22 protein-coding genes and 1 rRNA gene are annotated in these 47,460 nt (G+C 63.4%); 11 read left to right on the top strand and 12 right to left on the bottom strand.

Features of this window, described 5'->3' with window-relative positions; translation table 11 throughout:
* Positions 1-93, top strand: a 5S ribosomal RNA gene (gene rrf / locus BMY68_RS24705); the annotation flags it as partial.
* A 187-nt stretch (positions 94-280) separates the two neighbouring features.
* Here the strand turns inward: rrf and BMY68_RS24710 are convergent.
* The 4 genes from BMY68_RS24710 to BMY68_RS24725 all read right to left on the bottom strand — a co-directional run bounded on the left by BMY68_RS24710 (position 281) and on the right by BMY68_RS24725 (position 5,635).
* The gene (locus BMY68_RS24710) at positions 281-1,456 is read right to left on the bottom strand and encodes a PepSY-associated TM helix domain-containing protein (RefSeq protein ID WP_085533197.1); all 1,176 of its coding nucleotides are present in this window, start codon (positions 1,454-1,456) and stop codon (positions 281-283) included.
* 63 nt (positions 1,457-1,519) lie between these two features.
* The gene (locus BMY68_RS24715; RefSeq protein WP_085533199.1) at positions 1,520-4,015 is read right to left on the bottom strand and encodes a TonB-dependent siderophore receptor; all 2,496 of its coding nucleotides are present in this window, start codon (positions 4,013-4,015) and stop codon (positions 1,520-1,522) included.
* Between the two features lie 103 nt (positions 4,016-4,118).
* Entirely contained in the window at positions 4,119-5,129 is a 1,011-nt protein-coding gene (locus tag BMY68_RS24720) for a FecR domain-containing protein (RefSeq protein ID WP_085533201.1), read from the bottom strand.
* A gap of 5 nt (positions 5,130-5,134) precedes the next feature.
* A complete protein-coding gene (locus BMY68_RS24725; protein ID WP_009041561.1) occupies positions 5,135-5,635 on the bottom strand; it encodes a sigma-70 family RNA polymerase sigma factor in 501 nt (166 codons plus the stop codon).
* Positions 5,636-5,947: 312 nt separating this feature from the next.
* Between BMY68_RS24725 and BMY68_RS24730 the strand changes: the two genes are divergently transcribed.
* Positions 5,948-7,828 carry a methyl-accepting chemotaxis protein gene (locus BMY68_RS24730; protein ID WP_009041562.1) on the top strand — a complete coding sequence of 627 codons (1,881 nt, stop codon included), beginning with the start codon at positions 5,948-5,950 and terminating at the stop codon, positions 7,826-7,828.
* Positions 7,829-8,072: 244 nt separating this feature from the next.
* On the opposite strand, the gene BMY68_RS24735 is transcribed toward BMY68_RS24730, so the two are convergent.
* The 6 genes from BMY68_RS24735 to BMY68_RS24760 all read right to left on the bottom strand — a co-directional run bounded on the left by BMY68_RS24735 (position 8,073) and on the right by BMY68_RS24760 (position 15,922).
* Complete coding sequence (locus BMY68_RS24735; protein WP_062824083.1) at positions 8,073-8,537, bottom strand: SRPBCC family protein; 465 nt, start codon at positions 8,535-8,537, stop codon at positions 8,073-8,075.
* 23 nt (positions 8,538-8,560) lie between these two features.
* The gene (locus tag BMY68_RS24740) at positions 8,561-11,995 is read right to left on the bottom strand and encodes a non-ribosomal peptide synthetase (protein WP_085533203.1); all 3,435 of its coding nucleotides are present in this window, start codon (positions 11,993-11,995) and stop codon (positions 8,561-8,563) included.
* Positions 11,996-12,010: 15 nt separating this feature from the next.
* Entirely contained in the window at positions 12,011-12,940 is a 930-nt protein-coding gene (locus tag BMY68_RS24745) for a diiron oxygenase (RefSeq protein WP_009041565.1), read from the bottom strand.
* Positions 12,937-13,713 carry a DUF3050 domain-containing protein gene (locus BMY68_RS24750; protein WP_085533205.1) on the bottom strand — a complete coding sequence of 259 codons (777 nt, stop codon included), beginning with the start codon at positions 13,711-13,713 and terminating at the stop codon, positions 12,937-12,939. The genes BMY68_RS24745 and BMY68_RS24750 overlap by 4 nt, the downstream gene beginning before the upstream one ends.
* A 688-nt stretch (positions 13,714-14,401) precedes the next feature.
* The gene (locus BMY68_RS24755; RefSeq protein ID WP_009041567.1) at positions 14,402-15,157 is read right to left on the bottom strand and encodes a thioesterase II family protein; all 756 of its coding nucleotides are present in this window, start codon (positions 15,155-15,157) and stop codon (positions 14,402-14,404) included.
* A gap of 72 nt (positions 15,158-15,229) precedes the next feature.
* Positions 15,230-15,922: a GntR family transcriptional regulator gene (locus tag BMY68_RS24760; RefSeq protein WP_085533207.1), complete on the bottom strand. Its 693-nt coding sequence runs from the start codon at positions 15,920-15,922 to the stop codon at positions 15,230-15,232.
* Positions 15,923-16,198: 276 nt separating this feature from the next.
* Between BMY68_RS24760 and lapG the strand changes: the two genes are divergently transcribed.
* Together lapG and lapD are read left to right on the top strand one after the other, a co-directional pair.
* Positions 16,199-16,888: a cysteine protease LapG gene (gene lapG, locus BMY68_RS24765; RefSeq protein WP_007927321.1), complete on the top strand. Its 690-nt coding sequence runs from the start codon at positions 16,199-16,201 to the stop codon at positions 16,886-16,888.
* A gap of 14 nt (positions 16,889-16,902) precedes the next feature.
* Entirely contained in the window at positions 16,903-18,849 is a 1,947-nt protein-coding gene (lapD, locus tag BMY68_RS24770) for a cyclic di-GMP receptor LapD (RefSeq protein WP_085533209.1), read from the top strand.
* Positions 18,850-18,915: 66 nt separating this feature from the next.
* Here lapD and BMY68_RS24775 read toward each other — a convergent pair whose 3' ends face one another.
* The gene (locus BMY68_RS24775) at positions 18,916-19,254 is read right to left on the bottom strand and encodes a hypothetical protein (protein ID WP_007927325.1); all 339 of its coding nucleotides are present in this window, start codon (positions 19,252-19,254) and stop codon (positions 18,916-18,918) included.
* A gap of 147 nt (positions 19,255-19,401) precedes the next feature.
* Positions 19,402-38,043 (bottom strand): immunoglobulin-like domain-containing protein, encoded by an 18,642-nt coding sequence (locus BMY68_RS24780; protein WP_085533211.1) that lies wholly within the window; start codon positions 38,041-38,043, stop codon positions 19,402-19,404.
* Between the two features lie 358 nt (positions 38,044-38,401).
* Here BMY68_RS24780 and BMY68_RS24785 point away from each other — a divergent pair, with 358 nt between their 5' ends.
* The 7 genes from BMY68_RS24785 to BMY68_RS24815 all read left to right on the top strand — a co-directional run bounded on the left by BMY68_RS24785 (position 38,402) and on the right by BMY68_RS24815 (position 47,335).
* On the top strand, positions 38,402-39,751 hold the full coding sequence (locus BMY68_RS24785) for a TolC family outer membrane protein (RefSeq protein WP_009041571.1): 1,350 nt from the start codon (positions 38,402-38,404) through the stop codon (positions 39,749-39,751).
* Positions 39,752-39,789: 38 nt separating this feature from the next.
* Positions 39,790-41,946 (top strand): type I secretion system permease/ATPase, encoded by a 2,157-nt coding sequence (locus BMY68_RS24790; RefSeq protein ID WP_009041572.1) that lies wholly within the window; start codon positions 39,790-39,792, stop codon positions 41,944-41,946.
* Entirely contained in the window at positions 41,936-43,303 is a 1,368-nt protein-coding gene (locus BMY68_RS24795; RefSeq protein WP_085533213.1) for an HlyD family type I secretion periplasmic adaptor subunit, read from the top strand. The genes BMY68_RS24790 and BMY68_RS24795 overlap by 11 nt, the downstream gene beginning before the upstream one ends.
* A 323-nt stretch (positions 43,304-43,626) precedes the next feature.
* Entirely contained in the window at positions 43,627-44,517 is an 891-nt protein-coding gene (locus BMY68_RS24800; RefSeq protein ID WP_085533215.1) for a TauD/TfdA dioxygenase family protein, read from the top strand.
* Between the two features lie 27 nt (positions 44,518-44,544).
* Positions 44,545-45,582 (top strand): ABC transporter substrate-binding protein, encoded by a 1,038-nt coding sequence (locus tag BMY68_RS24805; protein ID WP_009041575.1) that lies wholly within the window; start codon positions 44,545-44,547, stop codon positions 45,580-45,582.
* 5 nt (positions 45,583-45,587) lie between these two features.
* A complete protein-coding gene (locus tag BMY68_RS24810; RefSeq protein WP_085533767.1) occupies positions 45,588-46,448 on the top strand; it encodes an ABC transporter ATP-binding protein in 861 nt (286 codons plus the stop codon).
* A 20-nt stretch (positions 46,449-46,468) separates the two neighbouring features.
* On the top strand, positions 46,469-47,335 hold the full coding sequence (locus BMY68_RS24815) for an ABC transporter permease (RefSeq protein WP_025808568.1): 867 nt from the start codon (positions 46,469-46,471) through the stop codon (positions 47,333-47,335).
* Positions 47,336-47,460: the final 125 nt, after the last annotated feature.

Genomic DNA, 47,460 nt, shown 5'->3' on the forward strand with positions numbered 1-47,460 from the left:
ACCACCTGATCCCATCCCGAACTCAGCAGTGAAACGATGCATCGCCGATGGTAGTGTGGGGTTTCCCCATGTGAGAGTAGGTCATCGTCAAGATTGAATTCCGAAACCCCTGTCTGCTGACGCAGACAGGGGTTTTGTTTTTGTACGCCTGAAAGCCTTGAGGCTTACATCCAAGCCAGGTCTCCAAGTCACCTAGCAGGTGAGCTGAATCCCCTTCAGCCCCCAACCTATGCTCCACAACATCAGAACAGAGCGAAGCACCTCCGCTCTATCCCTCACCTCACCGCTGACGCATCTTGCTGCTTCTGCGGGCCAGCCATTTACGCCACCAGATGTAGATCCCGGTGACGGACAACACCGCAATCACCAACCCCAACACCGCAATAAGTACCTGCCCGGTAAAGCCGATGATCCGGCCACCATGGATCGGCAGTTGCAGCCGATAAAAACGTTCGCCCAAGGTGCCTTGCCCGGCGATCTCCTGTCCCAACAGGTGCCCATCGGTGCCATGAAAGAACAGCCACGACTTACCATGGGCCTCGGTATCGTGCTGACCGAAACCGGCGCCATAGAAGTTGTATTCGAAGCTGTAATACAGCTCGCCGATCGCTGCTGTCAGGCCCAGCCGTTTGCCTTCTTCCTGGGCCCGTTCATAAGCCTGCTGATAGGTGAGCCGGGTAACCCCCAACTGATCGCTGGGCATGCGCCCACGGGCTTCATAGACGCTCGGCTCGATCGGTGATAGTAGGGAAACCACCGGCTTGAACACCTGGCTCGGCAGGTTCATCGCCACGCTGCTGATCGCTATCGGCAGCAGCAGTAACCACAGCCATAACCCGCCCGCGCGATGCAGATCCATGTTGAGACGATAGGCGTGCCCGCCCTTGATCTTCCAGGCGGTCGACCACTTCTTCCAGAACGGCCGGCCACGGGGCAGGGTGAGGAACAAGGCGATGAAGCAATCGATGACCCAGAAGATCGCCACCAGCCCCATCAACACCAGCCCCCAGTTACCCGGCAACGTCAGGTTGTAGTGGAATTCGAGAATGAAGGGGATGAGATTCTCCCGCTGAAAACAGCAGGCACCCCAGAACCGTTTGCCGGTCTGCTCGCCACTGACCGGGTCCAGATAGAACACCTGGTTGGGGTCGTCGAAGGGTTTGCCCGTGGCCGGATCGTTACGGGGAACCGCCGCGAGCAGTGCGGTATGCCCGGGCTCATTGGGGTACTCCATGTACCAGACCTGCAGGCGCGGATGCTGCGTCTGCACCCGGTCGACCAGGCTTCCAGGCGGCAGTGCCTGACCCTCGGCAGGGGCCTCGTAGAACCCCGGGTTGAGCCACTCGTCCAGCTCGTGATTGAAGGCCAGCAGGCTGCCGGTCAGCCCTGCCAGCAGTAGAAACACCGCGGTGGCCAGGCCGATATAACGATGCAGTAGAACCAGAATTGCGCGCATGGAATTTTCCCGTAGAGACGACAAAGCCAGCGCGTGCGCTGGCTTCGGGGGAACGACAAATGATTAGAACTGGTAGCTGACCGTGGCCGCGACGTTCCGCTCCTCGCCCATGTAGCAGAAGCTCAGGCTGGCACAGGAGGTGATGTAGGATTCGTTGGTCAGGTTGTTGGCATTGAGCCGGACATCCACCCCCTTCAGGCCGACCTTGCCCAGGTCATAGCCGACGGAGGCATCGAACAGGGTGTAGGACGGCACCTTCATGGTGTTCTCCGCATCCGCCCAGCTGTAGCCGACATAGCGCACGCCACCACCCAGGCGCAGGCCGTCGAGCGAGCCGCTGTCGAACTTGTAGTCGGCCCAGAGCGAAGCCATGTGCCGCGGCGCCTGGGTCGGTGAGTTGCCCTTGTTCTCGATGATGTCGGTGGCCGTGCTCAAGGTGCTGATCATCGACTTCGAGTACTCGATATCGGTGAAGGTGTAGCTGCCGAGCAGCTTGAGGTTGTCGTTCAATTGCAGGTGCGCTTCCAGTTCCAGGCCCTGGGAGCGTACGGCGCCGACCGCGCGATAGAAGTTTTCCTGGGGCAGCTTGGTGGCCAGGTTTTCCTGGTCGATGCGGAACAGCGACGCGGTGTACAGGTCATCCGTGCCCGGTGGCTGGTACTTCAGGCCCAGTTCCCATTGGGTGCCATCGGTAGGCGCCAGCGGGTTGCCGGCACTGTCCGCGTAAGAGTTGGGGTTGAAGGATTCGGAATAGCTGATGTAAGGCGCCAACCCGTTATCGAACAGGTACAGCGCCCCGGCGCGGCCGGTCAGCTTGGTGCGCTTGTCATTGATTTCGGTGCCCACCGGGCGCGAGGCTTCGGCCAGGCGGTTCTCGTCCGAGGTTTCTACCCAGTCCTGGCGCAGGCCCAGGGAGAAGCGCCACTTGTCCATCTCGATCAGGTCCTGCAGGTAGACGCCGGTCTGCTCGAGGCGACGCAGATAGCTGACCGGGTCGTAGTAACTGATGGCCGAGTTGCCATAGACCGGATCGAACGCATTGATCGGCGCCACGGAGCCGCTGGTCCAGTCCACCACTGTCTTGCGCCGCTGGTAATCCGCGCCCATCAGCACCGTGTGCTTGGTCGCGCCGGTGAGAAATTCGGCCTGCAGCATGTTGTCGACAATGAACGCATGCAGCTTCTCGTCGCCACCGGTGTAGTAGCGGTTCAGCTCGTTGCTGGTCGGGGTGGTCCAGCCGTAGCCGTAGACCTGATCCAGCTTCACCTTGGAGTCCAGGTAGCGGAAGTTCTGCCGCGCGGTGAAGACATCGTTGAAGCGATGTTCGAACTGATAGCCGAACGACTGCTGATCGCGCTCATAGCGATCGATGCCCGGTTCGCCTTCGAAGAAGTTCTCGGAAATCCGCTGGCCGTTGCGCGGGTGCAACGCACCGTCGGCCGGCATGCCGCTGTGGTAGCCGCCGTCCGGATCGTGTTGCAGGTACGCCTGCAGGGTCAGCGAGGTGTCATCGGTGAAGTCGATGCTCAGGGTCGGTGCCAGGGCGTAGCGTTTTTCCTTGTTGTGGTCGAACTGGGTGTCGGAGCGGTCCGCCAGCCCGGTCAGGCGATAGGCGATGCGCTTGTCGTCGTCCACCGGGCCGCTGAAGTCGAAGCCCATGCCGCGCTGGCCCTGGGTGCCGACCGTGGCCTGGATCTGATGGTAGGGCTCGAACAGCGGTTTCTTGCTGGTCAGTGCCACCAGGCCGCCCGGGGAGCTGCGGCCGTAAAGCACCGACGAAGGCCCCTTGAGGATGTCCACCCGCTCCAGGAAGTACGGATCGACCTGCATGGTGCTGTAGGTGCCGCTGTCGCCCATGGACTTGAGGCCGTCGAGGTAGATGTTGTCCACCGAGCCGTCGTTGAAGCCGCGCATGGCCACGTAGTCGTACCTGTGGGTCGCGCCGTAGGGGTTGGTCAGCACGCCGGGGGTGTAGCGCATGGCCTGGGACACGGTTTGCGAACCCTGGTCGTCCATTTGTTCGCGGGTCACCACGGAGACGCTTTGCGAGGTTTCCAGCAGCGCGGTACTGGTCTTGGTGGCGATCTGGCTGTGGGTGGCGTTGTAGCCTTCCATGCTGCCCAAGGCATTGCCCAGGGCGAAACCCTTGATGTCGGTGGTCGGCAACGCCAGGGCGCCGGTCTCGGGCAAGGCCCGCAGCACGTAGCTGCTGCCGTCCTGGCTCAGCGCTTCCAGGCCGGAGCCGTTGAGCAGTTGGCCCAGGGCCTGGTCGGTGGAGTACTCGCCCTTCAGGCCGGCGGACTGGCGCCCCTGGAGCTGCGCCGGGGTCATCGACAGGGTGATGCCGGCCTCGCGGGCGAAGCGGTTGAGTACGTCGCTCAGGGCGCCGCCGGGGATGTTGTAGCTGTGGCTGAGGCTGGCCGCGCCAGACTCGGCCGCCTGTGCCAGGCAAGGCAAGGCGGCGACGCCCAGCGCCGAGGAAAGCAGGGCCACGCGCACGGCATGGCGCAGGCCGAGGGCGGGCCGTGCAGAAGAAGAGTGGTGGAAGTGCACAATCATGGAAGGGTTCCGTTGAGTCGCTGAAGGCAGATGGAAGTGCTTACTGTCTAAGCCGGACTCACGGGAAAAAGCCGCCAAAAAAATTTCAACGAATTGCAGCGCCTCAGGCCAGACGTTCCAGGGTGACCCACCAACGGGTGCGATAACGCAGGCGCACGGGCAGGGTTTGCGGGAGGATCGCCAGCAGTTTGTCGGTGTCCTCCAGGCGGAACACGCCGGACAGGCGCAGGTCGCCGATCTCGTCGGCACAGCCCAGGTAACCGTGGCGATAACGTCCGACTTCGTGGATGAAGTCCGCCAGCCGCATATTGCGGGTGACGATCAGGCCATCGGCCCAGGCGCCCACGTCCATGTCCAGCGGTGGCACCGGCAGCGCCTGGGACGCACTGACCCGATAGCTTTGCCCGGCCTGTACCCGGGCCGAGGCGCCATCGGCGGTGTGCGGCGAATGAATGGCGACGCTGCCGGCGGTGACGCTCAGGCGCGTGCAGTCGCCCTCCATGCGCACCACGAAACTGGCATCGAAGCCTTCGAACAGACCATGGCGGGTCCGTACCAGCAGCGGCCTGGAAGGGCTCGCCTGCGGGTCTGGCCCGCAGGTCAGCATGATTTCCCCACGGCTGAGTCGGATCAGCCGCTGCCGGGCATTGAAGTCCATGTCGGCGGCGCTGTCGGTGTTGAGCTCCAGGCGCGAGCCGTCCGGCAGCTGGAAGCCGCGGCGTTCGCCAGTGGCGGTGGCGAAGTCGGCGTTCCATTGCTGCCAGGCCAGTTGCTCCTTGCCCAGCCACGCGGCAGAACCCACCAGCATGACGCCGCCGAGCAGCTTCAGGGCCTGGCGTCGGCCGAGGCGTTGGGCGCTGTTTTCCAGGGTATCGAAGGCCACCTGGGCACCGGGCACCGCCCGCAGGTTGCTGTGCAGTTCCTGCTGCAGCGATTGCACCCGTTGCCAGGCCAGCTCGTGCTCGTGATGGGCCGCGCGCCAGGTATCGCATTGCTGCAGCAGCCGGGGGGTACCGGCGTTGTTGCGCAGGCGCAGCATCCAGTTGATGGCCTGCTTGACCACCAGGTGCCTGGGGTCCACGGGCCGGCGCAGGTTGATCGAGGGGTTATCCACAGCGCTCAAGCCTCATAGCGCAGCAGGTAGCAGTGGAACAGCGCGTCGGCCACGTAACGCTCCACCGAACGCAGGGACAGCCCCATCTGTTCGGCGATCTGCTTGTGGGTCAGGCCCTCGCACTGGGCCAGCAGGAACGCCTTGCGCACTTTCGGCTTCAGGCCTTCGAGCATGCGCGCGATGCTTTCCAGCAGCTCCAGCACCAGGGCGCGGGCTTCCTCGCTGGGGGCTTGGGCTTGCGGCAGATGGGCGATGGTTTCCAGGTAGGCGCGTTCGATTTCCTCACGGCGCCAGTGGTCGATCACCAGGCCGCGGGCGATGGTCCGCAGGAAGGCGCGCGGGGCCTTGAGTTCCAGGCGTTCGGTGCGCTGCAACAGGCGCACGAAGGTGTCCTGCGCCAGGTCGGCGGCATCGGCGGCGTTGCCCAGCCGGCTGCGCAACCATGTGTTGAGCCAGCCATGGTGATGGCTGTAAAGCGCCTGTACCGCGAACTCAGGTGATGACATGGATGCGACTGCCCGGGTGTCACAAATGATAATTAGTCGCATTGTCATCAAGGGGTTGGGATTTTGCAACAGCCGCAGGGCGACCGGCTACGGAAAAGTCCGACGCGACCGCTCTAGCCTGCCGTTCAGCGGTTTTTTGCAGATAACAAGTACATTTCTGACAAATCGCTAAGATTTATCCGTCTCGTGCCGACAGACAGTGAGACCCATGCGTGCACCAAAGTAGAGCGGTCGTAGAACGCCGCCTGCGTTGTTACATGGAAAGTTGCATCCCGTACGCATCCCCACTTTCGGCATAAGAAGTCCCATGACATGAATCTCAAGTTCAGCCATAAAATCCTTTTGGCCGCCTCCGGTGTAGTGGTTCTGGCATTCGCGTTGTTCACTTTGTACAACGACTATCTGCAGCGAAACACCATTCGCCAGAACCTCGAATCGTCCATCGAGCAGGCGGGTGACCTCACTTCCAGCAGCGTCCAGAACTGGATGAGCGGACGCATCCTGGTGCTCGAGAACCTCTCGCAGAACGTCGCCCACCAGGGCGCCAACGCCGACTTCCCGGGGCTGGTGGACCAGCCGGCGTTCACCACGAACTTCCAGTTCACCTATGTGGGCCAGGCCAACGGTGTGTTCACCCAGCGGCCTGACGCGAAGATGCCGGACGGCTACGACCCGCGTCAGCGTCCCTGGTACAAGCAGGCCGTGGCGGCCGACAAGACCATGCTGACCCCGCCCTACATGGCGGCCGTTGGCGGGCTGGTGGTGACCATCGCCATGCCGGTGAAAAAGGACGGCCAGCTGCTGGGCGTGGTGGGGGGAGACCTGAGCCTGGAAACCCTGGTGAAGATCATCAACTCGGTGGACTTCGGCGGCCTGGGCCATGCCTTCCTGGTCAGCGCGGACGGGCAGGTGATCGTCAGCCCGGACAAGGACCAGGTGATGAAGAACCTCAAGGATGTCTACCCGGGCGCCAACGTGCGTATCCAGAAAGGCACCCAGGAAGTGCTGCTCAACGGCCAGGAACGCATCCTGTCGTTCACCCCGGTGACCGGCCTGCCGAATGCCGAGTGGTACATCGGCCTGTCCATCGACCGTGACAAGGCGTTCGCCCCGCTGAGCAAGTTCCGCACCTCGGCGCTGCTGGCGATGTTCATCGCCGTGGCCGCGATTGCGGTGCTGCTGAGCCTGCTGATCCAGGTACTGATGCGTCCGCTGACCACCATGGGCCGCGCGATGCAGGACATCGCCCAGGGCGAGGGCGACCTGACCCGCCGCCTGGTGGTGGAGAGCAAGGACGAATTCGGCGTACTGGGCGGCTCGTTCAACCAGTTCGTGGAACGTATCCACGCATCGATTTCCGAAGTGTCCTCGGCCACCCGCCAGGTGCACGACCTGTCCCAGCGCGTGATGGCCTCGTCCAACGCGTCGATCATCGGCTCCGACGAACAAAGCGCGCGCACCAACAGCGTGGCCGCGGCGATCAACCAGCTGGGCGCCGCCACCCAGGAAATCGCCCGCAACGCCGCCGATGCCTCGCAGCACGCCAGCGGCGCCAGCGAGCAGGCCGACGATGGTCGCCAGGTGGTGGAACAAACCATCCTGGCCATGACCGAGCTGTCGCAGAAGATCAGCCTGTCCTGCACCCAGATCGAAACCCTGAACGCCAGCACCGACAACATCGGCCACATCCTCGATGTGATCAAAGGCATCTCCCAGCAGACCAACCTGCTGGCGCTCAACGCGGCCATCGAAGCGGCGCGCGCCGGTGAAGCCGGTCGCGGTTTCGCGGTGGTGGCCGACGAGGTCCGCAACCTGGCCCATCGCACCCAGGAATCGGCCGAGGAGATCCACAAGATGATCACCTCGCTGCAGATCGGCTCCCGCGAAGCGGTATCGACCATGAACGCCAGCCAGGCGTCCAGCGAAGAGAGCGTCGAAGTGGCCAACCAGGCCGGTGCGCGGCTGGTCAGCGTGACCCAGCGCATCACCGAGATCGACGGCATGAACCAGTCGGTGGCCGCCGCCACCGAAGAGCAGACCGCCGTGGTGGAAACCCTCAACGTCGACATCAGCCAGATCAACCTGCTGAACCAGCAGGGCGTGGCCAACCTCAACGAAACCCTGAAGGATTGCGATGCCCTGTCGCTGCAGGCCAACCGCCTGAAGCAACTGGTGGACAGCTTCAAGATCTGACCCGCACTGCCCTGAAAAACGCGATGAGGCCGGTATGGCTCATCGCGTTTTTTTACCTGTCCGACCAGCCCATCGGCACCCCTTGCCGTACTTCGGACCGCCTCCCTCTCTACCGGTCTGCGAACCCCTGTAGCCGCTGCCGCAGGCTGCGAAAAGGCCGCAGGCCTTCAGCGATCTCAAGCCCTTGCGCCGCCTTCGGCGTCGATCGCAGCCTACGGCAGCGGCTACAGGGGTATTTCCAGTGTTACTCGAACATCCTTTGCACATTGCCCATTGCCTCATCGGCAAACCCCTGCAGGAATCCCTGGAAGGCCGCGACCTCGGCACCGCCTTCGGCCGGGTCGGCGACGATGCGCCAGGTGGCGCGCGCCCGTTCGCCGGGCAAGGCCTCGACGCTCATGGCCGCCCACAGATTGCCAATGCCCAGGGTGTCGTAGATCAGGCTCCAGGTCATGTACAGGGCCTGGTCGTCCCGAGAGTTGAGTTGCTCGATCACGATGTTGCCGTCGTGGAAGAACTTCTTGCGCACCGAGCGCACGCCCTCGCCGGTCATTTCGATGTGCGACAACGCGGGAATGAAGGCCGGGAAGCCGGCGAAGTTGCCGACGATATTCCAGACGCTTTGGGCATCGGCGCCGATGTCCACGGTGGACAGGACCTGGCAGGCGTTCGGGTTCTTGATCAGGGTGTCGGGTTGCAGGTTTTTCATGGTGTTCTCCAGCGTGGGTGGGTTCAGATAAAACGGATGTCTTTCAGGTACTGGCAGCCCTTGCGCAGCAGCGCCGGGTCCTTGGGCGGGTAGTCGGCGCCCATGCGCCGCACCCCGGCCTCGGCGTTGGCGTGGCCGATCAGCGAGATGTCGCCGATGTCTTCCTCGAAGCCGTTGAGGTAGAAGCCGAGGACGCCGAACAGCGCGTTGTCGCGGTCGACCCGGCCCAGCTGGCGCTGCCAGTCGGCGACGCTGACCATGCGGAACTCGCGCCCGGCTTCGCGGAACGAGGCGACATAGGCCTCCCAGCTCAAAGGCTGCGGGTTGTGCAGGTTGAACACCGCGTGGGCCGGCTGATAACGGCTGGCGTGGAAGGCGATGAAGCGGGCGAGGAAGTCCACCGGCATCAGGTCGAAGTTCATCGCCAGCTGCGGCACCTGGCCCAGTTGCAGCGAGCCCTTGAGCATCAGCATCAGGCGGTTGCGGTGGGGCTGGCAGACCCCGGTCTGGCTGTTGAAACTGATGTTGCCCGGGCGATAGAGATTGACCCACACCCCCTGTTCGCGAGCCCGTTGCAGGATCCGCTCGCCGACCCACTTGGACAGGTTGTAACCGTTGCGGATGTAGATCGGCGGGGTGGCCGCGGGCGGTTGTTCGAGCACCCGGCCCTGGGCGTCGATGCTGCTGGAGGCGGACAGGGTCGAGACGAAGTTGAAGACCTTCTTGCTGCGCCCTTCGCACAGGCGCAGGCACTCGAACAGCGGCTCGACGTTGTCGCGCGCCAGCGCCGGGTAATCGAGCACGTGATTGACGTTGGCGGCGTTGTGCACCAGCGCGCCGTATTCGCGGTCGATGCGTTCATACACATCCGCCGCCAGCCCCAGCCGTGGCTGGCTGATATCGGCGGCATGCACCCGCACCCGGCTCAGGTCCAGATGCTCCAGGCGGTTGTCGCGCAGGGCCTGGGTGAAACGTGCGGCGGCCGATTGCGTGGGCGTTTCCCGCACCAGGCACGCCACCTCGTTGGCGCCCCATTCCAGCAGTGCCTGGACGATGTGCACGCCGAGGAAACTGTTGGCGCCGGTGACCAGCACCTTGCGCACGTCGCCCAGTTGGCTGGCCGGCAGCACTTGCAGGTCGAGTTCGGCGTTGGCATCGGCGAACACCGGGTCGAGGGACGTGTCCGGGCCGTCGTGGGCGGCGCCGTCGACCAGGGTCGCCAGGTTGCTCAGGGTCGGCGCCTCGATAAAGCGGTTGATCGACAGGCCGCGGCCGAACTGTTCGCGAATCGCCAGCAGCAGGCGCGACAGCAGGATCGAATGGCCGCCGAGGTTGAAGAAGCTGTCGTCGGTGCCGATGTCCTCGGCCGGCAGTTCCAGCAGTTCGGCCCACAGTTGCAGCAGGCGCTGTTCAGTGGCGTTCTGTGGCAGGCGTCGCCGGTGGTTGCTGCCTGGGGTACGCGGCAGGGCCAGCAGGGCGCGGCGGTCGACCTTGCCGTTGGCGGTGCAGGGCATGCTCGGCAGCTCGATGTAGGCGCTGGGCTGCATGTAGTCCGGCAAACGCTGGCGCACCTGCTCGCGCAGGGTTTGCAGCGCGTCGCCGGCGGCGTTCGGCTGGGCCAGGTAGGCGAGGATCCGCCGCTGCTCGTCGATCACCACTGCCACCTGGCGGAACAGCTGGCCGTCGCGCAGGCAATGCTCGATCTCCTCGGGTTCGACCCGGAACCCGCGGATCTTCACCTGGTTGTCCCGCCGCCCGCAGATCTCGATGCCGTTGTCGGTCCACTGGCCGATGTCCCCGGTGCGATAGACCCGCAGTCGGCGCCCGTCCGGCAGGTCCAGGGTCAGGTAGCGTTCGGCGCTCAGCGCCGGGTTGTTCAGGTAGCCGAGGCCGACGCCCGGCCCGGCCAGGTACAGCTCGCCGGGAGTGCGGTCGGGCAGCGGTTGCAGCTGTTCGTCGAGGATCAGCACCTGGCTGTTGGCGATCGGCAGGCCGAGGTTGCGCGGGTTGTCGTCGACGCGCAGGCGGCGGGTGGTGGCCAGCACCGTGGTTTCGGTCGGGCCGTAGATGTTGTGCAGCGCGCACTGGTCGGCCAGGCGCTGGATGACGAAGGGTTCGCAGACGTCGCCGCCGGTCACCAGATGCTCCAGGCCCAGCGGCTGCTCCAGGGGCAGGATGCTCAGCAGCGCCGGCGGCAGGAAGGCGTGGCTGACCTTCTGCTGCTGGAGCAGGGCCAGCAGTTGCCGCGGGTCGCGCCGCTGGTCCTGGTCGGGGACCACCAGCAGCGCGCCGCAGAGGAAGGTGGGCAGGATATCCAGCAGCGAGGCGTCGAAGTTGATGGTGGAGAACTGCAGCACCCGGCTGTCTGGGTCCAGCTCGACATGGTCGATATACCAGGCGCAGAAGTGACTGAGATTGCCCTGGCTGAGCAACACGCCTTTGGGTTGGCCGGTGGTGCCCGAGGTGTAGATCGCCACGCAGGGCGCCTCTGGTGGCCGCGCCTGGCGCAGCAGCGGGAGGCTGTCCTCGGCGGCGTCATGCAACAGGGTGCGCACATCGAGTTGCGCCAGCTCGAGGTCGGCCAGGTCTTCGCAGCCGTCGTGCAGCAGCAGGGCGGCGCCGGCGTTGTCGAGAATGTAGCGCCGCCGTTGCGCCGGGTGCTCCGGGTCCAGGGGCAGGTACACCGCGCCACAGCCGAAGGTCGCGAGAATCGCGGCATAGAGCACCGCCGACTTGGGCAGGCACAGGCCGATCACCGGTGGTTGGGCAGAGGCTGGAGGCAGGTGTCGCAGCATCTGCCGCTGCAGGTTGCGGCTCAGCCGATGCAGGGTCTGGTAGCTGTAGTCGACGCCCTGGATGTTCAAGGCCGGACGCTGGGCGAAGGCCAGCAGGCTCTGGTCGAGGCGCTGGACGATCGGCACCTGCATCTCGCGCAGCAAGGCCGGTGTCGGCTGTGGGTTGTGCCGGTGCTCGAAGGCCAGCGAGTCCAGGCGCTCCAGGCCCAGCAACGGTTCGCTGGGTTCATCCAGGGCCGCGAGCTGCTGGAAAAATGCCGCGCCGCGGGAAAAGCCGCTGACCAGCCGCGCGGTGCTGGCGACCAGCCTGGCCACCGCGCTGCCGCGCAGGGCCTGGCCGTTGCCGCTGGCCTCCGGCGGCAGGCTTGCCTGTTCGATCAGCCGAGCGTCGTGGCGGTGGAACAGGCGCACCTGCGGCAGCCCGGGCGCCGCTTGGGCGATCAGGGCGATGCGCAATTCCAGGCGCGCGGTGTCCGCCGCGAGGGGCAGTGAATCACTCAGGCTGCCGTCGTCGATCAGCAGATGGGGCCGCAGCCCCTCGGTGTTGGCGATGGCCTGCGGCGAGTCCAGTTTTCGCACCAGATGGCCGTGGCGCTCCAGCTCCATGGCCAGTTCGTTCAGGGCCTGGCTGCGGCCCGTCAACACAATGTCGAGGCGTCTCATGCTCGGGTCCCTCCGTTAGGGCAGGTAGTCGGCCAGTGCGTCCTGGACGCAGGCCGAATCCAGCATCGAACTGCTGCGCAAGAAGCGCAGGATGTTGGCGATCAGCGGGTGATGGCGGTTGATCGGGTAGGCCAGGGCGGCGGCTTCTTCGCGCAGCGCCTGCTTGATCGGGGCGGCGACGGGCAGTTGCTCGATCAGCCGCAAGTCGAAGTCCTTCTGAATGTCGTTGGTCAGGTACTGGGCGATGAACACCGGCAGCACCCGGGCGATCTCTGCGCGGTCGGCATCGCTGGCGCCGTGCCAATAGATGCGCACCAGCCGCGACCAGAAGCCCGAATGCCGGCCTTCGTCCTGCAGATGGTCGGCCATCAGGCCCTTGATCGACTGCTTGACCGTGTCGTCCTTGGCGAAGGCGGCGACATCGTTGGTCACGGTGTTTTCGGCGATGGCCACGCAGACCAGCTCCATCGCGTCGCGCAGGTGGTCGGGCGCCAGCCGCAGGGCGGCGGGGATGGCCCGGCTGAGTTCGATTTCCCGGGGCAGCTCGATGGGCTCGATACCGCTCATGGCGATGGTCTGCTGCATGAAGTCCATCGCCACCAGCGCGTGGTAGTCCTCGTCCACCACCACGGTCATGGCGTCGTAGCGACAGGCGAAGGGGAAGGCAATGGCGAAGCGATTCTTGGCGATGTTGCGGGCGGTCTTGTCCACCAGCTCGGTCTCGAAGATCACCACGTCGTTGATGAACTTGTAGAGGCTTTGCACCAGCACGAAGTCCCGTAGATGGGCACAGTGGTCGAGGAAGCCCTGGCTGTGCACCAGGGGCTGGCGGCTCAGGGGGTAGATCAGCTTGTCGTCGTCCTCGAGCATGCGCCGCGGCCGGGTGCGGATGGTCGCGCGCTCTTCCCAGGTGTCGGCGAAGGATTGGTAGTCGAGGGCGTTCATGCGCTCACCCCGATCGCCGATTCGGCCATGCTCAGGCGCAGCCCGTCCCACAGGGCGATGCGGCTGTCCACCGCGGCGATAGCCGCCGCGTACACCTCCTGCTGGCGTTGCGGGTCGCCAGCCACCAGCCGCTGCAGCAGCTGTTCCGCGGCCGGGCCGTGGTCGTCGGAGTCGACTTCGATATGGCGTTGCAGGTAGTAGCGAAAGGTCGGCGCCTGCTCGATGCCGATGCCCCAGTCGTCGAGGATGCGCTGGAACATCCGCGGGATGACGCTTTCCCGGCCATGGAGAAAGGCTGCCGCCACGCAATGGGCCGGCGCCTGCACGGCGGTGTGCACGGTCTGGCGGACAAAGGCGCTGGCGGCCGGGTCGGCGTCGACGCTGTACAGGGCGGTGTCGAAACTCACACCCTCCTGTTGCAGCGCGACGAAGCGTTCCACGACCCCGGTGGTGGCGCCGACTTCGCGCATGGCGTCCAGGTACAGCTCGAAATGGCTGTAATGGCCTTGCCCGGGGCGATCGTCGGACTCCTCGCCGAGCACGATCTCGTTGATCAGCCGAGCGGCGCGAGGGTCCCGCGGCGGTAGCCAGGGCAGGCGCACGCAGGTCAGTTCCTGTTGCAGGCGCTTGGTCAGCGACATGAAGTCCCACACGGCGAAAACATGGGCCTGCATGAAGCGTTGAAGAACCGCGAGTGTGTTGATTTCGGCAAAAATGGGATGGGCGCTGAGTGTGGCCTTGCGGGCGTCGAGAAGTTCTTTGCTGGCGTTCATTTAGGCTACCTGTCTGAGATGTTCAAATGTGTTTGATTGGCCGATTAGTTGCGGCTCGTATAGGCGTTTTAATCAGTAATTATTTATTGCGGGCGAACAGGGGCCTCAAACCTGAGTTGATAAACTGGAAAGTTTTATAGTGCTGGCCTGTCTATCCGTTAAAGAACCGTCGTCTTGGCGTTATGGGCTTGCGAGAGCCAATAAAGCCGAGGCTTTCCAGGTGCTCATGAACGGCTGCTCGACGTTGTTTAATGTCGGCGGAGAAAAAACTAATACAGGAGAAAGTGTCGAGCAAGTTGTTTTTATAATACTTTTCTAACTTGTATTTTTGTCGCGCGACAAGTTGCTGCAAAACTTCTGGTTGAAGTTTTGTTGAGATGAAGTTGCCCCTTCCGACTTATATAAGTCAGAATTTTTAACGCTGAGTGAATGCCTCACTCGAAGCAAACTTCGAAGCGCTGAGTTGAAGTCGTTGAATATCTGGGAGAAGGCATGCGGGAGCCGATCCCGGTCATGCCCTCCAGTCGCTGGGCTCCTTGCGTGGGTCTGCAGATCGACGTGTGCGGGCAAGCCTGCGCGCCGCTCACGTCCCTTTTTCAGTCGGCGACAGCAAGAGTGGGCCCAAATCGCCGGCTGAGCCATCGTCGGCGGGCCTGTGAGGGCAGGAGCGGGGGAGGAGGACGGCGGATTATTCGCCGAGCAGGCCCAGGTGGATATTGATGATCTGCAGCAGGCGCTGGCGCTGGGACTTGATGAAGAAGTGATTGCCGGCCACCTCGATCAGCTCGAACTCACGGCGGGTGAACTCGCGCCAGTTGGCCATGTTGCTGGCGGGGGCCAGCGGGTCCTCGCTGCCATAGAAGGCGGTGAGGGGAATGTCGAGGTTGCCGCTCGACAGATCGCGCCAGGATTCGAACAGCTTCAGGTCGGCGCGCAGCAGCGTTTCGTACTGCTTCCGGCTGGCCTGGTCGCGGAGGATTTCGATCGGCGTGGCGCCCAGCGACAGCATGGCTTCCTGGAAGGGCGCCGCGGGCAACATGTGCAGCAACGGCCGGGGCGATGGGTAGTCGGGGCTGCGGCAGGCGGAAATGAACAGGTGGCGGGTCTGGCCGGGGTAGTGCGCCTGGGCGTGCTTGGCGGCTTCGTAGGCCAGCATCCCGCCCAGGCCATGGCCGAACAGGGCGTGGGGCTTGGCCAGCAGAGGGCGCAGTGCAGGGAAGGTGTCGGCCAGCAGCCGCGGCCAGTCATCGAGCGGGGTTTCGGCCTGGCGACTGCCGTGGCCGGGTAGCCGCACCAGCACCAACTCGATGTGTCCGCCCAGCCCGGTGGACCAGTTGCGCAGTTGTTCCGGGTCCGCGCCGGTCTGCGCAAAGCAGATGAGCCGGGTTTTCGCCGGCTCGCCGGAGTTGAGCACTATCAGCCATTTATCATTGCGCGCGTGCACTGCTTTTCCTTAAGCCGGTGTGCCGGTCATTGAGTGTTGCATCGTGGCCGCATCATGCCGCCGTTACCGCTGTCAGCCCTCGGCGGTCCGTTCGAGGTAGTCGCGAATGGTCTTCGCGGCCTTTTCCAGATGGCCGCGCAGCACCTCCACCGCTCGCTCGACGTCCTTGGCCTCGGCGGCGTCGGTCATGGCGTTGTGGTCGTCCTGGGTCAACTTGCCCAGGCCCATGGAGGACAGATGGAAGCGCAGGAAGCGTTCTTCCTCGTTCAACTCGAGCTCGATCAGGCGCAGTAGCTTCTGGTTCGGCGCCCGGTGGTACAGCGCCATGTGGAACAAACGGTTGAGACGGCCGATTTCGGCGTGGTCGGTTTCGTTTTCCAGCTGCGCGATGTAGCCGCGGGCCTGGGCGATATCCTCGGCGTCGAGCAGCGGGATCGACAGGCGCAGCGCCTCCAGTTCCAGCAGCAGGCGCAGGCCGTAGGTTTCCACCGCGTCATAGCCGATCAGTTCGGCGACCACCGCGCCTTTGTGCGGTACCACATGCAACAGCGATTGCGTTTCGAGCTGGCGCAAGGCCTCGCGCACCGGCATGCGGCTGACGCCGAAGAGGTCGGCCAGATCCTGCTGGCGCAGCGCCGTGCCGCTGGGCAGGCGGCCGTCGAGAATCGCCGCGCGCAGGGTTTCCTCGATCACCGAGCGCGCGAGGTGGGCGGGGATTGGCCCGCTGACTGCGATCTTGCTCAAGGGCCTCGGTTTTTCTGTCACGTTAACGCTATCCTGTTTTCTGAGGTTTGGATCCAATGGACGCTAGATAGCGCCCTGCAGCTTGTCAAACCAGCCGTCTGGGCCCTGTCGTGGATTTTGCCGGCGCTGATTCTCGTGGCAGCCCTCCTGAGGCTCAAGCACTGGCCGATAAACGAACAGGTCCCTGCTTTCAGCTTAGCGTCTCCAGAGGGGCTGTGATTGTAAGGTGCCATTGTCTTTTGGCGGACCAACCTGCACCATCCTTCGACCCACGACAGCTCCCATGGACTCTTCGCATTGGCGGCACGTTTAGCTCTTTCTCGGACCCTGCGCTGGCTGTTTTCGGCGCTGCTGCTGGCCGGCTTGCTGCTGGGTGGCCTGCAGGCCGATTGGGACTTTTCGCAGATCAGCCGCCGCGCCACGGCGCTGTACGGGCCGCTGGGTGAAGGGCAGAAGCGCATCGACGCCTGGCAGCAGCTGCTGGCGACCCAGAACCAGGCCAGCGAGATGGAACAGCTCAAGGTGGTCAACCTGTTCTTCAACAAGAACATGCGCTACGTGGAAGACATCGACCTGTGGCATCAGGTGGATTATTGGGAAACCCCGGTCGAGGCCCTGTGGAAGGGCGCCGGCGATTGCGAGGACTATGCGATCGCCAAGTATTTCAGCCTGCGCCATCTCGGTGTTTCCAGTGACAAGCTGCGCATCACCTACGTCAAGGCCCTGCGCCAGAACCGCGCGCACATGGTGTTGACCTACTATTCAAGCCCGGAGGCCATGCCGTTGGTCCTCGACAGCCTGATCGACGCCATCCAGCCGGCCAGCCAGCGTACCGACCTGCTGCCGGTGTACGCCTTCAATGCCGAGGGCCTGTGGCTGCCCGGCAAGGGCAGCAAGAAAGTCGGTGACACCAAGCGCCTGTCCCGGTGGCAGGACGTGTTGAAGAAAATGCAGGCCGAAGGTTTTCCGGTCGAGACGACTCACTAGGAGCACGAGCTCAGATGTCTTTGTTCAAACAACTGTTGATCGCAATCTGTCTGTTCCTGGTGGTCGCCTTCAGCGGCAGCTTCATGGTCAGCCTGGAAAGTTCGCGCACCCAGTACGTCAACCAGCTGCGTTCCCATGCCCAGGACGCGGCCACGGCGCTGGCCTTGTCCCTGACCCCGAACATCGACGACCCGGCGATGGTCGAGCTGCTGGTCAGCTCGATTTTCGACAGCGGCTACTACTCGAGCATCCGCGTGATCAACCAGGTCACCGAAGAGGTCATGGTCGAGCGCAGCGGCACGCCCGAGGTCAGCGACGTGCCGGACTGGTTCGTCAAGCTGATCGGCCTGGAGCCGGCCGGCGGCGACGCCCTGGTCAGTCGTGGCTGGCAACAGGCGGCGCGGGTCGAAGTGGTCAGCCATCCGATGTTCGCCGTCGCCAAGCTCTGGCAAAGCGCCCTGGGCAGCCTCGGCTGGCTGCTGCTGTGCGGTGCCGTGAGCGCGGTGCTGGGGGCCTTGCTGCTGCGCCGCCAGCTCAAGCCGCTGGACTACATGGTGCAGCAATCCCACGCCATTGCCCGCCGCGAATTCCTCAGCCTGCCCGAGCTGCCGCGCACGCCGGAACTGCGCCGCGTGGTGCAGGCGATGAACCAGATGGTCGAGAAGCTCAAGGCGCTGTTCCAGGAACAGGCCGAGCGCAGCGAAAGGCTGCGGGTCGAGTCCTACCAGGACAACCTGACCGGCCTGGCCAACCGTCGTTACTTCGAGATGCAGCTCAATGCCCGGGTGAGCAACCCGGAACAGGCCAGCTCCGGCTACCTGCTGTTGCTGCGGGTCAAGGACCTGGCCGGCCTGAACCAGCGTCTGGGCGGGCAGCGCACCGACCAGCTGCTGCAGGCGGTGGGCGAACAATTGCAGCGTGAATGCGCGCGCTACCCGGAAACCCACAACCTGGTGACCCGCATCCGCGGTGGCGAATTTGCCGTGCTGGCGCCGGGGCTGGTGCGCGAAGAGGCGCTGCAGCTGGCGCAGAACCTGGAAAACGCCTTGGCCAGCCTGCATGCCACTGGTGCCACCGATGTGGCGTCCGTGGCCTCCATCGGCCTGGCGCCCTTCGTCCATGGCGACTCGCCGCAGGCGGTGCTGAGCCTGGGCGACCAGGCCCTGGCCCAGGCCGAAGCCCAGGGCGACACGAGCTGGGCCTGCCTGGAGCATGGCGCGGCAGCCAGCGTCGGCGACGATCATCACGCCTGGCACACCCTGCTGGACGGAGCCTTGAGCCAGCAGCGGTTCGAGCTGTATTTCCAGCCGGTGGTCGCGACCCGCGATACCACGCTGGTGCTGCACTACAAGGTGCTGTCGCGCTTGCTCGACGAGCAGGGCCAGACCATTGCCGCCGGGCGCTTCCTGCCGTGGCTGGAGCGCTTTGGCTGGACCTCGCGCCTGGACCTGCTGATGCTCGAACAGGTGCTCAAGCAGATGGCCGGGCATCAGGATTCGCTGGCATTGAACCTGTCGGCCGCGACCCTGGCCGACCCGCAGGCCTTGAACAAGGTGTTCGAGATCCTGCGCCAGCACTCCAACCTGGGGCCGCGCCTGACCCTGGAGATCGGCGAAGAGCAGTTGCCTGAACAAGCGCTGCTGGAACAACTGACCCGCCGCCTGCGCGAGCTGGGTTTCTCCCTGAGCCTGCAGCGTTTCGGCGGGCGCTTCAGCATGATCGGCAACCTGGCGCGCCTGGGCCTGGCCTACCTGAAGATCGACGGCAGCTACATCCGCGACATCGACCAGGAAAGCGACAAGCGCCTGTTTATCGAAGCCATCCAGCGCGCCGCCCACAGCATCGACCTGCCGCTGATTGCCGAGCGCGTGGAAACCGAAGGGGAGTTGCAGGTGATTGGCGAGATGGGCCTGTACGGCGTCCAGGGCCGCCTGTTCGGCGAGCCCGCTCCCTGGCGCTGAGGCGCTGAACGAAGATCGCCGGCCAGCGGCGCCCGCGCAGGTGCGGGAACCGCCGGCCGGCGATTATCAGATCAGGCCGGTTTCGTCGTCGTTGATCAGGTGGCTCAGGCCGCCCAGCGCCTCACGCGCCTGGGTCCGGTCCATCAGCTTGGCCTGGGCCGCCGGTGGCAGGTCGGTGACGCGGATCACGCCCTTGCTGGTCAGCACCTGAATCAAGTCGTCGAGTACCCGGATCATTTCCAGGTCGCTCTGCTTGAGTTGTTTCAGGCTGACTTCCACCACCTCGTTGGCGAACCACTGCTGGATCTCATTGTGGTCGGCCGCCAGTGTTTCCGTGGCCTCGGCGTAAGGTGTGGCCTCCACGCGAACCAGTTGGCCCTGTGCATCGCGTTGCACGTAGAACATGGGGAATCCCTCTAGATATGGTCCGGCATCATGCTGTCAGCAGCATAGGCCAACGGCGCGCTTCGGTCGCGAGTATGCGACGTGGCGGCACAATCGTCACGGTGGGAAGAACCGGCCACCCAGGACGGGTGGCCGGTCGACCGTGGATCAGCTGTTGTTGTGATCGATCTTGATGGTCGGGTCGCTACCGGCGATCAGCGAGTTGATGTTGGTGTTGGACCAGTTGTTGCCCTCCAGCTTGATCGTCACGTCCGCGTTGGCAATGCCGCCGGCCGCGTTGAGCTTGCCTTCGGAACTGACCTGCAGGGTCGAGGTACCGTCCACTGTGGTGATCTTCAGGAAGTTGTCGATGGTGCTGGCGCTCTCGCCCTGCAACAGGTCCCGCAGGTCGATACGGTCGCCTTCGCTGGCCTTGAAGTCCTTGATCACGTCGTTGCCGGTGTCGCCGGCCTTCCAGACGAAGGTGTCGGCACCCGAGCCGCCGATCAGGATGTCATTGCCCGCGCCACCGATCAGCGTGTCGTTGCCGGTACCGCCCAACAGGATGTCGTTGCCCTTGCCACCGTCGAGCAGGTCGTTGCCGCCCTGGCCGAAGATGATGTCATTGCCGGCGCCGCCCAGCAGCGTGTCATTGCCGTCATGGGCCCCGGAGACATCGAAATCGGTGTAGTGCTCGGTGATGTACTGGTGCACGTTGCTGGTGGTGACGCTGCTCGCGGCCACGCCGGTCTTCTGCGCCACGAAGGCCTGCATGGCCTGGTAGCCCTCGCCGGCGATGCCGTTGAAGCTCACCAGGTCGCCGAACAGGATGTCGTTGCCGTTGCCGCCGTTGACCGTGTCGGCGCCCGGCATGGTCGCTTCGGTATGGCCAAGGATGGCGTCAGCCAGGTTCGACGGGTCGATATTGGTCTGTGGGGTGCTGTCGGTGTCGTACGGCCGCAGGTCGTTGAGGCTGACGTCGTTGTTCAGGCCGATCGCTTCCACCTGCGACAGGTTGCTCAGCAGGGTGAAGCTGCTGCTGGAGTTGCTGGTGGTGGCGTTGTTGGTGTAGCTGCCCGCGCCGCCCAGGCTGGACAGCTCATAGGTGCCATCACCCTGGGCATGCAGGGTGCCAGCGTTGTAACTGGACCAACTGCCCCAGGCCTGCGTCCATACCGTCACGCTGCCGCTGCTGTTGATATCGATCAGGTGCGTGCTGTCCGGTTGCAGCCGGACGGTATCGCCCAGCTGATAGTTGCTGGTCGTGATCACGTTATCGAGCCTGACGCTGCCGTACAGGATCGGGTTGGTCTGCTCGCCGGTCTGGTAGAACGTCGGTTTGCCGTCGGTGATGAAGTACGTCAGGTTGGTGGCGTTGGTATTGCTGGTGGCCGCGCTGCTCTGGAAGAAGTTGGCCGTGGTCTTGAACACGTCCTCGTAGTTGGTACCGCCGCCGGACGCCATGCTGTCCAGAATCGCCTTGAGCTGGGTCAGGGCGTTCGGATCGTTGAGGTTTACCGAAACCTGCTTGTTGACCTGGGTATCGAAGTCCGCCAGGAAGACGTTCACGGTGCCCGAGGTGCTGCTGCCCAGGCTGTCTTTCAGGGTGTTGAACACCGTGGTCAGTGAGTTCTTGGCGGCGGTGAGCGAGGCGTCGCTCATGCTGCCGGAGCTGTCGACCATGAACGCGATGTTGTAGTTCTTGCCTTGCACCACGTTCAGGCCGGCGACGTCGGCGACCATGATGTCGTTGCCCTCGGTGCCGACGAAGTTGTCGTCGCCCGCCGTGGCGACGCTGGCGCTGTAGGTCGCCGGGTACACCGTGACCGGGATCTGCGCGGTGCTGCTGGCCGAGCCGCCCAGGGACTCGGTGGAGGTCGAGGTCACGGTCAGGTTGAACGAGCCGTTGTAGTGCGACGGCGGGGTCAGGGTCAGCGTACCCAGGTTCCAGCCGGTGACATTGACTTCGCTGACGCTGCCGCCCGCGGTGAAGGTATGACCGGCGCCATCGCTGAGCACCGAGCCGGCCGGAATGCCGCCGATCTTCACGCTCAGGCTTTCCGAGCCGTCGGTATCGGTCAGGGCGGTGGTGATCTTCGACAGCTTGACGCTGCCACCTTCGGCACCCTCGTTGAGCTTGTAGCCGTCGTAGTAGCCCTCGCCGTTGCTGCCGTGCAGCTCGGAAAGGGTGACGCCGGCATTGTTCAGCGCGGTTTCGCTCGGGTACATCGGGATGTTGGCGTTGCTCAAGTCGACCGGTGTGCTGCCATTGACCGACAGGTTGACGTCATAGCTGCCCGGGCCGCTCTGGTTGGCGTGGTAGATGTCCAGGGTGTAGTAGCCGCTGGTGGTCGGGGTGAACGAACCGCTGATGCTGCCACCGGCCCCCCAGGTCGCGGTGGCCACGTTCTTGCCGCCGATGGTGATCAGCAGGCTGTCGTCGCCGACACCGCTGAAGCTGTAGGTCTTGCCGGCTTCGAGGTAGATCAGGCCGGAGGTTTTCGAGCCGCTGCCGCCGGTCACGCTGGCGTCGGACTGGGCATTGGTCACCGTCGTGCTGCTGGTCGGGTTGCCGGAGTTGTTGAACACGTTTTTCAGCGCATCGCCGGTGATGCCGCTGCCGTTGGTGCCCAGGCCGCTGAGGCTGCTCCAGGACTCCTTGAGCAGGCCGATCGAGTTCACGCTGTTGCTCGCCACGCCCAGGGTCGGCGCATCGGCCACCGGGGTGATGTCGATCTTCACGGTGCCGGTGGTGCCCAGGGCCTGGCCGTCGGTTGGCTGGAACTTGATCTGCGCGTAGTCGGCCTGCTGGTTGCCGACGCCGCTGCCGTTGTAGCCGTCGACACCCGACTCGTTGGCATCCGGGGTGAAGCGCAGCTTGCCGGCGTCGATATCGGCCTTGCTGAAGGTCTGGTTGCTGGCCACGTCCTTCCAGGTCGAACCGTCGAGGTACTGCAGCTTGCCGTCGCCCGGCAGCTGGGTGATTTTCACCCCGAGGCTGGCCGCAGGGCTGTCCACGTCGCTGACGCCGAAGGTGGCCCAGGTCAGGGTCAGGGCGGTGTCTTCGGTGCCGGTCACGGCGCCGCCGGTGGCCACTGGCGCGTCGTTCACCGCCACCACGTTGACCGTGGTGGTGGCGACGTTGGAGTAGTTGCTGCCATCGGTCACCGTCACGGTGATGGTCCGCGGCGTGGTGCTCGGGTCCTCACTGTTGTTGGTGAAGGTGATGTTCTTGATCTGCTGCATGTAGTCGGCCAGCGTCGCATTGCCGGACAGGGTCAGGGTGATGGTGCCCGCCTGGCTGTTGGCATTGATGCTGATGCCGTTGACGCTGTTGCCCAGGTTCAGCTCATCGCCCGGCTGACGGTTGGTCAGCACGATGGTGGCGCCGGTCAGCATCGTGCTGTCCGGGTCGGTGATCGACAGGTCGGTATCGCCAATGGACACGCCTGGGCCGCTGGTGCCTTCGGTGAAGGTCACCTTGTAGTCGGCCCCGGTGGCGCCGCTGGAGTTGTTGGCATCCAGGTCGAGGACCGGTGGCGCATCGTTGTCGATGATCGAAGTGGTGACGCTGCCATTGGTGCCGCTGACCACCAGGCTCTCGAAGTTGCCGCCGGTGGCCGAGTCGATCTTGACCACAAAGTTTTCCGTGCCCTCGGTGATCTTGTCGTCGAGGGTGGCGACGTTGAAGCTGGCGCTGCTGGCGCCGGCCGGGATCTTCACGGTGTACACGCCGGTGAAGTCCGAGCCGTCGGTGGCGGTGCCGCTGTAGCTGATCTTCAGGGTGACCTCGGTTTGCGCCGGGCTGGTCAGGCTGACGGTGTAGGTCGCGGTCTGGCCTTCGGTGACCGAGGTGCTGCCGTTGATGCTCACAGTGGTCGTATTGATGGTGTCGGTGACGCTGGTCACGGCCGGCGTGGTGCTGGGCACCAGGTTCTCGAAATTGCCGCCGGTGGTGCTGGCGATACTGGCGCTGACGTTGCCGGCGTCGATGTACACATCGTCGCTCGGCGCGGCCACGGTCACGCTGCCAGTGGTGGCACCGGCGGCGATGTTGATCACCGCGCCGTTGCTCAGGGTCACGGTCACAGGTGTGCCCGCGGCGTTGGTCAGGGTCGCGGTGTAGACGATCGAACCACCCTCGGCCACGGTGTTGGTGGCGCTGAGCGACAGGTTGGTGGTGTCCGGGGTGTCGGTCACGGTGGTGCTGACCGGCGTCTTGTCGGCCACCAGGTTCTCGAAGTTGCCGCCGCTGACGGTGCTGATCGAGTTGCTCAGCGGCGTGTGGCCAACCAGGACATCGTTCGGCGCGACGAAGTTTACGGTACCGCTGCTGGCGCCGACCGGGATGGTGATGGTCTGGCCATTGGACAGGGTGACCACGACTGGCGAGCCAGTCACCGGAGCGGTCACGGACGCGGTGTAAACCACGGTGCCGCCTTCGGCCACGTTCGAGGTTGCGGTGAGGCTGACGGTCGAGGTGTCGATGGTGTCGGTAACGTTAGTCACAGCCGGCGTAGTGCTCGGCACCAGATTTTCGAAATTGCCGCCGGTGGCGGTCTGGATGGTGGCTTGCACGGTGCCGGCATCTTTGTAGACGTCGTCGCTCGGCGCGGCCACGGTCACGGTGCCAGTGGTGGCGCCGGCGGCGATGGTGATCACTGCGCCATTGCTCAGGGTCACGGTCACCGGAGTGCCCGCGGCGTTGGTCAGGGTGGCGGTGTAGACGATCGATCCGCCTTCGGCCACGGTATCGGTCGCAGCCAGGCTGAGGGTGGTGGTATCCGGAGTATCGGTGACCGAGGTATCAGCCGGTTTGCTATCGATAGCCAGCTTCTCGTAGTTGCCACCCGTAGCGTCCTTGATGGTGGTGCTCAGGGAGCTGCCGCCAGCCAGGGCATCGTTTGGCGCTACGAAGTTCACAGTGCCGCTGCTGGCACCGACCGGAATGGTGATGGTCTGGCCGTTGGAAAGGGTGACGACGACCGGCGAGCCGGTGACCGGAGCAGTCACGGAGGCGGTGTAAACCACGGTGCCGCCTTCTGCCACATTCGAAGTCGCGGTGAGGCTGACGGTCGAGGTGTCGATGGTGTCGGTAACGTTGGTGACCGCAGGCGTGGTGCTCGGTACCAGGTTCTCGAAGTTGCCGCCGGTGGCGGTCTGGATCGTGGCTTGCACGGTGCCGGCGTCTTTGTAGACGTCGTCACTTGGAGCGGCCACGGTCACGGTGCCAGTGGTGGCGCCGGCGGCGATGGTGATTACCGCGCCATTGCTCAGAGTCACGGTCACAGGCGTACCCGCGGCGTTGGTCAGGGTCGCGGTGTAGACGATCGAGCCGCCCTCGGCCACGGTGTTGGTGGCGCTGAGGGTCAGGTTGGTGGCGTCCGGGGTATCGGTAACCGAGGTGTCAGCAGGCTTGCTGTCGACATCGAGTTTTTCGTAGTTGCCGCCCGTTGCGCCAGTGATGGCGGTGCTCAGGGAGCTGCCGCCGACCAGTGCATCGTTCGGCGCAGTGAAATTCACGGTGCCGGACGACTCACCCACCGGGATGGTGATGGTCTGACCGTTCGACAGGGTTACCACTACCGGCGAACCAGTCACTGGAGCGGTGACCGATGCGGTGTAGACCACGACGCCACCTTCGGCCACGGACGGCGTGGCCGTCAGCGAAACGGTGCTGGTGTCGATGGTGTCGGTCACATTGGTGACCGCAGGCGTAGTACTCGGCACCAGGTTCTCGAAGTTGCCACCGGTGGCGGTCTGGATCGTGGCTTGTACGGTGCCGGCGTCTTTGTAAACGTCGTCGGTTGGAGCGGCTACGGTGACAGTGCCCGTGGTGGCGCCCGCTGCGATGGTAATCACTGCGCCGTTCGACAGCGTCACTGTCACTGGCGTGCCCGCGGCGTTAGTCAGAGTGGCGGTATAAACAATCGAACCACCTTCTGCCACGGTATCGGTCGCGGTCAGGCTGAGACTGGTGGTGTCCGGCGTATCGGTAACCGAGGTTTCAGCCGGTTTGCTATCAACGTCCAGCTTCTCGTAGTTACCGCCAGTTGCGCCGGTAATAGTGGTGCTCAGGGAGCTACCGCCGACCAATGCATCATTGGGCGCAGTGAAGTTCACGGTGCCGGAGGATTCGCCTACAGGGATGGTGATGGTCTGGCCGTTCGACAGCGTCACGATTACTGGCGAGCCAGTCACCGGAGCAGTGACGGACGCGGTGTAAACCACGGTGCCGCCTTCTGCCACATTCGAAGTCGCGGTGAGGCTGACGGTCGAGGTGTCGATGGTGTCGGTAACGTTGGTGACCGCAGGCGTGGTGCTCGGTACCAGGTTCTCGAAGTTGCCGCCGGTGGCGGTCTGGATCGTGGCTTGCACGGTGCCGGCGTCTTTGTAGACGTCATCGGCTGGAGCGGCCACGGTCACGGTGCCAGTGGTGGCGCCGGCGGCGATGGTAATCACCGCGCCGTTGCTCAAGGTCACGGTCACAGGTGTGCCCGCGGCGTTGGTCAAGGTGGCCGTATAAACGATCGATCCGCCTTCAGCGACAGTGTCAGTCGCTGTCAGGCTCAGATTGGTGGTATCCGGGGTATCGGTCACCGAAGTCTCGGCAGGCTTGCTGTCGACATCGAGTTTTTCGTAGTTACCGCCCGTTGCACCGGTGATCGTGGTGCTCAGGGAACTACCACCTGCCAGGGCATCGTTTGGTGCGGTGAAGTTCACGGTGCCGGACGACTCACCCACCGGAATGGTAATGGTCTGGCCATTCGACAGGGTTACGACTACAGGCGAGCCAGTCACTGGAGCGGTGACCGATGCGGTGTAGACCACGACGCCGCCTTCGGCCACGGACGGCGTGGCCGTCAGGGAAACGGTGCTGGTGTCGATGGTGTCGGTGACATTGGTCACCGCCGGTGCAGTACTCGGCACCAGGTTTTCGAAATTGCCGCCGGTGGCGGTCTGGATCGTGGCTTGCACGGTACCGGCGTCTTTGTAGACGTCATCGGCTGGAGCGGCCACGGTCACGGTGCCCGTGGTGGCGCCCGCTGCGATGGTAATCACTGCGCCGTTCGACAGCGTCACGGTCACAGGCGTGCCCGCGGCGTTGGTCAGGGTGGCGGTGTAAATGATCGAGCCACCCTCGGCCACGGTGTTGGTGGCGCTGAGGGTCAGGTTGGTAGTGTCCGGAGTATCAGTAACCGAGGTATCAGCCGGCTTGCTATCAACATCCAGCTTCTCGTAGTTGCCACCGGTTGCGCCGGTAATGGTGGTGCTCAGGGAGCCGCCACCCGCCAGGGCGTCGTTCGGCGCGGTGAAGTTCACGGTGCCGGAAGACTCGCCAATCGGGATGGTGATGGTCTGGCCGTTCGACAGGGTTACCACCACCGGCGAACCGGTCACTGGAGCGGTCACGGAGGCGGTGTAAATCACGGTGCCGCCTTCGGCGACGCTAGGAGTAGCGGTCAGACTGACGGTCGAGGTATCGATAGTGTCGGTGACGTCAGTAACGGCTGGGGTGGTGCTCGGTACCAGGTTTTCGAAGTTGCCACCGGTGGCGTCCTGAATGGTCGCTTCGACCTTGCCAGCGTCTTTATAGACGTCATCGGCTGGGGCGGCCACGGTCACGGATCCAGTCGTAGCGCCGGCGGCGATGGTAATCACTGCACCGTTGGAGAGTGTTACGGTCACCGGGGTGCCAGCTGCGTTGGTCAGCGTCGCGGTGTAAACAATAGAACCACCTTCAGCGACAGTGTCAGTCGCGCTGAGGGTCAGATTGGTGGTGTCTGGCGTATCGGTGACCGAGGTGTCAGCAGGTTTGCTGTCGACATCGAGTTTTTCGTAGTTACCGCCAGTTGCGCTGGTAATGGTGGTGCTCAAGGAGCTACCGCCTGCCAGAGCATCGTTTGGTGCGGTGAAGTTCACAGTGCCGGACGATTCGCCTACCGGGATAGTGATGGTCTGGCCGTTGGACAGGGTTACCACCACCGGCGAACCGGTCACTGGAGCAGTCACGGACGCGGTGTAAACCACAACACCGCCTTCAGCCACGGATGGAGTAGCGGTCAGGCTGACGGTCGAAGTATCGATAGTGTCAGTGACGTCGGTCACCGCTGGTGCGGTATTCGGCACCAGGTTCTCGAAGTTGCCGCCTGTGGCGTCCTTGATGCTCACCTCAACCTTGCCGGCGTCTTTATAGACGTCATCGGTTGGGGCGGCCACGGTCACGGAGCCTGTGGTTGCACCCGCGGCGATGGTAATCACCGCGCCATTCGACAATGTCACGGTTACCGGCGTGCCCGCTGCGTTGGTCAGCGTCGCGGTATAAACAATCGAGCCGCCTTCTGCCACGGTATCGGTTGCTGTCAGGCTGAGCGTGGTCGTGTCCGGGGTATCGGTAACCGAGGTTTCGGCAGGTTTGCTATCAATGTCCAGCTTCTCGTAATTACCACCGGTAGCTTCCTTGATGGTGGTGCTCAGAGAGCTGCCGCCAGCCAGTGCGTCGTTAGGCGCCACGAAATTCACGGTACCGCTGCTGGCGCCGACTGGGATGGTGATAGTTTGGCCATTCGACAGGGTCACCACGACTGGCGAGCCAGTCACTGGCGCTGTCACGGACGCGGTGTAAACGACAACGCCCCCTTCAGCAACACTAGGCGTCGCGGTCAGGCTGACAGTCGACGTATCGATGGTGTCAGTGACGTCAGTCACAGCCGGAGTAGTGCTCGGAACGAGATTCTCGAAGTTGCCGCCAGCAGTCTCTTTGATACTGACTTCGACTTTGCCAGCGTCTTTGTAAACGTCATCTGCAGGGGCGGCGACGGTGACAGAACCGGTAGTAGCACCGGCAGCGATAGTAATCACGGCGCCGTTGCTCAAGGTCACAGTCACAGGTGTGCCCGCGGCGTTAGTCAAGGTGGCCGTATAAACGATCGAACCACCTTCGGCCACGGTGTCTGTGGCGCTCAAGGTCAGGTTGGTGGTGTCCGGCGTGTCGGTCACCGAGGTTTCAGCCGGTTTGCTGTCGACATCCAACTTCTCGTAGTTGCCACCGGTGGCGCCAGTAATTGTGGCGCTCAGGGAGCTGCCACCCGCCAGGGCATCGTTCGGTGCGGTGAAGTTCACGGTGCCGGACGATTCGCCTACCGGAATGGTGATGGTCTGGCCGTTGGACAGGGTGACAACGACTGGCGAACCAGTAACCGGCGCAGTCACGGAGGCGGTGTAAACGACAACGCCACCTTCAGCTACAGACGGCGTTGCAGTCAGGCTGACGGTCGAGGTGTCGATGGTGTCAGTGACATCAGTCACAGCCGGAGTGGTGCTTGGAACGAGATTCTCGAAATTACCGCCAGCGGTCTCTTTGATGCTGACTTCGACTTTGCCGGCATCTTTGTAAACGTCATCTGCGGGGGCTGCGACGGTCACGGAACCAGTAGTGGCACCTGCTGCGATAGTAATCACGGCGCCGTTGCTCAAGGTCACGGTCACTGGAGTGCCCGCGGCATTGGTCAGGGTAGCGGTGTAAACGATCGAACCGCCCTCGGCCACGGTTTCGGTGGCGCTCAAGGTCAGGTTGGTGGTGTCCGGGGTATCGGTCACCGAGGTGTCAGCAGGTTTGCTGTCGACATCGAGTTTTTCGTAGTTGCCACCGGTTGCACCGGTAATGGTGGTGCTCAGGGAGCTACCACCCACCAAGGCATCATTCGGGGCTGTGAAGTTTACGGTGCCGGAGGATTCACCTACAGGGATGGTGATGGTCTGACCGTTGGACAGAGTGACGACTACCGGGGAGCCGGTTACTGGAGCGGTGACCGACGCGGTGTAAACCACGGTGCCACCCTCGGCGACGCTAGGAGTGGCGGTCAGGCTGACGGTCGAGGTATCGATAGTGTCGGTGACGTCAGTAACGGCTGGGGTGGTGCTCGGTACCAAGTTTTCAAAGTTGCCGCCGGTGGCGTCCTTGATGGTCGCCTCGACCTTGCCGGCATCCTTGTATACATCGTCAGCAGGCGCTGCGACGGTGACGGAGCCAGCGGTAGCGCCTGCTGCGATGGTAATCACTGCACCGTTCGACAACGTTACGGTTACAGGCGTGCCGGCCGCATTGGTCAGGGTGGCGGTGTAAACGATCGAGCCGCCCTCGGCGACAGTGTCAGTCGCCGTCAGGCTCAGAGTAGTAGTGTCCGGGGTGTCGGTAACCGAGGTTTCGGCCGGTTTGCTGTCGACGTCCAGCTTCTCGTAATTACCGCCGGTAGCTTCCTTGATGGTGGTGCTCAGAGAGCTGCCGCCCGCCAGTGCGTCGTTAGGCGCGACGAAATTCACGGTACCACTGCTGGCGCCGACTGGGATGGTAATGGTCTGGCCGTTGGACAGGGTCACCACAACTGGCGAGCCAGTCACTGGCGCAGTCACGGACGCGGTGTAAACGACAACACCACCTTCAGCAACACTAGGCGTCGCGGTTAGGCTGACGGTCGAAGTGTCGATGGTGTCGGTGACGTTGGTCACCGCCGGTGCAGTGTTTGGTACCAGGTTCTCGAAGTTGCCGCCGGTGGCGGTCTGGATGGTGGCTTGCACGGTGCCGGCGTCTTTGTAGACGTCGTCGGCAGGAGCCGCCACGGTTACGGTGCCCGTGGTGGCGCCGGCGGCGATAGTGATGACCGCGCCGTTCGACAGAGTCACGGTGACCGGAGTCCCGGCTGCGTTGGTCAGGGTTGCGGTGTAAACGATCGAGCCGCCTTCAGCGACAGTATCGGTCGCGCTGAGGGTCAGGCTGGTGGTGTCCGGGGTATCAGTAACCGATGTCTCGGCAGGCTTGCTGTCGACATCCAGTTTTTCGTAGTTGCCGCCAGTTGCACCGGTAATAGTGGTGCTCAGAGAACTGCCACCCGCCAATGCATCGTTCGGTGCGGTGAAGTTCACGGTGCCGGAGGATTCACCTACCGGAATGGTGATGGTCTGGCCGTTGGACAGGGTTACCACCACCGGCGAGCCAGTGACCGGAGCCGTTACGGAGGCGGTGTAAACGACAACGCCACCTTCAGCCACGGACGGAGTGGCCGTCAGCGAAACGGTACTGGTGTCGATGGTATCGGTGACATCAGTCACAGCCGGAATGGTGCTCGGAACGAGGTTCTCGAAGTTGCCGCCTGCAGCATCCTTGATGCTGACTTCGACTTTGCCGGCGTCCTTGTACACATCGTCAGCTGGCGCCGCGACGGTCACGGAACCCGTGGTTGCGCCAGCAGCGATAGTGATTACTGCGCCGTTGCTCAAGGTGACCGTCACAGGTGTGCCGGCCGCATTGGTCAGGGTAGCGGTGTAAACGATCGAACCGCCTTCAGCGACAGTATCGGTTGCTGTCAGGCTCAGGGTGGTGGTGTCTGGCGTATCGGTAACCGATGTCTCGGCAGGCTTGCTGTCGACGTCCAGCTTCTCGTAATTACCGCCGGTGGCGCCGGTAATTGTCGTGCTCAGGGAGCTACCCCCAGCCAGGGCATCGTTTGGCGCGGTGAAGTTCACGGTAGCGGACGATTCGCCTACCGGAATAGTAATGGTCTGGCCATTCGACAGGGTTACGACTACAGGCGAGCCGGTCACTGGAGCGGTGACCGACGCGGTGTAAACCACGGCGCCGCCCTCAGCCACGGACGGTGTGGACGTCAGCGAAACAGTGCTGGTGTCGATGGTGTCGGTGACATCGGTAACGGCTGGGGTGGTGCTTGGCACCAGATTTTCAAAGTTGCCGCCGGTGGCGTCCTTGATGGTTGCTTCGACCTTGCCAGCATCCTTGTACACATCGTCAGCCGGGGCTGCGACGGTGACGGAGCCGGTTGTTGCGCCAGCAGCGATGGTGATCACCGCGCCGTTGCTCAGGGTTACGGTCACCGGAGTGTTCGCAGCGTTGGTCAGGGTCGCGGTGTAAACAATGGACCCACCCTCGGCGACGGTATCGGTCGCAGTCAGGCTGAGGGTAGTGGTATCCGGAGTATCGGTGACCGAAGTGTCGGCAGGCTTGCTGTCGACATCCAGCTTCTCGTAGTTGCCACCGGTTGCACCGGTAATTGTGGTGCTCAGGGAGCTGCCGCCAGCCAGGGCATCGTTTGGCGCGGTGAAGTTTACGGTGCCCGATGACTCGCCGACCAGAATGGTGATGGTCTGGCCGTTCGACAGCGTTACGACCACTGGCGAGCCGGTCACTGGAGCAGTAACCGACGCGGTGTAGACCACGGTTTCGCCTTCGGCGACAGTCGCGGTTGCGGTCAGGCTGACAGTCGACGTATCGATGGTATCGGTCACATCGGTGACGGCAGGCGTGGTGCTCGGCACCAGGTTTTCGAAGTTGCCGCCGATAGCGTCCTTGATGCTCACCTCAACCTTACCGGCGTCCTTGTACACATCGTCCGCAGGGGCTGCGACGGTGACAGAACCGGTGGTGGCACCGGCGGCAATATTGATTACGGCACCGTTCGACAAGGTCACAGTCACCGGAGTGCCGGCTGCGTTAGTCAGCGTCGCGGTGTAAACAATCGAACCGCCTTCAGCGACAGTGTCAGTCGCTGTCAGGCTGAGGGTGGTGGTGTCCGGAGTGTCAGTAACCGAGGTCTCGGCAGGCTTGCTGTCGACATCGAGTTTTTCGTAGTTACCGCCCGTTGCGCCGGTAATGGTGGTGCTCAAGGAGCTACCGCCAGCCAATGCATCGTTTGGCGCCGTGAAGTTCACGGTGCCGGAAGACTCACCCACCGGGATGGTGATGGTTTGGCCATTCGACAAGGTCACGACTACAGGCGAGCCAGTCACTGGTGCTGTCACGGAGGCGGTATAAACCACGGTGCCGCCTTCTGCCACGGACGGAGTAGCAGTCAGCGAAACGGTACTGGTGTCGATAGTATCGGTGACGTCGGTAACGGCTGGGGCAGTGCTCGGAACCAGGTTCTCGAAGTTGCCACCAGCGGCATCCTTGATGGTGACTTCGACTTTTCCAGCGTCTTTGTAAACGTCATCCGCAGGGGCGGCGACAGTGACAGAACCAGTAGTGGCGCCTGCTGCGATGGTGATGATCGCGCCGTTCGACAGGGTCACGGTCACAGGCGTGCCCGCAGCATTGGTCAGGGTTGCGGTGTAAACGATCGAACCACCTTCGGCCACGGTGTCTGTGGCGCTGAGGGTCAGGTTGGTGGTGTCCGGGGTATCGGTAACCGAGGTGTCAGCAGGCTTGCTGTCGACATCGAGTTTTTCGTAGTTGCCGCCCGTTGCGCCAGTGATGGTGGTGCTCAGGGAGCTACCGCCGGCCAGGGCATCGTTTGGCGCCGTGAAGTTCACAGTGCCGGAAGATTCGCCGACCGGGATGGTGATGGTTTGTCCGTTGGACAGGGTTACGACTACTGGCGAACCGGTCACTGGAGCCGTCACGGAGGCGGTGTAAACGACAACGCCGCCTTCAGCCACGGATGGAGTCGCGGTCAGGCTGACGGTCGAGGTATCGATGGTGTCAGTGACATCGGTGACCGCTGGGGTGGTGCTCGGCACCAGGTTCTCGAAGTTGCCGCCAGCAGTCTCTTTGATGCTGACTTCGACTTTGCCGGCATCCTTGTACACATCGTCAGCCGGGGCTGCAACGGTCACAGAGCCGGTGGTCGCACCGGCAGCGATAGTGATCACCGCACCGTTCGACAGAGTTACGGTCACTGGAGTGCCGGCTGCGTTAGTCAGCTTCGCGGTATAAACGATCGAACCACCTTCGGCCACGGTGTCTGTGGCGCTCAAGGTCAGGCTAGTGGTGTCTGGGGTATCGGTAACTGAGGTATCAGCCGGCTTGCTATCAACATCCAGTTTTTCGTAGTTGCCACCGGTTACACCGGTAATGGTGGTGCTCAGGGAGCTACCGCCGGCCAGGGCATCGTTTGGCGCCGTGAAGTTCACAGTGCCGGAAGATTCGCCGACCGGGATGGTGATGGTCTGGCCATTGGACAGAGTTACCACAACTGGCGAGCCAGTAACCGGCGCAGTCACTGAGGCGGTGTAAACAACAACACCGCCTTCAGCTACAGACGGAGTAGCGGTCAGCGAAACAGTCGAAGTATCGATGGTATCGGTGACATCAGTCACAGCTGGAGTAGTGCTTGGTACCAGGTTTTCGAAGTTACCGCCTGCAGCATCCTTGATGCTGACTTCGACTTTACCGGCATCTTTGTAGACGTCATCGGCTGGAGCCGCGACGGTCACAGAGCCCGTGGTCGCACCGGCTGCGATGGTGATGATTGCACCGTTCGACAGAGTCACGGTTACCGGCGTGCCAGCGGCATTGGTCAAGGTGGCCGTATAAACGATCGAACCACCTTCGGCGACGGTATCAGTCGCGCTGAGGGTCAGATTGGTGGTGTCTGGCGTATCGGTAACCGAGGTCTCCGCTGGCTTGCTATCAACATCCAGCTTCTCGTAGTTGCCGCCGGTAGCGCCGGTGATGGTGGTGCTCAGGGAGCTGCCGCCAGCCAGGGCATCGTTTGGTGCGGTGAAGTTCACGGTGCCGGAGGATTCACCTACCGGGATGGTAATGGTCTGGCCATTCGACAGGGTTACGACTACAGGCGAGCCAGTAACCGGTGCAGTGACCGACGCGGTGTAAACAACAATGCCACCTTCAGCAACGCTAGGCGTGGCAGTCAGGCTGACGGTCGACGTGTCGATGGTGTCGGTCACGTCGGTGACCGCCGGAGTGGTGCTCGGTACAAGGTTCTCGAAATTGCCGCCAGCAGTCTCTTTGATGCTGACTTCGACTTTGCCAGCGTCTTTGTAAACGTCATCTGCAGGGGCGGCGACTGTGACAGAACCGGTAGTGGCGCCGGCCGCAATGGTAATCACCGCGCCGTTGCTCAGGGTCACGGTTACCGGAGTCCCGGCCGCGTTGGTCAGCGTCGCGGTGTAAACGATCGAACCGCCTTCAGCGACGGTGTCTGTCGCGCTGAGGGTCAGATTGGTGGTGTCTGGCGTATCGGTAACCGAAGTCTCGGCAGGCTTACCGTCGACGTCCAGTTTCTCGTAGTTGCCGCCGGTAGCGCCGGTAATGGTGGTGCTCAGGGAGCTGCCGCCAGCGAGAGCATCGTTTGGTGCCGTGAAGTTCACGGTAGCGGACGATTCGCCGACCGGGATGGTGATGGTCTGGCCATTCGACAGGGTTACCACTACCGGCGAACCGGTCACTGGAGCGGTCACAGAGGCGGTGTACACCACCACGCCACCTTCAGCCACGGACGGTGTGGCGGTCAGGCTGACAGTCGACGTATCGATGGTGTCGGTCACGTCGGTGACGGCTGGAGTAGTGCTCGGCACCAGGTTTTCAAAGTTGCCGCCAGCAGTCTCTTTGATGCTGACTTCGACTTTGCCGGCGTCTTTGTAAACGTCATCCGCAGGAGCGGCGACGGTGACGGAACCCGTAGTTGCACCGGCGGCAATAGTAATCACTGCACCGTTCGACAAAGTCACGGTTACAGGCGTGCCAGCGGCATTGGTCAGAGTGGCGGTGTAAACGATCGAACCACCCTCGGCCACGGTGTCGGTAGCGCTGAGGGTCAGGCTGGTGGTGTCCGGGGTATCGGTAACCGAAGTCTCGGCAGGCTTGCTATCAACATCCAGCTTCTCGTAGTTGCCGCCGGTGGCGCCAGTGATTGTGGCGCTCAGGGAGCTGCCACCCGCCAGGGCATCGTTCGGTGCGGTGAAGTTCACGGTGCCGGACGATTCGCCTACCGGAATAGTGATGGTCTGGCCGTTGGACAACGTGACAACCACTGGCGAACCAGTGACTGGCGCAGTCACGGACGCGGTGTAGACCACTACGCCACCTTCAGCCACGGACGGAGTAGCGGTCAGCGAAACAGTCGACGTATCGATGGTATCGGTGACATCAGTCACGGCCGGGGTAGTGCTCGGAACCAGGTTCTCGAAATTACCGCCAGCAGTCTCTTTGATGCTGACTTCGACTTTGCCAGCATCCTTGTACACATCGTCAGCAGGCGCTGCGACGGTCACGGAACCAGTAGTGGTGCCGGCAGCGATAGTAATCACCGCGCCGTTCGACAGGGTTACGGTCACCGGAGTACCGGCAGCGTTAGTCAGGGTAGCGGTATAAACAATCGAACCACCCTCGGCCACGGTGTCGGTCGCGCTGAGGCTCAGATTGGTAGTGTCGGGGGTGTCGGTCACCGAGGTCTCGGCAGGCTTGCCGTCGACGTCCAGCTTCTCGTAGTTGCCTCCAGTCGCACCAGTGATGGTGGCGCTCAGGGAGCTGCCGCCGGCCAGGGCATCGTTAGGTGCCGTGATATTGACGGTGCCTGAGGACTCGCCGACCGGAATGGTGATGGTCTGGCCATTCGACAGAGTGATAACGACAGGCGAGCCAGTCACTGGAGCGGTGACCGACGCGGTGTACACCACGGTGCCGCCTTCAGCCACGGACGGCGTCGCGGTCAGCGAAACAGTCGAGGTGTCGATGGTGTCGGTGATGTCCGTCACTGCCGGCGTGGTGCTCGGCACCAGGTTTTCAAAGTTGCCGCCGCTGGCGTCCTGGATAGTCGCTTCGACCTTGCCGGCGTCCTTGTAGACGTCATCGGCGGGCGCGGCAACGCTCACCGAACCTGTGGTCGCGCCGGCGGCGATGGTGATCACTGCGCCGTTGCTCAGGGTCACGGTGACCGGCGTGCCGGCCGGGTTGGTCAGGGTGGCGGTGTAGACGATCGAGCCGCCTTCGGCGACCGAACCACTGGCCGACAGGCTCAGGCCGGTGTCGTCCACGGAGTCGGTGATGGTGGTCTGCGCCGGCGTGGTGTCGGGCGTCAGTTGTTCGAAGTTGCCACCGGTGGCGCCGGTAATGCTGGTGCTGACCGTGCTGCCGTTGTTGTAGACGTCATTGGCGGGGGTATCGACCACGACGGTGCCGACGGTCTTGCCGGCCTCGATGACGATGGTCGAGCCGTTGGACAGGGTCACGGTAACTGGGGTCTGCGCCGGGTTGGTCAGGGTCGCGGTGTAGGTGATCTGGCCGCCTTCCACAACGCTGCCGGTAGCGGTCAGGCTCAGGCCGGTGTTGTCCACCGAGTCGGCGATGGTGGTCTGTGCCGGCGTGGTGCTCGGCACCAGGTTCTCGAAGTTGCCGCCGGTGGCGCCGGTAATGCTGGTGCTGACCGTACTGCCGTTGTTGTAGACGTCGTTGGCCGGGGTATCGACCACCACGGTGCCAGTGGTTTTCCCGGCGTCGATGGTGATGGTCGAACCATTGGACAGGGTCACGGTGACCGGGGTCTGCGCCGGGTTGGTCAGGGTCGCGGTATAGGTGATCTGGCCACCCTCTACCACATTGCTGGTGGCCGACAGGGTCAGGCCGGTGGCGTCCGGCGAGTCGGTGATGGTGGTCACCGCCGGCGTGGTGCTTGGCACCAGGTTCTCGAAGTTGCCGCCAGTGGTGCTGGTAATGCTGGTGCTGACCGTGCTGCCGTTGTTGTAGACGTCGTTGGCCGGGGTATCGACCACCACGGTGCCGACGGTCCGGCCGGCTTCGATGGTGATGATCGAGCCGTTGGACAGGGTCACGGTGACCGGCGTCTGTGCCGGGTTGGTCAGGGTCGCGGTGTAGGTGATCTGGCCACCTTCGACGACGGTGCCGTTGGCGGTCAGGGTCAGGCCGGTGGTGTCCGGCGAGTCGGTGATGGTAGTCACCGCCGGCGTCGGGTTCGGTACCAAGTTCTCGAAGTTGCCGCCGGTAGTCCCGGTAATGCTGGTGCTGACGGTGCTGCCATTGTTGTAGACGTCGTTCGGCGGGGTGTCGACCACCACGGTGCCGACGGTCTGGCCGGCGTCGATGGTGATGGTCGAGCCATTGGACAAGGTCACGGTGACCGGGGTCTGCGCCGGGTTGGTCAAGGTCGCGGTGTAGGTGATCTGGCCACCCTCGGTCACGCTGGAGCCCGCGGTCAGGGTCACGGTGGTGGTGTCCACGGTGTCCGTGACCTGGGTGACGGCTGGCGTCGGGTCGACGGTCACGACCAGGCCACCGCCGCCGGTGATGCCAGTGACGCCCACGCTGATCTCTTTCGGGTCGTTGTAGACGGTGTCGTTCGGTGCCAGCGGCACATTGACGGTGCCGGTCAGTTGCCCGGCCGGAATCACGATTACCGAACCGTTGGACAGGGTGATGGTCAGGCCGGTCAGCGGCGCCTGGGTCAGCGTGGCGGTGTACACCAGCACGCCGCCGGCTTCGGTAATGGTCGGGGTTGCGCTCAGGCTCAGGGTCGAGTCGCGCAGGATCTCGGTGGTAGTGCTGCTGTCATTGGTGGTCAGCGCACCGGTGGTGTCTTGCGCCGCGGTTCCCGCCGCGCCGAGGCCTGCGGTCGGGAAGCCGATGGTCGGGTCGACCCGGCCCGCCGTGGCGTCGAGCATCACGAAGCTGTGGCCGCCGCCCGCAGCGCCGCCGGTACCCGCGGCGGTCGGGCCGGCTGCGGTGGCTTCCAGCTCGGTGGTCGGGTCCGCGCCGGCGACGATTGCCTGCTGCAGCTCAGCGACCGACGGCGCGGCTTGCTCGGCGGCCTCGGCCAGGTCGGTGCTGGAGTCCGGAGCGCTGCCGCTCCATTGCGTCTCACGGCCCAGGTCCAGGGTCCGGCCATCGGCCAGCTCCAGGCTGACGGCACCCGCCAGGCCGGTATCGACCTGGTCGCCTACGTACAGGCGATCACCCTCAACGAGTACGCGGCGAACCCCTTCCGGGGATACGACGAAAACTTGGCCAACAATGCTTTTGACGGTAGCAACAACACTGCTCATTGAGGATTCTCCGGGGGGTACCGTTCAGTAGACTTCCATGTTCCTGACGGGCATACGCCGACGCAGTCTGGACGTTCTTCAGAGTGTAGAAACACGTGATTTTGACGCGAATGTTTGTCAATAAATTGGCTATATTTTTTTGCTATTAACCATATGCCAAACTATTGACCTTCTGAGTGTCATCCTAAACAATCGTCAAGGTAATGTCACATTGATATTCATGCGGCGACCTGTCTAAAAGTGTGTGACCCAGTTCATGGTTTGAACTTTCCGATATACGGTCATTCCGGTTGCCATCATCCGATGCAGCGCCTCGTTTTGCTGTGATTTGGGACAAGAAGTCCTGGGAACCTCCTCTATGCGTCCGCAGTTGTTCAAAGCCTTACCCTTCGTACTCGCCGCCAGTTTCGCCCAAGCACAAACCCTGCCCGAAGCCATGCAGAAAGCACTGGATGTCCATCCGGAAATCCAGGCCGCGGTGAACAGCCGCCTGGCCGCCGATTACCAGCTCAAGGCGGCCAAGGGCGGCTATTTGCCGCGGGTCGATTTGCTGGGCGGTTACGGCCGCGAAGGCACCGACAGCCCGACTACCCGTGCAGGATCGAGCAATCACTGGGAGACGCTGAACCGCAGCGAGTCAAGTTTACGTCTCCAGCAAATGGTTTTTGACGGTTTTGCCACCTCCAGCGAGGTCGGGCGTCAACAAGCCACCGTCAATTCCCGGGCGTACTCGTTGCTGGGCACTTCCGAGCGCACCGCGCTGACCGTGGCCCAGGTATACCTGGATGTGCTGACCCGGCGCGAGTTCGTGCGCCTGGCCGAAGACAACATGCGCAATCACGAGCGCATCTACGATCAGATCCAACTGCGCACCCAGCGCGGCGTCGGCAGCCGCGCCGACCTCGACCAGGCGGAAGCGCGCATGGCCCAGGCGCGCAACAACCTGATCACCGAACAGACCAACCTGGCCGATGCCCAGACCAACTACCTCAGCGCCGTCGGCCAGATGCCGGACCAGCTGGAGCGTCCGGTCGGCTTCATGGCCCTGCTGCCGGCCAGCCTCGACGAAGCCCGGCACCAGATGCTGGAAAACAGCCCGATCCTGCGCTCGGCCGAATCCGACATCGTCGCCGCCGAGAAGCAATACGAAGCCGCCAAGTCGACCTTCTACCCGCGCTTCGATGCCGAGCTGGGGCGTACCGCCGACAACAACCTGGACGGCATCGACGGCCACAACAACGAATGGCAGGCCATGCTGCGCATGCGCTTCAACCTGTTCGCCGGCGGCAGCAACAAGGCCGACCTGGAATCCAAGGCCTATCAGTCCAACCAGGCGCTGGATATTCGTAACAACGCCCTGCGTGTTCTGAATGAAGAGCTAGGCTTGGCGTGGAACGCCTTGAACAACGCCAATGCGCAAGTGCCGATCGCCCAGCAATATGTCGATCGCAGCGCCAGCGTGCGTGAGGCGTATCAGAAGCAATTCAGTCTGGGCGAGCGCACTTTGCTCGACTTGCTCGATAGTGAGAATGAACTGTTCACCGCCTCGCGTCGGTTGGCGGAAATCAAGAACATTCAGTTATTTACTCAATATCGAATCAAGGCGACCATGGGCGAATTGCTCAAGAGCCAGGGAGTGGTCGCACCCATGGCTTCCGTCGTGCAGAACGATGTGAAGCCCAAGGTCCAACTGCCTGGGATGAATTGAGTACTTTTCATCCAATAGACAGTTAAAGAGTGCCGAGCGTGGAATCAGAAGTCAGTCGAGTGCAACTTAGCCATGATCCACGCGGCATGCATGACGACCCGCTGCTGGATGCCCTGCTAACCCTGTGTTCCCTGCACCAGAAGCCGGCCAGCGCGGCGATGTTGACCACCGGCCTGCCGTTGCCGTCCCAGCGCCTGAGCGCCGAGCTGCTGCCGCGCGCCGCCGCTCGCGCCGGCCTGCAGGGGCGTTTGCTGCGGCGCAAGCTGGAGCAGATTCCTGCCATCGCCATGCCGGCCATGCTGTTGCTCAAGGACGGCCGCAGCGCCGTCCTGCTCGGCTGGCAGGGCGAAGACCAGGCCCGCCTGCTGCTCAGCGAGAGCGACGGCGGCGAGGTCAGCGTCAGTCGCCAGATGCTGGCCGACGACTACAGCGGGCAAGTGTTCTTCGCCCAGCCCCAACACAAATTCGACGTCAACCACGGCTCGCTGATTCCCCGCGCCCGCTCCTGGTTCCGCGACACCTTGAAGCGTTCGCGCTGGCTGTACGCCGACGCCATCGCCGCCAGTCTGCTGATCAACGTCATTGCCATGGCCGCGCCGCTGTTCGTGATGAACGTCTACGACCGCGTGGTCCCCAACCAGGCCGCCGCCACCCTGTGGGTGCTGGCCATCGGCATCACCGGCGCCTACCTGTTCGACCTGATTCTCAAGAGCCTGCGCAGCCTGTGCCTGGACCTGGCCGGCAAGAAGACCGACCTGATCATCTCGGCCACGCTGTTCGAGCGTATCGTCGGCATGGCCATGAAGTACCGGCCGGCGCGGGTCGGCAGCTTTGCCCAGAACATCCACGAGTTCCAGAGCCTGCGCGACTTCCTCGCCTCGCTGACCCTCACCAGCCTGATCGACCTGCCGTTCACCCTGCTGATCTTCCTGGTGATCGCCATCCTCGGCGGGCACTTGGTGTGGATTCCGGTGCTGGCCTTCCCGATTGCCCTGGGCATCGGCTACGCCCTGCAGAAACCGCTGATCGCCACCATGGAAAAAACCATGGCCCTGGGCGCCGAGCGCCAGTCGAGCCTGATCGAGACCCTGGCCGGGCTGGACGCGGTGAAGGTCAACAACGCCGAAAGCGAACGCCAGTACCAGTGGGAACAGACCATCGGCACCCTCGGCCGTCTCGAGCTGCGGGTGAAGATGCTCTCCAGCCTGGCGATGAACATCACCCTGCTGATCCAGCAGCTGGCCGGGGTGATCATGATCGTCTTCGGCGTGTACCAGATCATCGACGGCAACCTGAGCATGGGCGGGCTGATCGCCTGCTACATGCTCAGCGGCCGCGCCCTCAGCCCGCTGGCCTCGTTGTCCGGCCTGCTGACCCGCTACCAGCAGGCGAGGGTGACCATGACCTCGGTCGACCAGATGATGGAGCTGCCCCAGGAGCGCAACTTCGACGAGCGCCCCCTGAGCCGCAACGTGCTGCAGGGCGCCATCGAATGCCGGCAGCTGAATTTCACCTACCCGGGGCAGCAGAACCCGGCGTTGAAGAACATCAACCTGGTGGTCAAGCCGGGCGAGAAGATCGGCATCATCGGCCGCAGCGGATCGGGCAAGAGCTCCCTGGCCAAGCTGCTGGTGGGCCTGTATACCCCAGACTCCGGCGCCTTGCTGGTGGACGGCGTGGACATCCGGCAGATCGACGTCAGCGAATTGCGCCACAACATCGGTTATGTGGCCCAGGACATCCAGCTGCTGGCCGGCACCCTGCGTGACAACCTGACCTCCGGCGCCCGTTATGTCGAAGACGAACTGGTGCTGCAGGCCGCCGAACTGGCCGGCGTCCACGAATTCGCCCGCCTGCACCCGCAGGGTTACGAGCTGCAGGTCGGCGAGCGCGGGCAGAACCTCTCCGGCGGCCAGCGGCAGAACGTCGCCCTGGCCCGGGCCCTGTTGCTCAACCCGCCGATCCTGCTGCTCGACGAACCGACCAGCGCCATGGACAACACCGGTGAAGAACGCTTGAAACAACGCCTGCAAGCCGTGGTGGAAGCCAAGACCGTGGTGCTGGTCACCCACCGTGCCTCGCTGCTGTCGCTGGTGGATCGCCTGCTGGTGATCGACCGCGGGCAGATCCTCGCCGACGGGCCGAAAGCAGTCGTGATGGAAGCGTTGAAGAAGGGGCAGATCAGTGTTGCTTAAATCCGGTTTCAAAGACTCGATCCTGCGCTACTTCAAAGGCACCGAATCGCTGCACGACCAACCCCTGCCCGAGGTCAACAAGGCGCTGATCGAGGATGCGCCGCGGGTTATCCGCCTGACCATCTGGGGCATCATCGGCTTCTTCCTGTTTCTGCTGCTGTGGGCCAACTTCGCGGTAATCGATGAAGTGACCAAGGGCGAGGGCAAGGCGATCCCGTCGTCCAAGGTGCAGAAAATCCAGAACCTGGAAGGTGGCATCGTCTCCGAACTGTTCGTCAAGGAAGGGCAGATCGTCGAAGCCGGCGCCCCGCTGATCCGCCTGGATGACACGCGTTTCAAGTCCAACGTCGGCGAGACCGAGGCCGATCGCCTGTCGATGCTGCTGCGGGTCGAGCGCCTGAGCGCGGAGATCGACAACCGCGAACTGAATTTCCCGGCCGATGCCACAGCCGCCGTGCCCGGCCAGGCGGCCAGCGAAAAGTCGCTGTATGAAAGCCGTCGCCAGCAGTTGCACGACGAAGTCGGCGGCCTGCAGGAACAGCTGATCCAGAAGCAGCAGGAACTGCGCGAATTCACTTCCAAGCAGGCGCAGTACCGCCAGCAACTGGGCCTGCAGCGCCAGGAAATCGCCATGTCCGAGCCGCTGGTGGCCCAGGGCGCGGTGTCGCCGGTGGAAGTGCTGCGGCTCAAGCGCGCCGAAGTCGAGACCCGTGGGCAACTGGACGCCACCACCCTGGCGATCCCCCGTGCCGAATCGGCGATCAAGGAAGTCCAGCGCAAGATTGACGAAACCCGTGGCAAATTCCGCAGCGAAGCCCTGACCCAGCTCAACGAGGCGCGCACCGAACTGAACAAGGCCAGCGCCACCGGCAAGGCCCTGGAAGACCGGGTCAGCCGGACCCTGGTCACCTCGCCGGTGCGCGGCATCGTCAAGCAACTGATGGTCAACACCATCGGCGGCGTGATCCAGCCGGGCAGCGACATGGTGGAGATCGTGCCGCTGGACGACACCCTGCTGGTGGAAGCGAAGATCCGTCCGCAGGACATCGCCTTCCTGCACCCGGGGCAGGAAGCGGTGGTCAAGTTCACCGCCTATGACTACACCATCTACGGCGGCCTGAAGGCCAAGCTGGAACAGATCGGCGCCGACACCATCACCGACGAAGACAAGAAGACCACCTACTACGTGATCAAGCTGCGCACCGACCGCAGCCACCTGGGCACCGATGAAAAGCCGTTGCTGATCATCCCCGGCATGGTCGCCTCGGTGGACATCATCACCGGCAAGAAAAGCGTGCTCAGCTACCTGCTCAAGCCGATCATCCGCGCCCGCGCCGAGGCGCTGCACGAGCGTTAAACCATCTGTAGCCGCTGCCGCCAGGCTGCGATAAGGCCCGAAGGGCCTTCAGCGATATTGAAATCGTCACGTCCCCTTCGGGGCCGATCGCCACCTGGCGGCAGCCGGCTACAGGCGCTCGTGCCGGCCTTGGGGTCTGCGGCCGAATCGCCATATCGTTATTCGTTAACGGTATTTAAAATTCAGTTCTTATATCTATAAAGTCGACTCCCTGCGTACCTGCCGACCAATCGGCGCGCCGCACGAAATGAACCCACACGGGACCTCCGTGAGTTTCTGATCGACGCGCGCGCCACCGGGCGTGCTCTGCGTGGGAGTGATTTATGTCCGTACCCTCTCCAAGTGCCGCGCCCATCGCCGCACAAGCTTTTGATATCCGCCCGTTCAGCGGCGCCGTCGGTGCCGAGATCGTCGGCCTGGACCTGGCCCGGCCGGTCAACGACCAGGATTTCGCGCGCATTCACCGCGCGCACCTGGATCATCACGTCGTGGTATTCCGCGACCAGCGCATCACCCCCGAACAACAGATCGCCTTCAGCCGCCGTTTCGGCGTGCTGCAGATCCACGTGCTCAAGCAGTTCTTGCTGGCCGGGCACCCGGAAATCCTCATCGTTTCCAACATCATCGAAAACGGCCAGTCCATCGGCCTGGGGGACGCCGGCAAGTTCTGGCATTCCGATCTCTCCTACAAGGAGCTGCCGAGCCTGGGTTCGATGCTGCACGCCCAGGAACTGCCGTCCGAGGGCGGCGACACCTTGTTCGCCGACATGCACAAAGCCTGGGACAGCCTGCCAGAAGCGCTGCGCAAGGCGGTCGATGGCCGCTCTGCCGCGCACTCCTACACCGCGCGCTACAGCGAGACCAAGTTCGAGGGCAACTGGCGCCCGACCCTGACCCCGGAGCAACTGGCCCAGGTCCAGGAAGTGGTGCACCCGGTGGTGCGCACCCACCCGGAAAATGGTCGCAAGGCGCTGTTCGTCAGCGAAGGCTTCACCACCCGCATCGTCGGCCTGCCGGAAGACGAGAGCCGCCAGTTGCTCGCCGAGCTCTACGCCCACAGCGTGCTGCCGGAAAACATCTACCGCCACCAATGGCAGCCCCATGACCTGGTGTTCTGGGACAACCGCTCGCTGATCCACCTGGCCGCCGGTTGCCCCAGCCATCTGCGCCGCAAGCTGTACCGCACCACCATCCAGGGCGACGCCCCTTACTGATCGGCCACCCACGGCAGGAGAAACACCATGTCCCAACCTACTCAACGCCTCCCGCGCCTGGGCAAACTGGCGGCCGCCATCGGCCTGGGCTTCAGCCTGCTGGCCGCTGGCCTGGTCGCGCCGACGGCGGCCCATGCCGAAGGCGAGATCCGCATCGCCGAACAGTTCGGCATCGTCTATCTGCTGCTCAACGTGGTGCGCGACCAGAACCTGATCGAAAAACACGGCAAGCAAGAGGGCATCGACATCAAGGTCGACTGGACCCAGCTGTCCGGCGGCGCGGCGGTCAACGACGCTTTGCTTTCCGGCTCCATCGACATCGCCGGGGCCGGCGTCGGCCCGCTGCTGACCATCTGGGATCGCACCCACGGCAAGCAGAACGTCAAGGCGGTGGCGTCGCTGGGCAACTTCCCTTACTACCTGGTGAGCAACAATCCCAAGGTCAAGACCATCGCCGACTTCACCGAGAAGGACCGCATCGCGGTGCCGGCGGTGGGGGTCTCCGTGCAGTCGCGGTTCCTGCAGTACGCGGCGGCCAAGCAGTGGGGCGATAAGGAATTCAATCGCCTGGACAAGTACACCATCGCCGTTCCGCACCCGGACGCCACGGCGGCGCTGATCGCCGGCGGCACCGAGCTGACCGGGCACTTCTCCAACCCGCCGTTCCAGGACCAGGCGCTGGCCAACCCGAATGTGCACGTGGTGCTCAATACCTACGACCTGCTGGGCCCGAACTCGCCGACCGTGCTGTTCGCCACCGAGAAATTCCGCAGCGAGAACCCGAAAACCTACAAGGCCTTCGTCGAGGCGCTGGCCGAGGCCGCCGACTTCGCCCAGAAGGACAAGGGCGCGGCGGCGGATACCTACATCCGCGTGACCAAGGCCAAGATCGACCGCGAAGCCTTGCTGAAGATCATCGACAACCCGCAGTTCGAGTTCACCGTCACCCCGAAAAACACCTACCCGCTGGCTGAATTCCTCTACCGCGTGGGCGCGATCAAGAACAAGCCGCAATCGTGGAAGGACTACTTCTTCCAGGACACCACCCCGCTGCAAGGGAGCTGATGACCATGAACGCCCCCTTGCAAGGCCACACGGCCAGCAACCCGACCGCGGCAGCCCAGGCGCTGCTGGCGGTCGACCAGGTCAGCCTGGAATACCGCACTCCGCAGCGCGTGGTGCGGGCCACCCACCAGGTCAGTTTCGAAATCGATCCCGCCGACCGTTTCGTCCTGCTCGGGCCCTCGGGCTGCGGCAAGTCGACCCTGCTCAAGGCGGTCGCCGGCTTCATCCAGCCCTGCGAGGGCGAGATTCGCCTGCAAGGACAACGGGTCAGCCAGCCGGGGCCGGACCGGATTGTGGTGTTCCAGGAGTTCGACCAGCTGCCGCCGTGGAAAACCGTGAAGCAGAACGTGATGTTCCCGCTGCTGGCATCGAACACCCTCAAGCGCCGCGAGGCCGAGGAGCGTGCGCTGCACTACCTGGACAAGGTCGGCCTGGCGGCGTTCGCCGACGCCTACCCGCACACCTTGTCCGGCGGCATGAAGGCGCGGGTGGCCATCGCCCGGGCCCTGGCGATGCAGCCGAAGATCCTGCTGATGGACGAACCCTTCGCCGCCCTCGACGCCCTGACCCGGCGCAAGATGCAGGAGGAGTTGCTGCTGCTCTGGGAAGAGGTGCGCTTCACCCTGCTGTTCGTCACCCACTCCATCGAGGAAGCGCTGGTGGTGGGCAATCGCATCCTGCTGCTGTCGCCCCACCCGGGGCGGGTGCGGGCGGAAATCCACAGCCATCAGTACGACCTGCAAAGCCTTGGCGGCGTGGCGTTCCAGCAGACGGCGCGGCGTATCCACCGGCTGCTGTTCGACGAAGGACAGTCGCCGGAAACCGAGCGCGAGCTGGATTTCTCCGATATCCGTATCGCTTATTGAGCCTTTAAGAGGAACGCCCGATGAGCCATTCATCACCTGTTCGCCAGGAATACGAAGTTGCCCTCGAACCCTTGCTGGCGGTGCCGCTGGAGCGTGAATTGCCGCTGGGCCAGCGCCTGTGGCAACAAGGCTGGCTGCGCAAGAGCCTGATCCTGATCGTGCTGGCGCTGCTCTGGGAGGCCGTGGCCCGCTACCAGAACAACGACCTGCTGCTGCCGAGCTTTTTGCAGACCGCCAGCGCGCTGTACGACGGCCTGCTCAGCGGTGAGCTGCTGGGCAAGGTCGGCATTTCCCTGGTCGTGCTGCTCAAGGGGTACCTGATCGGCATCGTCCTGGCCTTTGCCCTGACCACCCTGGCGGTGTCGACCCAGGTGGGCCGCGACCTGCTGAGCACCCTGACCTCGATGTTCAACCCGTTGCCGGCCATCGCCCTGTTGCCGCTGGCCCTGCTGTGGTTCGGCCTGGGGGAGAACAGCCTGATCTTCGTGCTGGTGCATTCGGTGCTCTGGGCCCTGGCCTTGAATACCTACGCCGGCTTTCTCGGGGTCTCGGAAACCCTGCGCATGGCCGGGCGCAACTACGGGCTCAAGGGCATGCGCTTCGTGCTGTTCATCCTGATCCCGGCGGCGCTGCCGTCGATCCTCGCCGGCCTGAAAATCGGCTGGGCCTTTGCCTGGCGCACCCTGATCGCCGCCGAACTGGTGTTCGGCGCCACCAGCGGCAAGGGCGGCCTGGGCTGGTACATCTTCCAGAACCGCAACGAGCTGTACACCGACAAAGTCTTCGCCGGCCTGGCGGTGGTGATCCTGATCGGCCTGCTGGTGGAGAACCTGGTGTTCGACACCCTGGAGCGGGTCACCGTGAAACGCTGGGGCATGCAACGCTGAGCCCGTAACGCCCGTAGCCGCTGCCGAGCTTGCGAGGCTGCGATCGACGGCGCAGCCGGCGCAACCCCTGACAGCGCGTTCTGCCTGGCACACCGCATGCGCAGATCTGGCGAGGACTTCGTCCT

Origin of the sequence: Pseudomonas sp. NFACC41-3 (assembly GCF_900109505.1) — a bacterium.
GTDB classification, from domain to species: Bacteria; Pseudomonadota; Gammaproteobacteria; order Pseudomonadales; family Pseudomonadaceae; genus Aquipseudomonas; species Aquipseudomonas chlororaphis.

Bases quoted from the DNA above. Each gene is read 5' to 3' on its own strand.
- BMY68_RS24715 (WP_085533199.1), bottom strand. From the start codon at position 4,015: ATGATTGTGCACTTCCACCACTCTTCTTCTGCACGGCCCGCCCTCGGC.
- BMY68_RS24740 (WP_085533203.1), bottom strand. From the start codon at position 11,995: ATGAGACGCCTCGACATTGTGTTGACGGGCCGCAGCCAGGCCCTGAAC.
- BMY68_RS24710 (WP_085533197.1), bottom strand. From the start codon at position 1,456: ATGCGCGCAATTCTGGTTCTACTGCATCGTTATATCGGCCTGGCCACC.
- BMY68_RS24780 (WP_085533211.1), bottom strand. From the start codon at position 38,043: ATGAGCAGTGTTGTTGCTACCGTCAAAAGCATTGTTGGCCAAGTTTTC.
- BMY68_RS24735 (WP_062824083.1), bottom strand. From the start codon at position 8,537: ATGAAAAACCTGCAACCCGACACCCTGATCAAGAACCCGAACGCCTGC.
- BMY68_RS24805 (WP_009041575.1), top strand. From the start codon at position 44,545: ATGTCCCAACCTACTCAACGCCTCCCGCGCCTGGGCAAACTGGCGGCC.
- BMY68_RS24785 (WP_009041571.1), top strand. From the start codon at position 38,402: ATGCGTCCGCAGTTGTTCAAAGCCTTACCCTTCGTACTCGCCGCCAGT.
- BMY68_RS24815 (WP_025808568.1), top strand. From the start codon at position 46,469: ATGAGCCATTCATCACCTGTTCGCCAGGAATACGAAGTTGCCCTCGAA.
- BMY68_RS24750 (WP_085533205.1), bottom strand. From the start codon at position 13,713: ATGAACGCCAGCAAAGAACTTCTCGACGCCCGCAAGGCCACACTCAGC.
- BMY68_RS24775 (WP_007927325.1), bottom strand. From the start codon at position 19,254: ATGTTCTACGTGCAACGCGATGCACAGGGCCAACTGGTTCGCGTGGAG.
- BMY68_RS24725 (WP_009041561.1), bottom strand. From the start codon at position 5,635: ATGTCATCACCTGAGTTCGCGGTACAGGCGCTTTACAGCCATCACCAT.
- BMY68_RS24800 (WP_085533215.1), top strand. From the start codon at position 43,627: ATGTCCGTACCCTCTCCAAGTGCCGCGCCCATCGCCGCACAAGCTTTT.
- BMY68_RS24810 (WP_085533767.1), top strand. From the start codon at position 45,588: ATGAACGCCCCCTTGCAAGGCCACACGGCCAGCAACCCGACCGCGGCA.
- BMY68_RS24745 (WP_009041565.1), bottom strand. From the start codon at position 12,940: ATGAACGCCCTCGACTACCAATCCTTCGCCGACACCTGGGAAGAGCGC.
- lapD (WP_085533209.1), top strand. From the start codon at position 16,903: ATGTCTTTGTTCAAACAACTGTTGATCGCAATCTGTCTGTTCCTGGTG.
- BMY68_RS24730 (WP_009041562.1), top strand. From the start codon at position 5,948: ATGAATCTCAAGTTCAGCCATAAAATCCTTTTGGCCGCCTCCGGTGTA.